Annotated in this window: 49 protein-coding genes and 1 pseudogene (1 of these 50 cut by a window edge); 26 read left to right on the top strand and 24 right to left on the bottom strand. The window is 69.9% G+C overall.

Annotated features, from left to right (window positions below):
- Positions 1-164: 164 nt before the first annotated feature.
- Complete coding sequence (locus tag ACIRB7_RS21805; protein WP_403601085.1) at positions 165-1,499, top strand: class I SAM-dependent RNA methyltransferase; 1,335 nt, start codon at positions 165-167, stop codon at positions 1,497-1,499.
- A gap of 264 nt (positions 1,500-1,763) precedes the next feature.
- Here ACIRB7_RS21805 and ACIRB7_RS21810 read toward each other — a convergent pair whose 3' ends face one another.
- Complete coding sequence (locus ACIRB7_RS21810) at positions 1,764-2,264, bottom strand: very short patch repair endonuclease (protein ID WP_403601088.1); 501 nt, start codon at positions 2,262-2,264, stop codon at positions 1,764-1,766.
- A gap of 620 nt (positions 2,265-2,884) precedes the next feature.
- Entirely contained in the window at positions 2,885-3,637 is a 753-nt protein-coding gene (locus ACIRB7_RS21815) for an HNH endonuclease (RefSeq protein ID WP_403601091.1), read from the bottom strand.
- Between the two features lie 299 nt (positions 3,638-3,936).
- Between ACIRB7_RS21815 and ACIRB7_RS21820 the strand changes: the two genes are divergently transcribed.
- The 12 genes from ACIRB7_RS21820 to ACIRB7_RS21875 all read left to right on the top strand — a co-directional run bounded on the left by ACIRB7_RS21820 (position 3,937) and on the right by ACIRB7_RS21875 (position 14,691).
- A complete protein-coding gene (locus tag ACIRB7_RS21820) occupies positions 3,937-5,997 on the top strand; it encodes a GNAT family N-acetyltransferase (protein WP_403601094.1) in 2,061 nt (686 codons plus the stop codon).
- On the top strand, positions 5,994-6,476 hold the full coding sequence (locus ACIRB7_RS21825) for an ASCH domain-containing protein (protein ID WP_223777245.1): 483 nt from the start codon (positions 5,994-5,996) through the stop codon (positions 6,474-6,476). Before ACIRB7_RS21820 ends, ACIRB7_RS21825 begins: the two co-directional genes overlap by 4 nt.
- A gap of 300 nt (positions 6,477-6,776) precedes the next feature.
- Entirely contained in the window at positions 6,777-7,436 is a 660-nt protein-coding gene (locus ACIRB7_RS21830; protein WP_403601098.1) for an HAD-IA family hydrolase, read from the top strand.
- Between the two features lie 90 nt (positions 7,437-7,526).
- Complete coding sequence (locus tag ACIRB7_RS21835) at positions 7,527-8,729, top strand: helix-turn-helix domain-containing protein (RefSeq protein ID WP_403601101.1); 1,203 nt, start codon at positions 7,527-7,529, stop codon at positions 8,727-8,729.
- Between the two features lie 193 nt (positions 8,730-8,922).
- A complete protein-coding gene (locus tag ACIRB7_RS21840) occupies positions 8,923-9,369 on the top strand; it encodes a hypothetical protein (protein WP_403601104.1) in 447 nt (148 codons plus the stop codon).
- Positions 9,366-9,560: a hypothetical protein gene (locus ACIRB7_RS21845; protein ID WP_397645547.1), complete on the top strand. Its 195-nt coding sequence runs from the start codon at positions 9,366-9,368 to the stop codon at positions 9,558-9,560. Before ACIRB7_RS21840 ends, ACIRB7_RS21845 begins: the two co-directional genes overlap by 4 nt.
- Before the next feature lie 65 nt (positions 9,561-9,625).
- Positions 9,626-10,513: a glycosyltransferase family 8 protein gene (locus ACIRB7_RS21850; RefSeq protein ID WP_403601107.1), complete on the top strand. Its 888-nt coding sequence runs from the start codon at positions 9,626-9,628 to the stop codon at positions 10,511-10,513.
- Between the two features lie 116 nt (positions 10,514-10,629).
- Positions 10,630-11,394: an aminoglycoside phosphotransferase family protein gene (locus tag ACIRB7_RS21855; RefSeq protein WP_403601109.1), complete on the top strand. Its 765-nt coding sequence runs from the start codon at positions 10,630-10,632 to the stop codon at positions 11,392-11,394.
- Entirely contained in the window at positions 11,391-12,122 is a 732-nt protein-coding gene (locus ACIRB7_RS21860; protein ID WP_403601112.1) for a glycosyltransferase, read from the top strand. Before ACIRB7_RS21855 ends, ACIRB7_RS21860 begins: the two co-directional genes overlap by 4 nt.
- A complete protein-coding gene (locus ACIRB7_RS21865; RefSeq protein WP_403601115.1) occupies positions 12,119-13,045 on the top strand; it encodes a PIG-L deacetylase family protein in 927 nt (308 codons plus the stop codon). Before ACIRB7_RS21860 ends, ACIRB7_RS21865 begins: the two co-directional genes overlap by 4 nt.
- Entirely contained in the window at positions 13,039-13,653 is a 615-nt protein-coding gene (locus tag ACIRB7_RS21870; protein WP_403601118.1) for a hypothetical protein, read from the top strand. The genes ACIRB7_RS21865 and ACIRB7_RS21870 overlap by 7 nt, the downstream gene beginning before the upstream one ends.
- A 6-nt stretch (positions 13,654-13,659) precedes the next feature.
- Positions 13,660-14,691: a glycosyltransferase gene (locus tag ACIRB7_RS21875; RefSeq protein ID WP_403601120.1), complete on the top strand. Its 1,032-nt coding sequence runs from the start codon at positions 13,660-13,662 to the stop codon at positions 14,689-14,691.
- On the opposite strand, the gene ACIRB7_RS21880 is transcribed toward ACIRB7_RS21875, so the two are convergent.
- Positions 14,688-15,773, bottom strand: a complete 1,086-nt coding sequence (locus tag ACIRB7_RS21880) for a phosphotransferase (RefSeq protein WP_403601123.1) — start codon at positions 15,771-15,773, stop codon at positions 14,688-14,690. The two genes, ACIRB7_RS21875 and ACIRB7_RS21880, sit on opposite strands and share 4 nt — an antisense overlap.
- A gap of 171 nt (positions 15,774-15,944) precedes the next feature.
- Here ACIRB7_RS21880 and ACIRB7_RS21885 point away from each other — a divergent pair, with 171 nt between their 5' ends.
- Positions 15,945-16,496 carry a flavoprotein gene (locus ACIRB7_RS21885; protein WP_403601820.1) on the top strand — a complete coding sequence of 184 codons (552 nt, stop codon included), beginning with the start codon at positions 15,945-15,947 and terminating at the stop codon, positions 16,494-16,496.
- A 57-nt stretch (positions 16,497-16,553) separates the two neighbouring features.
- On the opposite strand, the gene ACIRB7_RS21890 is transcribed toward ACIRB7_RS21885, so the two are convergent.
- From ACIRB7_RS21890 to ACIRB7_RS21925, 8 genes and pseudogenes are all read right to left on the bottom strand, one after another.
- Positions 16,554-17,942, bottom strand: coding sequence for a hypothetical protein (locus ACIRB7_RS21890; RefSeq protein ID WP_403601126.1), 1,389 nt, complete (start codon positions 17,940-17,942; stop codon positions 16,554-16,556).
- Between the two features lie 205 nt (positions 17,943-18,147).
- Positions 18,148-18,501, bottom strand: coding sequence for a hypothetical protein (locus ACIRB7_RS21895; RefSeq protein WP_403601129.1), 354 nt, complete (start codon positions 18,499-18,501; stop codon positions 18,148-18,150).
- Between the two features lie 20 nt (positions 18,502-18,521).
- The gene (locus tag ACIRB7_RS21900; RefSeq protein WP_403601132.1) at positions 18,522-18,902 is read right to left on the bottom strand and encodes a hypothetical protein; all 381 of its coding nucleotides are present in this window, start codon (positions 18,900-18,902) and stop codon (positions 18,522-18,524) included.
- A 102-nt stretch (positions 18,903-19,004) separates the two neighbouring features.
- The gene (locus tag ACIRB7_RS21905; protein WP_403601135.1) at positions 19,005-20,717 is read right to left on the bottom strand and encodes a relaxase/mobilization nuclease domain-containing protein; all 1,713 of its coding nucleotides are present in this window, start codon (positions 20,715-20,717) and stop codon (positions 19,005-19,007) included.
- Complete coding sequence (locus tag ACIRB7_RS21910) at positions 20,714-21,121, bottom strand: plasmid mobilization protein (RefSeq protein ID WP_403601138.1); 408 nt, start codon at positions 21,119-21,121, stop codon at positions 20,714-20,716. Before ACIRB7_RS21910 ends, ACIRB7_RS21905 begins: the two co-directional genes overlap by 4 nt.
- Before the next feature lie 264 nt (positions 21,122-21,385).
- Positions 21,386-22,312, bottom strand: a complete 927-nt coding sequence (locus tag ACIRB7_RS21915) for a DUF2637 domain-containing protein (protein WP_403601140.1) — start codon at positions 22,310-22,312, stop codon at positions 21,386-21,388.
- Positions 22,313-22,354: 42 nt separating this feature from the next.
- The gene (locus ACIRB7_RS21920) at positions 22,355-23,053 is read right to left on the bottom strand and encodes an ATP-binding protein (protein ID WP_403601823.1); all 699 of its coding nucleotides are present in this window, start codon (positions 23,051-23,053) and stop codon (positions 22,355-22,357) included.
- A pseudogene (locus tag ACIRB7_RS21925) lies at positions 23,050-23,980 on the bottom strand (hypothetical protein). The gene ACIRB7_RS21920 and the pseudogene ACIRB7_RS21925 overlap by 4 nt, the downstream one beginning before the upstream one ends.
- A 270-nt stretch (positions 23,981-24,250) precedes the next feature.
- Between ACIRB7_RS21925 and ACIRB7_RS21930 the strand changes: the two are divergent.
- The 3 genes from ACIRB7_RS21930 to ACIRB7_RS21940 all read left to right on the top strand — a co-directional run bounded on the left by ACIRB7_RS21930 (position 24,251) and on the right by ACIRB7_RS21940 (position 26,206).
- On the top strand, positions 24,251-24,535 hold the full coding sequence (locus ACIRB7_RS21930; protein WP_403601143.1) for a helix-turn-helix domain-containing protein: 285 nt from the start codon (positions 24,251-24,253) through the stop codon (positions 24,533-24,535).
- A gap of 315 nt (positions 24,536-24,850) precedes the next feature.
- A complete protein-coding gene (locus ACIRB7_RS21935) occupies positions 24,851-25,057 on the top strand; it encodes a helix-turn-helix domain-containing protein (protein ID WP_033204269.1) in 207 nt (68 codons plus the stop codon).
- Positions 25,058-25,219: 162 nt separating this feature from the next.
- Positions 25,220-26,206, top strand: coding sequence for a tyrosine-type recombinase/integrase (locus tag ACIRB7_RS21940; protein WP_403601146.1), 987 nt, complete (start codon positions 25,220-25,222; stop codon positions 26,204-26,206).
- Positions 26,207-26,285: 79 nt separating this feature from the next.
- Here ACIRB7_RS21940 and ACIRB7_RS21945 read toward each other — a convergent pair whose 3' ends face one another.
- From ACIRB7_RS21945 to ACIRB7_RS21960, 4 genes are read right to left on the bottom strand one after another with little or no spacing between them, the layout of a single operon-like run.
- Entirely contained in the window at positions 26,286-27,629 is a 1,344-nt protein-coding gene (locus ACIRB7_RS21945) for an AAA family ATPase (protein WP_403601149.1), read from the bottom strand.
- The gene (locus ACIRB7_RS21950; protein WP_403601151.1) at positions 27,626-29,137 is read right to left on the bottom strand and encodes a hypothetical protein; all 1,512 of its coding nucleotides are present in this window, start codon (positions 29,135-29,137) and stop codon (positions 27,626-27,628) included. Before ACIRB7_RS21950 ends, ACIRB7_RS21945 begins: the two co-directional genes overlap by 4 nt.
- On the bottom strand, positions 29,134-30,258 hold the full coding sequence (locus tag ACIRB7_RS21955; protein ID WP_403601154.1) for a hypothetical protein: 1,125 nt from the start codon (positions 30,256-30,258) through the stop codon (positions 29,134-29,136). Before ACIRB7_RS21955 ends, ACIRB7_RS21950 begins: the two co-directional genes overlap by 4 nt.
- A 53-nt stretch (positions 30,259-30,311) precedes the next feature.
- Positions 30,312-31,211: a hypothetical protein gene (locus tag ACIRB7_RS21960; protein WP_403601157.1), complete on the bottom strand. Its 900-nt coding sequence runs from the start codon at positions 31,209-31,211 to the stop codon at positions 30,312-30,314.
- 139 nt (positions 31,212-31,350) lie between these two features.
- Between ACIRB7_RS21960 and ACIRB7_RS21965 the strand changes: the two genes are divergently transcribed.
- Genes ACIRB7_RS21965 through ACIRB7_RS21980 form a run of 4 tightly spaced genes read left to right on the top strand, consistent with a single transcriptional unit; the run spans position 31,351 to position 40,542 of the window.
- Positions 31,351-32,976 (top strand): PD-(D/E)XK nuclease family protein, encoded by a 1,626-nt coding sequence (locus tag ACIRB7_RS21965; protein WP_403601159.1) that lies wholly within the window; start codon positions 31,351-31,353, stop codon positions 32,974-32,976.
- A complete protein-coding gene (locus ACIRB7_RS21970) occupies positions 32,973-34,166 on the top strand; it encodes a hypothetical protein (protein ID WP_391955281.1) in 1,194 nt (397 codons plus the stop codon). The genes ACIRB7_RS21965 and ACIRB7_RS21970 overlap by 4 nt, the downstream gene beginning before the upstream one ends.
- Complete coding sequence (locus ACIRB7_RS21975) at positions 34,159-37,605, top strand: signal recognition particle (protein WP_403601162.1); 3,447 nt, start codon at positions 34,159-34,161, stop codon at positions 37,603-37,605. The genes ACIRB7_RS21970 and ACIRB7_RS21975 overlap by 8 nt, the downstream gene beginning before the upstream one ends.
- 57 nt (positions 37,606-37,662) lie before the next feature.
- Positions 37,663-40,542 (top strand): pPIWI_RE module domain-containing protein, encoded by a 2,880-nt coding sequence (locus ACIRB7_RS21980; protein ID WP_403601165.1) that lies wholly within the window; start codon positions 37,663-37,665, stop codon positions 40,540-40,542.
- Here the strand turns inward: ACIRB7_RS21980 and ACIRB7_RS21985 are convergent.
- Both ACIRB7_RS21985 and ACIRB7_RS21990 read right to left on the bottom strand, forming a co-directional pair.
- Positions 40,474-40,998 carry an HNH endonuclease gene (locus ACIRB7_RS21985; RefSeq protein ID WP_403601168.1) on the bottom strand — a complete coding sequence of 175 codons (525 nt, stop codon included), beginning with the start codon at positions 40,996-40,998 and terminating at the stop codon, positions 40,474-40,476. The two genes, ACIRB7_RS21980 and ACIRB7_RS21985, sit on opposite strands and share 69 nt — an antisense overlap.
- A gap of 693 nt (positions 40,999-41,691) precedes the next feature.
- Positions 41,692-48,396, bottom strand: a complete 6,705-nt coding sequence (locus ACIRB7_RS21990) for a DUF3320 domain-containing protein (RefSeq protein WP_403601171.1) — start codon at positions 48,394-48,396, stop codon at positions 41,692-41,694.
- A gap of 355 nt (positions 48,397-48,751) precedes the next feature.
- On the opposite strand from ACIRB7_RS21990, the gene ACIRB7_RS21995 reads away from it, so the two are divergent.
- On the top strand, positions 48,752-49,423 hold the full coding sequence (locus tag ACIRB7_RS21995) for an SMI1/KNR4 family protein (protein ID WP_403601174.1): 672 nt from the start codon (positions 48,752-48,754) through the stop codon (positions 49,421-49,423).
- Between the two features lie 630 nt (positions 49,424-50,053).
- On the opposite strand, the gene ACIRB7_RS22000 is transcribed toward ACIRB7_RS21995, so the two are convergent.
- Both ACIRB7_RS22000 and ACIRB7_RS22005 read right to left on the bottom strand, forming a co-directional pair.
- Positions 50,054-50,725 (bottom strand): class I SAM-dependent methyltransferase, encoded by a 672-nt coding sequence (locus ACIRB7_RS22000; RefSeq protein WP_403601177.1) that lies wholly within the window; start codon positions 50,723-50,725, stop codon positions 50,054-50,056.
- Between the two features lie 74 nt (positions 50,726-50,799).
- Positions 50,800-51,174 carry an alpha/beta fold hydrolase gene (locus tag ACIRB7_RS22005; protein WP_403601180.1) on the bottom strand — a complete coding sequence of 125 codons (375 nt, stop codon included), beginning with the start codon at positions 51,172-51,174 and terminating at the stop codon, positions 50,800-50,802.
- Positions 51,175-51,264: 90 nt separating this feature from the next.
- On the opposite strand from ACIRB7_RS22005, the gene ACIRB7_RS22010 reads away from it, so the two are divergent.
- The 4 genes from ACIRB7_RS22010 to ACIRB7_RS22025 all read left to right on the top strand — a co-directional run bounded on the left by ACIRB7_RS22010 (position 51,265) and on the right by ACIRB7_RS22025 (position 53,666).
- Positions 51,265-51,600 carry an ArsR/SmtB family transcription factor gene (locus tag ACIRB7_RS22010; protein ID WP_403601184.1) on the top strand — a complete coding sequence of 112 codons (336 nt, stop codon included), beginning with the start codon at positions 51,265-51,267 and terminating at the stop codon, positions 51,598-51,600.
- Positions 51,600-52,307, top strand: coding sequence for a cation transporter (locus ACIRB7_RS22015; RefSeq protein ID WP_403601187.1), 708 nt, complete (start codon positions 51,600-51,602; stop codon positions 52,305-52,307). The genes ACIRB7_RS22010 and ACIRB7_RS22015 overlap by 1 nt, the downstream gene beginning before the upstream one ends.
- A gap of 76 nt (positions 52,308-52,383) precedes the next feature.
- Entirely contained in the window at positions 52,384-53,166 is a 783-nt protein-coding gene (locus ACIRB7_RS22020) for a sulfite exporter TauE/SafE family protein (RefSeq protein ID WP_403601190.1), read from the top strand.
- A 104-nt stretch (positions 53,167-53,270) separates the two neighbouring features.
- Positions 53,271-53,666 (top strand): maleylpyruvate isomerase N-terminal domain-containing protein, encoded by a 396-nt coding sequence (locus ACIRB7_RS22025; protein ID WP_403601192.1) that lies wholly within the window; start codon positions 53,271-53,273, stop codon positions 53,664-53,666.
- A gap of 10 nt (positions 53,667-53,676) precedes the next feature.
- Here the strand turns inward: ACIRB7_RS22025 and ACIRB7_RS22030 are convergent, their stop codons facing one another.
- From ACIRB7_RS22030 to ACIRB7_RS22050, 5 genes are all read right to left on the bottom strand, one after another.
- The gene (locus ACIRB7_RS22030; RefSeq protein WP_403601195.1) at positions 53,677-54,012 is read right to left on the bottom strand and encodes a YnfA family protein; all 336 of its coding nucleotides are present in this window, start codon (positions 54,010-54,012) and stop codon (positions 53,677-53,679) included.
- A gap of 11 nt (positions 54,013-54,023) precedes the next feature.
- Entirely contained in the window at positions 54,024-54,338 is a 315-nt protein-coding gene (locus tag ACIRB7_RS22035) for a hypothetical protein (RefSeq protein WP_403601198.1), read from the bottom strand.
- A gap of 132 nt (positions 54,339-54,470) precedes the next feature.
- Positions 54,471-54,680 carry a MerR family transcriptional regulator gene (locus ACIRB7_RS22040; RefSeq protein WP_403601201.1) on the bottom strand — a complete coding sequence of 70 codons (210 nt, stop codon included), beginning with the start codon at positions 54,678-54,680 and terminating at the stop codon, positions 54,471-54,473.
- Between the two features lie 121 nt (positions 54,681-54,801).
- Entirely contained in the window at positions 54,802-56,727 is a 1,926-nt protein-coding gene (locus tag ACIRB7_RS22045) for an acyl-CoA synthetase (protein WP_403601203.1), read from the bottom strand.
- A gap of 62 nt (positions 56,728-56,789) precedes the next feature.
- Positions 56,790-57,517 carry the 3' portion of an amidase gene (locus ACIRB7_RS22050; protein WP_403601206.1) on the bottom strand. The gene runs 724 nt beyond the window's last position, so only the last 728 of its 1,452 coding nucleotides appear in the window; its start codon lies beyond the right edge, outside the window; it ends in the stop codon at positions 56,790-56,792.

A 57,517-nucleotide genomic window follows, 5' to 3' on the forward strand; every position in this document is an offset into this window, starting at 1 on the left:
CGGGGGGGGGGGTTGTTTTGCCGGCTCCGCCGGGGGGGCTGCGGCGGGGGGGGGGCGGGGCCCCGGGGGGGGGCGGGGGGGCCCCCCCCCCCCCCCGCCCGGTGGGGGGGGGGGCCGCGGGGGCGCCCCCCCCCACCTCTCTCTTTCTCTGGAGTCTCCCCGTCATGCAGAACGCGAACGCACCTGAGTCGTCGCTCATCGGGGAGGAGTACGAGGTCGAGGTCGGCCCGGTGGCCCACGGCGGCCACTGCATCGCCCGCACCGAGGAGGGCCGCGTCCTCTTCGTCCGCCACGCCCTGCCCGGCGAGAAGATCATCGCCCGCGTCACCGAGGGCGAGGAGACCTCCCGCTTCCTGCGCGCCGACGCGATCACGATCCTCGACGCCTCCAAGGACCGCGTGGAGGCCCCCTGCCCCTTCGCGGGCCCCGGGAAGTGCGGCGGCTGCGACTGGCAGCACGCCAAGCCCGGCGCCCAGCGCCGCCTCAAGGGCGAGGTCATCGCCGAGCAGCTCAAGCGGCTCGCCGGACTCACCCCCGAGGAAGCCGGCTGGGACGGCACCGTCATGCCCGCCGAGGGCGACAAGCTCCCGCCGGGCGAGGTCCCGCAGTGGCGGACCCGCGTCCAGTACGCGGTGGACGCGGAGGGCCACGCGGGCCTGCGCAAGCACCGCTCGCACGAGGTCGAGATCATCGACCACTGCATGATCGCCGCTCAGGGCGTCTCGGAGCTCGGCATCGAGAAGCGAACCTGGGAGGGCATGGCGTCCGTCGAGGCCATTGCCGCCTCGGGCTCGAACGACCGCCAGGTCATCCTGGCCCCCCGCCCCGGTGCCCGCCTCCCCCTGGTGGAGCTGGACAAGCCGGTCTCCGTGATGCGCGTGGACGAGCACGACGGCGGCATCCACCGCGTCCATGGCCGCGCCTTCGTCCGCGAGCGGGCCGACGGCCGCACCCACCGCGTCGGCAGCGGCGGCTTCTGGCAGGTGCACCCGAAGGCCGCCGACACCCTCATGCTCGCCGTCATGCAGGGCCTGACCCCCCGCAAGGGCGAGACGGCCCTCGACCTCTACTGCGGCGTCGGCCTCTTCGCGGGCGCCCTCGCCGACCGGGTCGGCGACCAGGGCGCGGTCCTCGGCATCGAGTCCGGCAAGCGCGCGGTGGAGGACGCCCGCCACAACCTGGCCGACTTCCCGCGCGTCCGCATCGAACAGGGCAAGGTCGAGTCGGTCCTCCCGCGCACGGGCATCACCGAGGTCGACCTGATCGTCCTGGACCCCCCGCGCGCCGGCGCCGGCAAGCAGACGGTCCACCACCTCGCCGGCCTCGGCGCCCGCCGCATCGCCTACGTGGCCTGCGACCCGGCGGCCCTGGCCCGAGACCTGGCGTACTTCGCGGAGCGCGGCTACCGGGTGAGGACGCTGCGTGCGTTCGACCTGTTCCCGATGACGCACCACGTGGAGTGCGTGGCGATCCTGGAGCCGGTGAAGAAGGACGTCTGAGCTGCGGTTTTGCGTGCGCGCTATATGCGCGGTGTGGGCGTTACGGGCGATATCTTGACGCTGAGATGACGCCCGTGACGCTCATTTGACGCTCGTTCTGATGAGGTGTCAGGTCAGGGCTGGGTCGCTCAGGTCGTTCCCCTCCCCGTCCTGCTGACTACGCAAGGCGTCTTCTACGTCGACTGGGTGGCGCTGGGCGTTGTGGTGGCTCCCTTACGGCTGAGAGCCCCGTCCCGCGTGTGTTCGGATGCCGCACGCGCTCCTCTACGAGCCCTCGGTCGCCCGTTCCGACACGGGCGACCAGGTGCTGATGGCCAGGGCGCGGGGATGCCCCCGGGTGGCGAGCGCTGCCGCCACCCGCTCGACCGCGCCGTCGACGGTCTCGTGTTCCCAGATGCGGAGGGGCAGCCAACCGATCAGCGCGAGGTGGGCATCGGTCTCCTCGTCGCGGCGGGCGTTTCCCCGAAGCTTCTGCCGCCACCATTCCGAGTTGTGTCGGGGCATATGCAGGTGACTCGGGCAGGCGTGCCAGAAGCAGCCCTGTACGAACACGGCGGTGCGCCACTTCGTGAACGTGACGTCGGCGCGGCGACGCGGCATGCCGACGATCGGCAGGTCCACGCGGTAGCGGAAGCCCAATGAGTGCAGAGCCCGGCGAAGCGCAAGCTCCGGAGTCGTGTCCCGGCTTCGCTGAGCGACCATGACCCTCCGCGCGTTGGCATCGCGCGGCGCCGGCGTCCCCCTGCGGCGTTCCTGAATTCTCACGTCTGATCAACCATCGGGGTGCCTCGCCGTTACGGGCGTCGTACCGGTGATCCGCCCGGGCCGTTCACGATCGCTGCTCATGCTGCGACCGAACTCAGCATCGTGCTCCTTCCCGGTTTCACCGAGGGGTTGTGGGCAGCGGTCGGACGTGATTGTGCGACGGGCAGGCCTCAGGAGCCGGATAGCAGCGCCGTGACCGTGGATTGAACGAGTTGGGCCGCCGCGAGGACGCTGGGGATGGCTCCGTGCCGACCGCGCTGAAGATCAGGGGCGGACACAGGGGGGCGGCATCTTCAGGCCGAATCGAGTGCTTGGGGGCGGTCGGCGGCCGTCCCTGAACTTCCTCCGAAGCTTGGGAGTCGGACACGCGGTCCCACGTGCCGGCTGTGCCGCTCCTCCGATTGTCATTGAGGAACTGTGCGTAACCGAAGAAAGCTTTCCGTCTTGCTCTTCGTAGGACTCGACCTGCGGCCAAGTGCTTAGAAGGCACTGGGTGGGTGAGGGAGTGGGGTGGCTCTGACCTGCGCGGACGTTCTGTGTGACTGATGGGCGACGAGAACTTCGGTTGTTTTCGGGACGACGGCACGGGGTGGACCGAAGGGGGGCGATGGCCCCCGGCCTCAGCTGCGCTGTGTTGGGATGCTCGGGGGAGTGCGCGCGGCCATGTGACTGTTGTTCGGCATCTCGTTGTGCCGGTCCCGTAGGTGGCGGAGGAGGAGGGTCGCCGTAAGATCTCCAACGGACATGTCGGACTCGAATGCGGCCTGACTGATCGCTGCGTATTCGCTGCGGCCCATGATCACGCCGCGTACGGTTCGTGAGTCCGGATGCCTCCACCCGCAGCAGATGCGTCGGGTGCAGACATCGGACTCGGAGGGATCGACGCTTGGCGTCGTCCAAGGCAGGTGAGGGTACCGATCCAGCGTCTTCCTGCACAGTTCGAGGTGGCCCCAGATGTCGCCCTTGTTCTTGTAGCGGGCTGCCCCGAAGTGGTGCCGGAACCAGTCTCGGCGATCAGGGTCGGCGATCTCGCGGCGTACTCGCTCGATGCGTGTCTCGAACCCGGCGAACATGCGGAGAGGCATCTTGCGCGTGTCGAAACCGTCGCGGGGATGCTCGCGGTGCAGCTTCTGGTCGATGAGCCACTCCATCGGACTGCGCCCACGCTTCCAGTCGTTGCAGGGCTTGCATGCCGGGAGGAAGTTCCACCACACGTCGGCGCCATTGCCGGCCACGGGTTGCTGATGATCGAGGGTCGTTGACGGCTTGACAGCGCAGTAGGTGCACAAGCCTTCGTTCGCGGTGAGGCTCATCAGCCAGACGTACGTGGCCTGCTTCGTTCGACTGCCCCGGGGCACGGTAGCGTCCGCCATCGGCTTCTCCTTGTGTTGCTCTTCTGAGGGCGGCACGCTACTCGACGCCACTGACAATGGGTGTCTGGGTAGACACGCAGGGTGAGGGGGGGGCGACAGGAACGTGATCTAGGCGCCTCGGTACCGATGGCCCGGGCTGAACCTCATCGTCTGCTCGGCGGCGTTGCGTCAGTGGCATGTAGCGGCAGGGAGACGCCGCAAGATTCCCGCCATCAGCCGGTTTTGCTCAATCGGTGGCTTGGCCTTTCCAGTTTGGGCAGTATGCGCTTGGGGCGGTGATCGAACGGGAGGGGACACGGATGGCGATCGAGGTGCTGCCGGTGACGGGAGAGCAGTCGGACTTGCTCAGCGCCGCCATTGCCCTGGGTGACCGATACACGAAGCGCCTGGGGCTGCTCACCCCACCCGCGTACCGCAAGTACGCCGAGGACGGCGGGCTGTTGGTCGCGCTGGAAGGTGATGAACTTGTCGGGTATGCGCTCTTCGGGTTGCCCAAACGCAGCCAGCATGTCCGTCTCGTGCATCTCTGCGTGGCCGAGGAGCACCGAGGGAAGGGCATTGCGCGGCGCTTGATCGCGGAGCTGCGCAGCAGGCAAGGGCATCGGCTCGGCATTCGGGCCAGGTGCCGACGGGACTACGGGCTCAGCCCCATGTGGAGCGGCCTCGGTTTCGTTCCGAAGGGTGAGGGCATTGGCCGTGGCGAGGACAAGGAGCCTCTTGACACCTGGTGGCTCGACCTTGGTCATGATGACCTGTTCACCGAGGTGCGAAGCGACGCCCTGCTGGTCGTGACTGTCGACCACAGCGTCTTCTCCGGACTGCGGGGCGAGGGTGCTGAGCGGGCTGTCGAGGAGTCGAAGGCCCTTGAAGCCGGCTGGCTAGCGGACCTGATCGAGCTGACATACACACCGCAGCTCCTTCTTGATGTGCACGAGATCGAGAACCGTGAGGCGAGACAGCGTCAGCGCAACGGTCTGCCCCAGCTTCGAGCGGCGTCGCCTGACGGGGCGGCGGTATCGGTTCGCCAGCAGGAGATGCTTGCAGCCCTGAGCAAAGAACTGCCGGAATTGCTGATCGACGGCAAGATGCGTGCTCGACTGCGCTACGTGGCCGAGACTTCCTGCGCCGGGCTGCAGGTGTTGGTGACGCGCGATCCCGAGTTGGAGAGGCTGGCTGATATCGCTTGGGATGTGGCGCGCGTTCGGGTGGTGTCGCCGGCCATGGTGACACTTCATGTGGACGAGCTCCGCCAGGCCCAGGTGTACCGTCCGGCGGATCTCATGGGGACAGCCTTCTCGATGGAGGAAGTCGCATCCGGGAGTGAAGGTGAGTTGGTCGCCTTCTTCGAGCAGACGGGCGGCGACACAGGAACCGCCTTCGTGGAGCGATTGAAGGCGCTCGGCGCGGATGGCGTGCTGTGGCGGAGAGAGCTGCTTCGGGACGGCGACGGGCATCCGGTGGCCCTCTATGCCTGGGCGATGGATGGTCGCACGTTGAACGTCGCCATCCTGCGCACCGCTTCCCATCCATTGGAGGAGACGCTTGCCCGGCAGTTGCTCTTCATGCTCAAGCGGCTGGGGCGAGATCGAGGCGCGCAGATCGTGCGCATTGCTGATCCCTATCTCTCCACAGCCGCCAGGTCTGCTCTGGGTGCCGACGGATTCACCGAGGACGAGCGCGGCTTCGCGGCACTCATCGTCGATCTCTGCGGGCCGGCTGAGGCCGTTTCGGAGGCGGCAGGAGAGATTGCCGCACGTGCTGGCCGTACGGCGCCGCGCTTGGATGCTCGTGCTTCACCGGAAGTCGTAAGCGTAGCTGAGCGAGCCTGGTGGCCTGCGAAACTCATCGACACCGCCCTTCCTTCCTTCGTCGTTCCTGTTCGGCCTCTTTGGTCCACAGAGCTGTTCAACGTGCCGGCCATGCTCGTGCCGCGTGACGACGTGCTCGGGATCAGCCGTGAGCACGTCTACTACCGGTCTGCTGGCCATCGTGGGGAGAGCGTTCCTAGCAGAGTCCTTTGGTACGTCAGTCGGGGGACTGCTGGGCAGCAAGGGATGATGGCCGTCGGCTGCTCGCGGCTGGACGAGGTGATAGTCGATGACCCTGACTCCCTCTTCTCGCGATTCGAACACCTGGGCGTATATGGTCGTGCTGACGTGCGTGCGCAAGCCGAACCGACGGGCAAGGTAATGGCGTTGAGGTTCTCGGACACGGAGATCTTCCCTGCGCAGGTGACGCGCTCGCGATTGACCTCGTTGGCTAAGGGTTTGGGGCTAACGTGGAAGACGCCGATGTCGATGATGAAGATCGACAGCGCGCTGTTCCAGGCCGTGTACGAAGAGGGGCACCGAAAGACGTGAGCGATCCGGAGCGAGCGATGCTGCTGTCCGTCCACCCGCGGTTCGCCACGGCGATCCTGGCTGGAACCAAGACGGTCGAGGTGCGCCGTCAGCGCGTCGCAGCCCCACCTGGAACTCCGGTGCTCCTCTACGCGACCGCGCCCACGATGGCCATCGTGGGCATGGCTCGGATCGCCTCCGTGCAGGTGGCTTCGCCACGTGAGGTGTGGTCGGCGAGCCGTGCGAGTGCAGGTATCAGTCGCCGAGAGTATGACGAATATATGAGCGGGGCGACCCGCGCCAGCGGCCTCTCGCTAGAGGCACCTGTCACCTTCCAGGACCCCGTTCCGCTGTCTGCGCTGCGGGCCGCAGGACCCTTTCACCCGCCTCAGAGCTACAGGTACTTGACCGATGAGGACCTTCGCAGGCTGTCTGAAGCGGCGCCGGACAAGGATGCCTCCACCCTGCACGAGGCACTGGTGGACCGGGTGCCTTCCTAACTGACGCGAAGGTCACGTGACGTGATTGGGAGCTCGGCCGGACGGCACCGAGACCGGTGACTTCTTGGGGCCAGGCAAGGAAACGGTACCTTCTGGCTCAGGCTCGGCGTGTGTCGCGGATCCGTGCGGGCGGAGACAGGCTGAGGGAGGTGCTCGTGGGTGAGAGCCTCTGCTCAACGGCTGCCGGGCAGAGGGCGGGCAGTTGGTCCAGGGTTAGGTGACTTCTCCCCGTGTGCTCTGACCGGTGGATGCGCGGTAGCGTCCCCGTATGAGTCCGATCTCGGAAGGGGCGAACGCCGGATGGTGCGCGGGGGCAGGGCTGACGGGGACGGGCAGCTGGGGTTGATCCTGGATTTCGCGGGGGTGCTCACCGCCAGCCCCATCGAGGTCCACCGGGCCTGGTGCGTGTCTGAGGGGCTTGAACCCGGGGCGTGGCGGGCGACGCTCAACGATCATCCGGAAGGTCGGCGGCTGTACGCGGCGTTGGAGATCGGGGAGATCGGGCAGGCCGAGTGGAATGAAGGAACAGCAGCTCTCCTGGGGAAGCACGTGGACCCCGTGAACCTGATGGGACGGGCCTGGGTCGACGTTCCTCCGGCGCGTCGGATGATCGCGCTCGCTCGGGCCGCACGGGCTGCCGGCCACCGGCTCGCGCTGCTGTCCAATAGCTTCGGCCTCGATCCGTTCAATCCGTACGAGCACGTGGGCATCTGGGACCTCTTCGACGTGCACGTCGTGTCCGAGCTGGAGGGGATGGCGAAGCCGGACTCGGCTATCTACCGGCTGGCCCTGGAGCGGATCGGGTTGCCTGCCGAGCGGTGCGTGTTCGTGGACGACCATGAGGTGAACCTGCCGCCGGCTGCCGAGCTGGGCATCACGACTGTTCACGCCACCGACGAACACAGGGCGGTCGCCGAGCTGGAGGCTCTTCTCGGCGTCACGGCTGTGCTCACGGTCTGAGCGTCAACTGCCGCCTGGCCGAAGGCTGTCCACCGCCCCGTTTCTGTGAGTACTGTCCGTGTGGGGCCCATCACGCGGAGGTTCTGGAGCATGCAGTGGTCGGAGTACACCACCTCTGAGCGCTTGAAGGCGTTGCGCGGTGCCATGACGCAGGAGCAGTTAGCCGAGGCCGCCGGGGTGTCCGTCGGCGTCGTCCGCAAGCTCGAACGCGGCGGGACGGCTTCCCTACCGTCGCTGCTGTCGATCGCCGACGCGCTCGGTACGGACATCGCCGTGCTCCTCGGGCAGCAGGCGCCGCGCCGGTCCATGGACCGTGATGAGAGGGCCGCGCTGCGTCTGGTCTCCGCGGCGACCCGCGACGCTGCCATCGGCATCCCCGCCGAGGTCGAGCCGGGCAGTGTCGAAGAACTTCAAGCGGTCGTGCGTCGGGCGGACGCCGCCTACTGGGAAGGGCGGTACACCGAGCTCGGCACCCTCCTCGGGCGGCTCCTTCCAGAAGCCCGCGCCCGGTTCGACGCCGCCGGCCTCGATGAACGGGAGGCCGCAGCCGGCGTCCTGATCGACACCTTCCAGACCGCGGGTATGGCCGCCAACGTGCTCGGCTCGCGAGACCTGGCGTACGCGGCGTTGACGTACGGGCGGCAGATCGCCGTCCAGGGCGGGGACGAGCTGCGCGACGCCCATCTCGCCGCCACGACCGCGTGGGTCAATCTCCGTGATGGGCGCACCAAGCAGGGCTTCCTCCTCGCAGCGGCCCAGGCCGACCGGATCGAGCCCAAGATGAGCGAGCACGATCCGGACCGGCTCAGCATCTACGGTCAGCTCGTCACGAACGCCGCCGTCGCCGCCTCCCGGGGCGGGGCGAGCGCGGACCACGCCCGCGAGTACCTCTCCCAGGCGCACGCCGTCGCAGCCCGCATCGGAGACGAACACGCCCGCGGCTCGCACGCACAGCCGTACGGGCCGATGTACGCCGCCACGCAAGCGATGAGCATCGCGGTGGCACTCGGCGACACGGGCGGCGCTCTGCGCCTCATGGACACCGTCCGCCTGGACGCCGGCGTGCCGCTGGCCACCCGCGCCCGCTTCGGCCTGGACGTCGCTCTCACCCAGGTGGAATGCCGACGGTGGGAGGCCGCCGCCGACACCCTCCAAACGGTGTGCGAGACGGCTCCCGGCTGGGTGCGCCACCAGATGCTGCCCGGCGTCATCATCAGCAGGCTCGCCGGCGTGTCCGTCAGCCGACTGCGCGGGCTGGCCAACTCCGCCGGTGTCCCGCTCGGGGTGCGCTGAGGAACGGGCTGCAGTACCACGGTCCGTAGTAGCTCCGCGGGTGCCGCCGGCATGACTGCCACGGGCCGTGTCAGCCCCACGGCGGCGTCCGCGACCGTTGCCACGGGACGTGGCAGTCGAGCCCGGTACGAGGTTCCTCCGCTGCGACGGGCCGTGCCTGGGCCCGAGCCTCGCAGGCCACCAGCCTGGAGGCATGCCGAACAACCCGCCCGGCGGCCTCGGGCACGTACCCGTTGCCGTCTACTCCTGCGCCACCACCTCCACCGCCCTGGGCGAGAGCGAGGAGCGTGGCCGCTACTACGCCGACGCCCGGCACTGGCACGTCGCCGGGGTCTGGTCCGACTCCGACCCGGCACTGCCGCTTGCTGAGCGGCCGGGGTGGCAGGCGGTCACGGCTGCCCTGTCCGCCGGGATGATCCGGGGCGTCGTCGTCAGCGGCGCGGCGCATGTAGCCTCCGACGCAGCCAAGTTCGCGGCCCTCGGCGTGCTCCTCCGCGATCGGGGAGGGTTCCTGGCGGACGCCTCGAACGGCACCCCGGGCCGCCATACGCCAGGGCAGGCCCGACGTCGCCGCGACCTCGCGGACGCGGCGTCGGGCTGGTGCACGCAGACCGAAGCACTCGAGGAGGGCACCTCGTGACCGCCCGGCGCGCGTGGGTCGGCGACCTCGTGAGGGACGGGGACGGGCGGCGGGCGATCGTCACCGACGTCCGTGCCGGCGGCACCGTGTGGGTGCTGCGGCCGCCGACCGGGGGCGGGCCCTGCTGGGAGACCGACGACCCCGACAGCCTCAACGTCCTCGCCCCCTCCGGCGGCGAGGACAACCGGTGAGCTTCCGCGCTCACCGTTCCGTCCCTCACTCCCTTCCGTGCGCCACGCCTGAAAGGCGACGTCCCGTGTACGCGTTCGGTCTCTGCATCGACCAGCAGTACCTCGTCCCCGGCCTCGCCACGATCGCGGGCCTGGCCGACAGCCTCACCCTCGTCGCCCGCCGCCATGCCGCGGTACGGGTGCTCACCCTCGACCTCGCCCCGGCGCAGGCCCTGCTCCTCTCCGACTTCGCCAAGCGGATCGGCTTCGGCTCCTTCGACCTCCGGCGCTGCGCCCCGCTGCGCGTCTCGCGCATGGCGGACGCCTCGTACATCACCGTCACCACCTACCTGCGGTTCGAGTTCACGCCGGACTTCGTCCGTCGGCCCTACCTGATCTACGTGGACGCGGACGTGCTCGTACGCGGAGACATCACCGATCCGCTCGGATCCCTCCGGGAGGACGAGATCGGTGCCGTACGCGACGAGTTCAACCCGGCCGTAGGGGAGTGCCCGGCGCTGCCGGGGGCCGCCGAACGCTGGCCCCACCTGCGCGGCCGTCCCTACTTCAACGCCGGCGTCCTCTGGACCCGCACCGGTCACATGCCCGTCGTCCGCAAGGGCGTCGAGCACGCGCTCATCCACGGCCGTCGCCACATCCTCCACAACGACCAAGACGCCCTGAACCTGTGGCTCCTGCACTCCGGCCGCGTGCGGCCGGCCGCCGCCGGACTCAACAGGTTCGAGACCGGCCGGTTCCTGGAGCGGGGCAACTGGGTGCGGCGGGTCGTCACCCGGTCGCTCAGGCCGGACCCGGCCGCGGCCCTCGTGCACTTCGTCGGCCCCGAAAAGCCCTGGCAGGCCGACTGTCCCCGGACCGGGGACGTGGCCGAGTACCGGCGGCACCTGGCGGTCACCCTGCGGCACGTCCGTCGCCTGGGTGCCTTCGGGGCGGAACCGGCGGGTGCGTGGTGAGCACGACGAACGTACCCGCGGCCGTCGCGCGGGCCGCCCTCGGTCTCGTGGGAGTTCCGGTCCGTGCCGCACACCGCCTGTCGGCGCGGTCGAGAACGGTCGTGTACCGGGCCTTCTTGGCAGACGGGCGGAGCGTGGTGATCAAGCTGTACGCGGTCACCGCCCGCCGCAACGCCGCGACCGAGGCGGCGGCGGTCCGGGCCGTCGCCAAGCACGTCTCCGTGCCCGCCGTCCTCGCGTACGGACACGTCCCCGGCCACGAGGTGACCGCTCTCATCACCGCGGATCTCGGCCCGCTCACCCTGGGAAGCGCCGTGCGGTCCGGCCAGGTGGGCGACGAGCGAGCCCTGAGGGACCTCGGCGGCCTGCTCGGCCGTCTACACCGGGCCCCGGTCCAGCCGTGGGCCCCACGCCGGCCGTTCCACGAGCAGGTCACCTCGATCGGCCGTCGCTGCCCGGCCAGCGCTCTGGACCGCATCGCGCCCGCCCTGGCCGCTATCGCCGACGCCCCGGCGGCTGCCCCGGTGTGGTGTCACAGCGACCTGCACGGCGACAACGTCGTACTCGTCGGGCCCCGAGCCGTCCGCCACCTCGTCGACTTCACCGACGCCGCAGCCGGTCCCCGCGAGTCCGACGTGGCCCAAACCCTGGTCATGACCGGCGCCATCGCCTCCGCCCGGGCCCGCACGGTCACCGATGCCTATCCGCTCGCCTTGGACCACCACCAGTTGGCGGTCTGGGCCGTCTTCCACACGATGCGCTGCTGGGCCCACTCGGAACCCGGCGACGACCGTGCCCGGTGGGTCGGCCGCCTGGACGAGCTGAGCCGACGGACCCCGCACCTCTTCCGCGTACCCCGCCCGGAAAGGACATACCGATGACCACCCCTGCCTTGTCGGTGGTGATCCCCGCCTTCAACGAGGTCGCTTACCTGCCCCGCTACCTGCCCTCCGTCCTCGCCTCCGTCGCCCGCTGGGAGGAGGTCACCGGCCGCACCGGGGAGGTGATCGTCGTCGACAACGCCAGCACCGACGCCACCGCTGACATGGCCGCCTCCTTCGGCGCCCGCGTCGTCACCGAGCCCGTCCGCAACATCGGCCGGGTACGCAACACGGGAGCGAGCGCCGCCCGCAGCGGCCGTCTCTTCTTCACCGACGCCGACGTGGCCCTGCCGCTGGAGGCGGTCAGCGCCGCCGCTGCCGCCATGGACACCGGGGCTGTCGGCGGCGCCATCCCGCCGCTCTACACGCCCGAGCGGCTCGGAGCCCGCCTGCTGTGCGCGTACTGGGACCACTACCGCACCCGGCGCGGCGGAGCCCAGGGCGTCAACCAGTTCTGCACCGCCGATGCCTTCCATCATGTCGGCGGGTACCGGGACGACCTGTTCATGAGCGAGGACGTGGAGTTCTTCGCCCGGCTCACCGCCCACGGTCAGGCCACCAGACGGCCTGTGACGATCCTCGACGAGCTGCGCGTACGCCCGTCGACCCGCCGCTACGACCAGTGGTCGAGCCTGCGGATGCTCTGGTGGCAGAACCCCGTCACCGCCCGCCTGCGGCTTCGGTCGCCCCGCATGTGGCGCCACTGGTACGAGACCACCGTGCGATGACGAAGGAGACCCCTGTGCGGCCTCAGCCCAAGCCCCTGCCCGCCGTCGACCTGCCGGTCCCGGACGGCAGCGGCATCTACACCTTCCCCGACGACCTCCACCGCGCCCACCAGACCCACACCCAGCAGCTCGCCGCCCGCCACCAGGCCATGGACCACCGTGCCCTGGAGGTGACGGCGCCCCACACCCGCGTCCCCTATTACGTCGAGGCCCGTACCCCCGCCGGCCGCCCGGTCCTCGTCATCGAACCCCACCACGACGACTTCGCCCTCTCCGCCTCGGGTGCCTTCCTCGCCAACCCCCGACCGCTGACCGTGGTCACCGTCTTCACCCGCTCCCGGAGCGTCCACCCCGGCCTGGAAGCCACGTACGCCGACGTCGACACGGTGTCCGAGCTGCGCGACCGCGAGGGCGCCGCCGCGCTCGCACCCTTCGCCGCCCGCCGACTCCTTCTCGGCCACAGGGACGCCGAGCCGCCGTACAGGTCCTATGACCCCGAGCTGCTCGACCGGGTCACCGAGGAGCTGCGCCGGATCGCCGCGCTCCATCCCGACGCCGAGCTCCTCGCCCCCGCCGCGGTCACCCGCCACCCCGACCACCTCCTCGTCCACGAGGCCGCCGTCCGCCTCGGCTGCACCTGGTTCTGGGAGGACCTCGCCTTCTGGGCGACGTACGCGCTCGTCGGCTGCGACCAGCACCTGTTCCGTACACGTACGGGGGCGGCCATGCGGCCCGAGCTGGTCGACATCACCGACGTCGTCCTGGACAAGGTCACCGTCCTGAGGATGCACGGCTCGCAGATGCACCCGGCCCGGAAGATGTACCGGCCGATCCGGCACGCCTTCACCACGGCGGCCGACCTCGTCGACGGCACGAAACTCTACGCCGAGCGCTTCTACCGGACGGAGGAGACGACGTGCTGATCATCGCCCTGGAAGGGCCCTCCTACGCCGGCAAGTCCACGGCGATACGCCACCTCCGCCACACCTCCCTCGGCTCGCGCGCGATCGTCTCCGACTGCTACGTCAAGCACATCGCCCACCGCGACGACATCCCTCCGGCCCGAACCGACTCCGCGGCCGCCCAGTTAGCCGCCTTCGAGCGGTTCATGGAGATCGAGGCGACCCGAGTGGCCGAGGCCGCCGCGAGCGGCAGGCAGCTCGTCGTCCTCGACCGCTCCGTGGACACCCTCCTCGCCCACGCGTACGCCCTGGACGCCCTGTTCGGGTACGGCGTCCACCACCAGCTCCACCACCGGCTCAAGACGCTCCCGTTCCTTCACCCCGACCACACCCTCTACCTCGACGTACCGGCCGAGACGCTCCACCTCCGTCGGAAGACCGCCGGCCACACCGCCGCCGAGTCCGAGTACTTCCTCCACGAGCCGGGCTTCCTTCACCACGCACGCGACTACTTCGTCCACACGGCCCGCCGGCCCATGACGCGAGAGATCACGGTCCTCGCCGCCGACGCCGACCCGGACGAAGTCGCCCGGGCCGTGGAAGCCCTCGTCGGTTTCTGGACGAGGTGACCGCCGGTGCCCACCGCCCTCTTCGCCTGGCGCCGCACCCCGCCCCCCTTCCTCATCGGCGGCGCCGAGGTCACCCAGCAACTCCTTGCCGAAGAACTCGCCGCCGCCAGCTGGCGCGTCACCTACCTCGGCTCACACGAGGCGCCGTGGGACGGAGTCACCCAAATCCCAGACATGCGCGCCCATCTCCACAGGCATCGCGTCCCATACGACGAAACGAACGGCACCCTGCGCTACCGGTGGAACGGGGTCGAGTGCGTGGCGCTGACGCAGAACAACGTGGAGCAAGAACTGGGCAGCCTCCTGGGGGAACTCCGCCCCGACGTCGTGTTCACCGCCCAGGAAGGATCAGCGAGGCTGGCCGAACTGGCGAAGCCGACCACCCTCGTCGCCGGCCTGCTCCACTCCGTCTCCGCCACCGGCCTGGGCGTGCTCACCGGCCGCCCCCACTACGGACTTGCCGTATCGAAGTTCGTCCGCGACCGGGCACCCCGCACGCCCTGCACCCGCATCGACGTGGTGTACCCGCCGTTCGCCCGCCCACGACCGGCTACGGACACGGAGCGCACCCCAGCCGTACTGATGGTCAACCCCATCCCCGCCAAGGGCGCCGAGCTGCTGCACCAGCTCATCCGCCTCATGCCGGAGCAGCCCTTCACCCTGGTCGAGGGCTGGTGGGACACGTCTGCCGACTTCGCGGCCTATCCGAACGTCACGTATGTGCCCCGTGTTTACGACATGGAGCCGCTGTACCGTAGCCACCGCCTTCTGCTGGCCCCGTCCACCGTGGAAGACGCCTTCCCCCGCGTGATCGTCGAGGCCGCCCTCCACGGCGTCCCGACCATCGGTACCAACCGGGGCGGGATCCCCGAAGCCATCGGCGACACCGGGATCGTCCTGCACGCCACCGCCGGCCCCGAGGCGTGGGCGCGAGCGATCCGAGACGTGGACCGCGAAGCGCTGGGGGAGCGGGCACGGACCAGAGCGGCACGTTTCACCCGCCCGTGCCTCCCAGAGCTCCGGGAACTGGGGATCTAGAGAGCGCCGCTGAACGCCCGCTCCACTTCGTCGAGCCGCTCCGTCCACCAGTGGAGGAGCGCTTCGTCGGCGATGAACAGGTCGTCGCAGGAGTGGTCACCCCGGTCGTAGTGGAATTCGAGCTGCCAGAAGTCCGTCATCCGCTTCCACCACAGGCGGCGTGCGGCGTCGAGCAGCGCGGCCGGCTCCAACGGGATCACCGACCGGTAGCCGCTCACGAAGGCCGCCACTCGCTCCAGGTCGAAGACGCCTTCCACCCCGAACTGCACCTGCGCCGTACGGACGACCTCCTCCGCGTAAGGGCGCACGCCCAGCCGGTCCCAGTCCAGGACGGCCGTCAGATCGCCGTCGGCCCAGAGGAGGTTCCGGTACTGGAAGTCGCCGTGCGTCCAGCCGTACGGCCCTGCGGGAACGTCTCCCTCAGGGCGCAGGGCCGCGTACTTGGCGAGCAGCACCCGACGCTTGGCGAGGGCGTCGAGCGCCGCCGCGTCGAAGGAGTCGCCCGAACCGTGGGCCCGCGCAGCAGTGGCGAGCCGGTCGGCCTTCTCCGACGCCCGTTCCGGCGTGACGACGTCCGCGGTGAGACTGTCGGGAACAGCGGGGAAGACCCCGGTTTCGGCGGCGTGCCGGAGCGCCAGGTGGAGCTTGGCGAGGACTGCGCCGAGCCGTCGCACCTGAGCGAGGGGGAGGTCCACGCCACGAACGTGCGCCCCTTGTGCCCAGGGGAACAGGCAGTACCCGCTCCCGCCGACCTCGACCACGACCCCACCCGACGAGACGACCACAGGGACGATCACTGGAATGCCGGCCTCGGCCAGGGTCGGCAACACGGCAAAATTGCGGCGCAACCTGTCGAGCGGCACATCCGTGACCCGCTTCAGAGCGAAGGTCCCTCGCGACGTGTTCAGCTGCCAGTTCATGTTCATGAGGCCGTCAGCCAGATGACGCCAGTCGACGACGTCCCCGAGGTCGAAGTCCTTGATCAGTTCCGCGAGATCATGGGAGGGAATGCGGTGCCTGCTCGCCATATGCGCGTTGGTCACCTTGGCGACGATACGTGAGCTGAGCACCCGGGTGCACAAGAATCACCGCGCGGCACCGGCATCAGTGGTCCAGCCGATGCTTGTACTCAGACACCGTGCCCTTCGTGCAGGTGGCAGGCGGCTTCTCCGACCCGGCCCCGTCCGCGGATGCCGACGGCTAGGGTCTGAATCGTGACCGCAGGGGAGCGCGACGACGAGGGGGGCAAAGCCATGAACGACCGGCCGAAGAAGCCGTTCCTGTATGTCGTCGTCTGCGCCGCCGGCATCGCGGGCGACGCGCACAAGCTGATCACCGCCGCGCAGGAGCAGGGCTGGGGCGTCGGCGTCATAGCCACACCCCAGGGCCTCGGCTTCCTCGACACCAAGGCGATCGAGTCCCAGACCGGCTACCCGATCCGCTCGGCCTGGCGCAGCCCTGGCGACCCGCGCCCCCTCCCGCCCGCCGACGCCATCGCGGTCGCGCCCGCCACGTTCAACACGATCAACAAGTGGGCCGCCGGCATCGCCGACACTCTCGCGCTGGGCATCCTGTGCGAGGCGTACGGGATGGGTATCCCGACGGTCGTCCTGCCGTACGTGAACGCGGCCATGGCCGCACACCCGGCGTACGACCGGAGCCTGAACCAGCTGCGGGAGATGGGCGTGCTGGTCGGGTCGTACGAGCCGCAGCAGCCGAAGGCGGGCGGGGGAGCGGAGCGTTTTCGGTGGGAGGAGACGCTGGAGCTCTTGGACGGCAGGGGCGCAGGTCTCTTCGGACGGTGATCCGGATCGAAGCCCGCGCGCCCGTCGTCGGTCGGAGAGGACCGGGCGGATCTTTCGTCAGTGGGCGGAGCCCAGACGCGGCTCCTCGTCCTGCCCCGGCAGCAGTCGCAGGGCGAGGACCGAGCCGTCGGCGTGGACGGAGACCGGGCCGCCCCAGTCCTTGTCGTAGCTGAGGTGGGGGCGGGCGTGGCGGCCGGCATGGACGAGGGCCCGGTACTCCTCGACGTCGCCCCTGGCGAGGAGTCGGAAGATCTCCTCGTCCACGCCGGAGAACGCCTCGACGCGGGGGCCGTTGAGGCGGAAGACGTGGTCGGTGCCGACGTACGCGGTGCCGAAGAGGGTGTGGGCGGCGTCCTGGGTGCTCATGGCGGCCGCGTGTTCGAGACCGGTGAAGCGTTTGCGGCCCTGCCGGTCGGTGAGGTGGCGGGCGGTGGCGTGGCCGGAGCCGGTGAACGCCATGAGGCCCGCCGCGGTGGTGTGGGCCAGGGACTCCTGGAACCAGGCGTAGTCCTTCGGCTGGACGTGGCAGCCCCGTACGGGCTCCGGCGTTACCAGGCCCTCGGTGGGCGGGTGGATGTCCGGCATCACGTTCGCCTGGAACGGCGGGGCGTTCAGGTTCGCCTCACGGACTTCCGCCGGGGACAACCGGCCTCCGCTGCCAGGTGCCTGGAGGGCATGGACGGTCATCGCGCCGCCGTCCGTCGGGAGCTGCGTGCTGAACAGTAGGCCGGGGGTCTCGTTCCACGCGCCGATGTGGACCGCCTCGGCGTGGGCGGAGGCGGAGGCCAGCTGGTCGGCGGAGGTGGCGGCGTCGCCGTGGTTGCCCTTGCAGGCGAGGGGGATGACGAGAGACGGCTCGCCAGGACGCCAGACCTCGGCGAAGTACTGCGGGCGGTAGCGGTACTTCACCTTCTCGCCCTTGTCCCTGCTCGTGAGGGCCCAGCCCGCGCGTAACACCGTGTCGGCGGGGACGATCGTCACCGAATGGTCGGGGAAGCGGCTGCGCAGCATGTGCTCCGCGAGGGTCAGCGCGAAGCCGATGCCGAGCTCGCCGGACTGCAGCGACTTGTAGTGGTCCGCGATGCGGTGGCCCTCGTCGGTGAGACCGAGGAAGGAGTCCCTGCCGCCGGCCAGGGCCTGGGTGTACTTCAGCGCCCCCCAGTGCTCCGCCAGTCCCCGGCCCGCGCCACGCCACGAGAGGGCGGTGGCCCGGGCGAGGGTGTGGAGGACGTCCCAGAGGGTCACTTCGAACTGCCGGGGCAGCTCCGTCAACGGGATCGGGACGAGGGCGGGCTTTCGGCGAAGCGGCTCGTCCTTGTTCTCCTTCCGCTTCTTGTCGTCCGCCGTGATGGCGGCTTCCACCTTGCCGACGAGTGCGTCGTCGGAGTGGATGGAGATGTTCGACGGCTGGGTCAGGTCTTGGAGCACTTCCTCGGTCGGCTTCAACAGCTCTCCTTCACGGTGTGCGAGGGCGGTTCGCCATCGGCTGGACCGTACGGAAGGGAGGAGCGGCGCACGCAAGTGCGCAGGGGCGCGTGGTCTGGACTTCGGCACGGCGGCGGACAGTGTGCAGCCGGCGGCAGGGAAGACCCCCGCCACCGGCTGGTTGTTTGCATGGAGGACCTGGCCCGTTCCTGCTATTTCTCTCGGGTCATGAATCGGCGCCTGCGGCGACGATGCCGCACAGGCGGTCGTATTCGAGCATGTCCTCGTGGGTCATGAACTGGACGAGAGCCATGTGATGGTCCAGGGCGTAGGAATAGATCAGCTTGGCGAGTTCGGTGACGGCTGCTTTGGCTTCGGTTCCTTCTTCGGGGTTGTGGATGCGGACGCCGGCGGCCTGGAATTCTTCGAGAGTGGCGTCATCGGCGAGTGCCTGTTCTTCGTCGGTAAAGGGGCGGCCGTCGAGGTGGCGGAAGGTTCGGGTGCCCCACGGCCGGTCGAAGTCCGTGTCGAACAACAGGGCCATGACGTGGGGGCGGGGTGCAAGGGAAGGGGTGGGCATGGAGGTTTCCTTGTGCCTGGTCAGAAGGTGTGCGGGGTAAAGGGGAGAGCGGGTTCGATCATGAGCTTGAGCAGCCGGTCGAATTCGGCTCGATCGTCCCCCGTCATGAGCGCGTGGGCGTTGCCGAGGTTCTTCTCATCGAGCTGTTCCATGAACGGGGCGAGGAAGCGCTGGATGGCTTCGGGCGCTTCCTTACGCTTGTGGAGGTACTTCATGTAGCGCGAATGCTGGGTCTTCAGCTCTTCGAGGTCGGCGCGCGTGGCCTGGAAGACCAGCGCTCGTTCCTCCTGGGTGAAGGGGCGTCCGTCTCGGTGGGACCAGGAGCCGGTTTCGCGGAAATGCTGGAGGTTCGCGTCGCAGAGCAGGGCGACGATCTCAGGGCGGGCTTCGGACGGGGGCATACGGGATTCCTTCCGGGGGATGGTCGGAAGGCCAATTATTGGGAGAATCGCCGGTTAGGCTAACCGGCGATTCTGGGCTATCTTTCCGCCTCGTTTCGCGGGTCAGCGCTGCCTTCGGGTGTCGTTCGAGGTCCTGGCGGCGAGGTGTGCCGCGCGTCGCTGCGAGGAGGCGGCAGAGCTGCCTCGTCCATGCGTGCCGCGGGAGTTCTGGGGATCGGCGGGGAGGTCGGCCAGCCGCCGCAACCGCCACACGAGCACGTCGCTCATGCGTTCCGCCGTGTCCAACTCCCGTCGGGCGGCCGCCTGCGTGAGCAGGGCGGTGGCGTCGTGCCCGGTTGTCCGGACCTCGTCGAGCGTGGCCGCGAGGGCGGGCCAGCCGGGTTCGCTGAGGATCCGGTCGGCCAGTTCTGGCAGGGCGTGGCGCACGGCGGTGGCGTGGTGGCGCTGCCAGGACGGGGCCAGGCGGCTTCCCCGCTGGTGAAGCAGTGCCATGGGGTGGTGGGAGGCGGACGCGTAGGCGGCGCGGAGGTGTTCGGCGGCTCGGTGGGCGGCTTCGGCCTGCTGGGCGTGCTGTTTCCTGGCGTGCCAGTGCGCGGCGGCGACCGCGAGGAAGACCAGGGTGTCGATGACCATGGCCGTGGTGGCACCGTCCTCACCCCGGCCGAGGGCCGGTCCCCCGTGGACGAGGTCGCGGGCGGCCTGGCGAAGGGCGTGGTCGTGCCCGCGTGCGGCTCGGACGTGGGAACGGGATGCGCGCTCGAACGCGGTTGCTGCGGCGCGGAGTTCGTCGCGGGTATGAGCGGCGGAGGATTTGGAGAGGGCGTCGAGGACCTCCCCGGTGGCGGCGATCTGCGCGGCGACCATTCCGTCGTCGCCGTGGTCGATGACGAGCAGGGCCTGCCAGGCGGCGCCGGTGGCGCGGCGGCGGGCGGACGCGGGCCCCGTCACCGGTGGGGTCGGCTGCCGGCCGGTATCGCCTGGGCCCTGGGTCCAGCGCTCACGGATGCGGGGCAGGGAGAGGTCAGGGGCCAGCTTGGAGCCGGAGTAGAAGACCGGTTCGCCGTTGCCGTTGCGGTCGCCGGGAAGAGCGACGGTGTAGCCGAGGGTGTCGCCGGAGGGGGCGATGCGGCGCCGGACGAGCAGCCCGCCCGCGGCGAGGCGGTCGAAGAACTCCTCCTCGCCCGCCGAACCGGCCGCCGAGCGGCGCACCGTCTCACGCAGCTCCTCGCGAGGAGTGCGCTGTCGGCCCCGGCGTTCGGCCTTGTGGCGTTCGGCGCTCGTGGGCCGTTTGGCGGCGGTGCCGTCTCCGGGTGCCACGCGGTGGAGGTCGTAGTCGGCTTCGATCTGGCGGCATTCGGTCTGGGCGCGCTTGGCGGAGCGGTGGTGGTCGGGGCGGCGGCCGTCTTCGCGGACGAGGGTGGCGATGAGGTGGATGTGGTCGTCGGCGTGGCGGACGGCTGCCCAGCGGCATCCGGCGCCGTCGCCGGGGTCGATGCCGGTGGCGGTGATGACGCGGCGGGCGATGTCCGCCCACTCGGTGTCGGTGAGGGCGCGGTCGCCAGGGGCAGCCCGGACGGAGGCGTGCCACACGTGGGTGGTGGGGCGGGTGTCGTCGGGGAGGAGGTGCAGGGGTTCGTCCAGGAGCTGGGCGAGGTCGGCGAGGGTGGTACTCGGGTCGCGGCCGGGGTCGGGGGCGAGGCCGTCGAAGGAGGCGACGAGGTGGGGGTCGGTGTGTTCCTCGCGGCGGCCGGGGCCGTAGAGGTAGGCGAGCAGGCGGGCGGTGTTGCGGCCCTGTTGGTGGATGCGGGGGATCAAGCGGCGGTGCCTTCGAAGAGCGGGCCTGTGAGGCGGGATGTGACGTTGCGGACGGCGTTGGCGGCGTGGCGGACGGCGGCGAGGGTGTCTTCCAGGCCGTCGGGGTAGGTGCCGCTGTTGAGTGCACGGGCGGCCTGGTTGAGGTTGTTGTTCGCGTGCCCGAGCTGGCGCCGGAGTGCGAACAGGGCGGTCAGGGCGTCTTGGCGGGTGGCGATGGCGGCTGCGGTGCGGTCGAGGTCGCGGGCGGCGGCGAGTCCGCTGTGGGCGAGGAAGCCGGCGATGCTCATGCCGACCGCTTCGGCGCCGGCGGCGACGGTCGCGTGCTCGGCGTCGCTGAGGCGGACGCTGTGCGCGCGGCGCTGCGTACGAGCGCGTACGCGGGGCTTGCCCCGGCGATGCCGCACCGGCTGCGGTCCGCCCCCGGTCGCAGTCCCTCCCTCCCGCGCCCCTGGCGCGGGAGGGTGCCCGCCACCCCCGGGGCGGGCACGGGTTCGGACGCACCCCCGACGGGGGAGTGTCCGAACCTCCAACTTGCTCCGCCCGGGGCAGGGTCCGTCTCCACCTGCGGCGGGATGGTGGGATCTTCGGCGTGGCTGTCGTGCATCAGGGGTTCCCTCGGAGTGAGTGCTGGGTGCGGGCGTTCTGGCGGGTGAGGAACGGCGGGTGCATCAGGCCGTGGATGCCAGGTCCTTGGTGACGGCCGCCTCCTCCTCCAGGACCGCGTCGACGGCCTTCTTGGCCCGGGTCCGGTCGACGGTGTAGCCCTGTGCGCGTGCTGCGTTCTCCACGAGAGTGCGGGAGACGTGGCCGGTCTCGCTGCGGATCTGGCGCGCGAGCTCCAGGAGGTAAGCGTCCGTGGCCCTCGGCTTGCGACCGCCGGAGCTCGGCGCCGCCCTCCCCGACTGCGCGGTGGCGGGAAGAGGCGCCTTGGCGGGTGCGGCGCGTGTGGCAGGGGTGGCGGGTGTGGCGGGCACGGCCTGTGTGGCCGCCGCTGGCGGAGTTGGCGGTTTCGGCGCGGGCTTGGCGGTTGTGGTGGTGGCGGCGGACTGGGCATGGCCGGCGAGCGTGGCGTTGGCGGCGTGCTTGGCGGTCGACGGTGGCGGTTCGCTGCTGGGCGCCTTGGCGGTTGGCGGTTCGGCGGCCGCCGGCTTGTTGGCGGTGAGGTGGCGGTTGATGACGAGGTAGAGGTGGACGGCGCCGGCGAGGGCGAGCGGTGCGGTGGCGGAGAGGGCGCCGACGGTGGCGTTGTTGAGGTGGAGGCGAGCCTGCTCGTTGAGGCGGATGGCGTGCAGGGCGTTGGCCCAGATGCTCGTGCCGGTCGCCAGGGTGACGAGTGTCCACACGTACAGGCGGGAGCGAAGCGGGGCGGTGCGCAGGATGAGCAGGGCGGTGACGCCGAGGGCGATGAAGCCGTCGATGACGAGGGGGAAGAGGTAGGTCAGCGGTCCGCTGATGTGGGCGGCGACGGCCATCTGCCGCAGGGCGTCGTACGAGAGGACGAAGCCGACGGCGGCGATCAGGGTGATCCCCACGAGGAGGGGGCGGCCCCATCGTTCGGAGGCGGGGCGTATCAGGGCAGGGGAGGGCAAGGGCACGGGCTCCGGAGGTTGTACGAGATGTGGGGCGAGTGGCGGCGGTCAGCCCACAGGTCTGGTGCGGCGGCGGTCGGGGCCGTCGAGGGTGACGCGCTCGGTCATCTGGGCCAGGCGGGAGGCGACGCGGTCACCGAGGGCCGTGCGCAGGGCGTCGGTGGTGAGGTTGCTGGTGATCAGGGTGGGACGCAGGTGCTCGTACCGGTGGTTGATCAGCCGGTAGGTGAGCTCCTCGGTCCACTCGCTGGTCTTCGCCGCGCCGAGGTCGTCCAGGAGCAGCAGCGGGCAGCGCATCAGGTTCTGCAGGTCGCGTTCGCTGTCGACGCCGGGGCGTGGGCGCAGGCGGGCGTAGAGGTCGGCGGCGGTGATGGCTTCCCAGCGCAGGCGGACCCCGGCGGCGAGCAGGCTGCGGATGGCGCCGTACGCCTGGTGGGTCTTGCCGGTGCCGGTCGGGCCGACGATGCGCAGCGAGGGGCCCTCTGCGATGCCCCGTGCGCCGGCGGGGCCGGGGCGTCCGGCGCGGGCGATCTCGTCCACCCAGGCGGTGACCTGGGGGTGGTCGGCGAGGGCGTGGCGATAGCGGGCGGGGATACGGGCCTCGGCCAGTTCCAGTGCGGTGACCGGTTCGGGCGTCGGCTCCTGGGCGGCAGTGTCGGGCGCTATACCGCGCTGGGCCAGGATGTCGCCGAGGCGGCCGGTGATCCGGGCGGGCTGCTGCGGGTCGCGAGTGAGGGCGGCGGTCAGAGGTCGCCTCCGTAGGCAGCGGCGGTGTTGGTCGGGTTGGTCCACGCTTGCTGGGGAGCGGGCGCGGGGGCGGCAGGGGCGGCGTTCATGACCTCGTGCACGAGGCTGGGCAGGAGGCTCGCGTGCAGGCCCTTGGTGCGGTGGCGGTCGAGGCCGGCGCGGATGTGATCCGGGGCGATGCCCTCGGCCAGGAGCTTCTTCACCTCGCGGCCGAGATGGCTGAGTACGTCCTGCGGCGGGCGATGGGGGCACGCGGCGGCGTACTCGCCGATCAGGTCCTTCGTCGAGACCGAGTCGGGCGCGGGGGCGCTGGCGCCCCCCCATCGGGGTAGATCCTAGATCCCTGTTCCTAGGTCCTAGATCCGGACGGTGAGGGCTCACGGAGGGCTCGGGGAGTCCTCCGTGAGGTTGCGGCGAGTGCTCATGGAATTGGGTTTGACCTGCGGATTCGCCGTTCACGGAGGGCTCGGTCGCTCCTCCCGGTCGTGTCACGGAAGGCTCAGTGAGTCCTCCCGGACGACTCGCGGACGTCTCCGCGAGGGCTCCCTGAGTCTGTGGCGAGGGCTCATGAGGAATCCCGAGATCGTGGTGCGGGCACGGGGGAGTGCGGACGCCGCTGGGCCGGTTGATCTTCTGGTGCTGGGCAAAGGTGACGATGTGCAGGTACCGCTTGCCGTCCCCGCCCTCGTACCGGCAGATCAGCCCGGCGACGTCCAGCTGGATCAGGTCGTCCTCGACCGCCTCCGGCCCGTGCTCGCGGCGCAGCGACCACAGCTGGCCGGCGATGACGGCGGCCTGGTCGCGGAACCGGCCCTGGTCGTCGGCCTGGGTGAGCAGCCCGAAGAAGGTCCGCTCGGCGGACAGGGACACCGCCGCGAGGGACTCGGACGAGAACGCCTCTGGCTTGATGGTGCGGATACGGGCGATGGCGATCGACCACCTTTCAGGGGAGAGGGCAGGGAATCCGGCGTTGCCGGGGTGCATGGCCAACACATCCACACCTGGTGCGCAGAAGTCCAGACTTTTCTGGGAATTCTGAGCAACTTTCCGGCGTACCGTGCCGACGGGTTCGGTCACTGTAGGGGTGAATTCCCGGTTGGCGAAATCGCAGCCGGAAACCACCGTGCGATCTGCATCGCTCACGGCAGACAGGAATGCTCTTCCGGACCGGCCGGCGCGCAAGCTACAACACCACCCATGCCGCCACGCCCTCTCGCCATCGGACCCGCCGGACACGCCGCCGCCCATGCCATCGAACGCACCCGCACCGCCCGCGGCTACTCCCAGCGCCAGCTCGCCGCCCGCGTCACCGCACTCGGTCGGCCCATGACCTTCACCGCGCTCTCCCGCATCGAACGCACCGTCCGCCGCTGCGACATCGACGACCTCGTAGCCATCGCCACAGCCCTCGGAATCGCCCCGCAGGCCCTCCTCGCCGGCGCCCTCGCACCCCCAGGGACGGCCGGAGCGGGCGAAATATAGCCGACGATCCCCGGTTAGCGAAACCGGGGATTCTCCGGATCATTGTGCGTCCCGGAACGCCCGTCGCGCCGGTCCCTGCCAGAAGTCTGCCCACATCCCCAGAGGACGCCTTGCTCGATTCGCCTACGCGCCGATTTCAGATTCCCCGCCGCGTACACGTAGCCCCGCTCGCTTCCTCTTCCGCTCCGCCCGGAGATCCTGGCCGTACGTAGAAGCGCTATTCGACGATCTCGCAGCAGCGGCCGGGCTTGTTGCCTCCCGTTCCGGCTAGATCCCTCAATTCTCGCCGCTCTTTCTCACGCAAAGGAACCGCCTATGGCCCCGCGCCTGCTGTCCATACCCGCCGTCGCCGCCGCCCTGGACGTCGACCGCCGAACGGTCTACCGCTTCATCGCCGCCGGCGAGCTGCCCGTCGTCGACCTGCGCACAGGACCGGCTCGCTCTCGCGTCCGTGTCCCCGCCGCGAGCCTGGACGACTTCATCAACAGTCGGGCGGTCTCCTCGCCCGCGCGCCGCCGCTGACCAGGGCCAAGCCCCTCCGTACGCGAAACAGGAAGGAACGGAACCACGTACCTCCGGAAGCTGAAGTCCGGCAAATGGCAGGCGACCGTCCGCAACCGGGCTGGAGACCGGTTCAGCGAGTCGTTTCCCCTCAAGGCGCAGGCCCGTGCCTGGGGTGCCGAGATGGAGACCCAGTTCGCCCGCGGAAGCATGCGGGACCCCCGAGCGGGCGAGGCGGCGTTTCGCGAGTGGCACGACCGCTGGTGGCAGGCCCGTGTCGTCGAGCCCCACACGCTGCGCGGCGACGCCTCCAGCATCAAGAACCACGTGCTGCCCCACTGGGCCGACTGGGAGATGCGGGCTGTCACCCGCATGGACGTCCAGAGCTGGATCCGTGGACTGGTCGAGAAGGGGGTCGGCACCTCGGCGATCAAGAGGGCGTACAACCTGCTGTCGTCCATCATGCGTGCGGCCGTCGACGACGATGTCATCGCGGTCAGCCCCTGCCGGAACATCGACCTGCCGCAGGTCGCGGTCAAGCCCCCGCAATGGTTCACCCTCGACCAGGCGCAGAGCATCGTCGACGAGCTCCCGGCGCCGTGGCGCACCATGTGCCTGCTCGGCTTCTACACGGGTCTGCGCTGGGGCGAACTCGCCGGCCTGCATCGCCATCGGATCGACCAGCGACGTTCCCGCTTGTTCGTGGTGGAGGTCAACACCAAGAGCGGCATCAAGGAGTACCCCAAGAGTTCGAGGAGCCGCCGGGAGGTCCCGCTTCCGCCGCACGTCCTGGACGCGCTCGAACGGCACATCCACCCGCTCGACCGTGACGCCCTGGTCTTCACCACCGTCACCAAGGGCCGCGCTGGCCGTCGCCTCGACGACGGCAACTGGCGCCGCCAGACCTGGTGGCCTGCCATTGAGAATGCCCACTACTTCGGCACCGACGGGGAGCAGCTCCCCGTTCCGCGCTATCCGCCCCACTCCATGCGCCACACCTGCGCTTCGTGGCTCGTCCAGAAGGGAGTCTCGCTCTACGAGGTCCAGCACCTCCTCGGCCACGAGAGCTTCCAGACCACCCAGCGCTACGCCCACCTGCAGCCGGACGCGCACAAGGCAGTGTTGGCAGCTTGGGAGCGTTTGGACGTCCCGCTGACCTTTGCAGCGTAGACAACTCGTCCTGTTCACTGGCGTGCGTCGGATGCGCGTTGCGCCCTACGTGCAGGGCGAGCTGAAGGGCGGCCTACAGCTATGGACGAGCTTGTTTCTCCAAGTAGTCCATGACCACTTGGTGCGCCCGCCACCCGTCCGGGAACTTCGGTGGTACGTCGAGGTAGACCGGGCTGCTGCGGGGATGCCGGTCCAGGAGGTCGGTGATGCCGACGCGGGCCACGACGATGCAGGCGAAGCGGTGGCGGGAGAGCAGGACGCACAGGCGACCCGTCTCCAGATGGAAGGCGGAGGCATCCTGACGGCCGGAGAGCGGGTGCCAGACCAGTGTGACGTCGAACTCGCGGCCCTGGAGACGGTTGGCGGTGTCCACGGTGATGCCCGTGAGACCCCGCTTCTCCAGTCGCGACCGTACCGAGTCCGCCTGGATCGTACGGGCGGCTCCGATCGCGATGCGGGACTGGATGAGCGGCTCTCCGTTCACCAGCGCCCCTCGCTCCAGCAACCGGGCCGCCGTTTCTGCCAGTGCTTCGGCCACCTCGGGGTCATCGTCGAGAGTGTGCCGAGCGGGAAGCTCCAGCAGACCCCAGCCCGACCCGGCCGCGCAGGCGAGGACGGCGTCCGACGGTGTTGCACGGTGAGGTGCGGTGTCGTAGGTGAGGACGCGGTCAGCCGCCTTGGTACCGGAGGTGAAGGAGTAGAAGGGATAGAACGCCTTCTGCACGAGAGGGGCTGCCATCTCCGGCAGCCGCCAGGAGACCGGGAGCTCGTGTCGCAGTAGGTCGGAGTTGTGCGCCAGCGCCACGTCGACGGCGTTGCGCAGCGGGTCCCAGGTCAGTCCCTGCCAGCGGTCGGTGTCCACTGTGGCGAAGGGGTCCAGCTGCCCGGGATCGCCGACGAAGAGGACTTGTGAGTCCTTCTCGGAGAACAGCGGTGCCGTCGCCAGCAGCGCGTCCGACCGCATCTGGTAGGCCTCGTCCACGATGGCCCAGCGCCATGGCGCGCACTTCTCGCGGGGGACGTGTGACCACTTCTTGGCAGTGGAGACGACGACCGGCAGCTCGCGGAGGGCGGGTGCCTCGTTGCTGCCCCGCACGTTGGCGTGCCGGCGCACCCGTTCGGGCAGGACGAAGTACTTCTTGTGGAGGCGGCCGACGGGGAGGTCCGGGTATTCCCGGGCGATGTTGTCGACCAGGTCGTCGACCTGTTCGTTGGTCTGCGCGACGATCATCACCTGATGGCCGGCCGATGTCAGGTGGCCGGTGGCGCGCTTGACCAGCGTGGACTTTCCCGCGCCCGGTGGAGAGTCGACCACGATGCCGCGTCCGGTGGCCGAGTCCAGGCCGGACAGCACGTCTGCGACCGCCCGGTCGGCGAGGGCGCCGGGTGACGTGCCGCTATCGGGTTCTGGAGTGGCTGTCATTCCCAGACCTCTTCCGCGTCCTCGTCGGTGGGTTCGTACGGCTGTGGCGGACCGCCGTGGGTCCAGGGGGTGTCCTCCTCGGCCGGGAGCGAGGACGGCATGTTCTTGGCATCGATCGACGTGAAGGTGACCGTCTCGCCGAGGTCGGCCATGGTCCCCTCAGGCGCGGGCGGCTTGCGCTTGTTGCCGAAGCCACCGTTCAGCTGGATCAGCACGGCGGACCCGGCTCCGTCGGGGGCGACGTCTAGGATCTCGGCCTTCTGCCTCGGTCTTGCCGGAGACTTGACCGCCGTCCCCACCGCCATGGACACGGGAATTTCGCAGTGCACGGTGATCGTCGGGCGCCACAGAGGGGACCCGGGCCGCGCCCCGGGGATGGTGCGCTCTTCCTCCCGGGCCGTGACCACGCCCGTGAACGCCTCGCCCGTCAGTTCGTACTCCGCCATCACCAGCGGATCGTCATACGCGCGCTCGGCGTCGTACCGCTCCTGGGCCTCCTCCATACGGGCGAGGCGGCGGGCCGCCCCCACCGCGTGATCGCGGCGGGCCTGTGGGCGCCCGTCGTCGTCCAGGTAGGTCGCGTACTCGCCGAACAGACGCCGGTCATATGCCCGCCGTTCGGCGACGTGGTCTCCTGCGGGAAGCTCGCGCAACAGGCGGACGCCGTGCCACATCAGCTGCCAGGTCGGCAGCATCTGGGCGTGCAGCTCGCGGTCGATGGTGCGAGCGGCGGCGTCCCGCGCCCGCTCTCCGGTTGCGCCGTCGTACTTCGTGATCAGTTCGTCGAGCGTGCGGTCGAAGACCGGATCGGTCGCCGGCCCGGCGGGCGGCCACGCCGCGGGGTCTTCGCGCTCCCGGGCGGTCTCGGCCCCGGTGCGTCCGGAGGGGGGATCGATCCAGCCGAGCAGGGACGCCAGGTTCGCGTTCTCGGTGGGGCTCTGCCCAGTGGCCCAGTGGGCGGAGAGGGTCCGCGTCATGGCCTGGAGCAGGGCAGAATCCGGGAACTCGGCCCGGTCGGCGAACCAGGTCAGCCACTTTCCGAGCAGGGGTACGGATGGGGAGACGGCATGCGGACCATCCGTCGCGCGCAGCCGGGTCAGACGGCCCAGCAGCCGGACGTACGTGATCCCCCCGGCGTTCGGGACGAGGAGCTGGGGTGCGCGCAGGGGTCGCTCCCGCTCCTCCTTGTCCTTGCCGCGCCCGACCGTGTACGGCTCTTTCGGCGCGGCGCGGCATTCCTCGAAGTAGGGCAGGAGGAGGTCCGCGAGGCTCTCGACGAAGCCGAAGCGCTCGGTTCGGTCGTGGGGGCGGCGAACCGTCAGAAGCGCCGGGTGGTCGGGATCCGTCCCGGCGAGAGCGGCGAGTGGCGCGCAGGCCTCGCCGGCGAGGGTGAGCGGGACGAGGACGAACGGGGTGTCGTCCACATGCTCGTGGCGCACGGTCGTCAGCCGCTCGGCGTATTCCGACGTGGATGCCCGCAGGGCGGCCACCGTGGCGATGACGCTCACGCGGTCGCACCTCCACGCAGTCGACGGAGTCGTTCGGCGGCCCGCAGCCGGATGATGACCGCTTCCTCGGCGGGGCCCGGGGCGCTGGTGCCGTCGAGGTGGCGGAGGGCGGTCCGGGTGGAGTCGATGCCGGGAAGACTGTTGCGTACCACTCCACCCAGCCGGGCCGGGGAGGCGCAGTCAGTGGCCTCGTCCCGGCAGTAGCGGGACATCTCGCAGAACGAGAGGCAGTCGGGGGTGAAGCTGGCGTCCAGCTCCCGCATCGTGGCGTCGATCTCGGCCTTCGGCCGTTCGGTGTCGAGCGTCGCGTCGGGAGAGAGGGCGTGGGTCAGGTCTTCGGCCCGGCGCAGACGCGATAACTGGAACCGCAGGGCGTCGAGTTCCTGGCGGAGGTCGATCAGCTTTCCGTAGGGCCGGTTGGAGAAGTCCTTAGGGCAGATGAGAAGGAACCTGTGGGCGATCGCCTTGGGATCGAGGCCGAGTTCGGTGAAGGTCTGCCGCAGGGCGAGGACGCTGACTGCGGCCTGTTTCGTGGTCTGGGCAACCGCCGAGGGGTTCGCCTGGCCGTCGATGGCCGGGAAGGAGCGGATCTCCACCACGTAGAACTGTCCGCCGGTGCGGTGGCTGAGGGCTTGCGGTATCACGTGGGCGGTCTGACCGGCGACCTCCAGGGTCAGGACGGGGCGGTCCAGGATCAGACGCTCGTCGGCGCCGGCCGCCAGGCGGTTCAGAAGCCGCCGACTCTCGCCCGCCCGCACCGCGAGCGAAGCGTCGCCGCCCACCTCGGTCAGATCGGCTACCGCGGCTTCCTCGACGGGGACGTCGAGTTGCTCCCGAAGCAGGCGGATGAGCTCCGCGTAGCCGCCCCATTTGACCAGGGCCTCGAAGCTCTGCTCGCGCCGGATCGCGAAGGGGGACTGGCCGAAACGCGGCTCATGGCCCAGGCGTTGGGCGAGCAACGCCTTGTCCACGCCCGCTGCGTCGAGTACGGCGCGGCGGGAGCAGGCCGGGTTGGCCGTGAGAGCGGTGATCTTGCGTGCCGTGTACTCCTGCGGGGGTCGCGGTCCGCGCAGGACGGCGAGCCTTCCCGGAGAGGGGGCAGAGGGGTGCTGCGGAGGCATCTTCTCTTCTTACGCGGAATTCTGTGGCGGCACCGGAGGAATCCGGTAGTCGGTCAGATGGTGAAGCCGGCTGAACCACGCAGGGCATCGTGCAGGGGCGGGGCCCCGAAGAGCTGCTGTACTTCTGTGAGTTGGCCGCGTGCGCGGTCGGCGGCCGTGCGACGCAGGGAGTAATCCGCCTCCTGGTGCACTGCGGCCTCCGTGCGTGCTGCGGAGATCACGCGTTCGGGGTCGATTTCCTCGTCGTCGTACGCACCGGGGATGTTGAGCGCGAAACGGCGCAGCAGTTGGCGGGCCGCGCCGGAGGGTGCGTGTCCGGAGACGTCGAGTCGCAGGATCTGCTCGGCGGTGCCGATGGCGTGGACGAGGAAGTCGGCACGCGGGCTCAGCGGGCCGACGATGCGCTGCTTCAGGGGCCAGACGGATACGGCGAGGAGACCGCGGGCGGGTGTGAGCCGGTCGTGGGTGAGGGCGGCACAGATGTAGTAGGGGCGGGCGTAGCCCTGTGCGGTGAAGGACCTCTCCTCGTCGCGACGGAGCGAGGCGAGTTTCGTCGCGACCAGCGGCTCGGTGAAGAAGGCCTGGTATACGGATGAGATCAGCTTGGGCGACGCGGGAGCGCCGAGCAGGGTGAGCGCCTGGTGCACCTGCTCGCGGACCGGGACGGCGCCGTGGGTGGGCTGCTTCCCGTGGGCCTGGAGCCGGAACGAGGATGTGGTCCCGGTGGCGGTGGCAGGTGCCGGGGTTCCGGCGGTTGAGGACGGGGTCGCGGCAGGTGGCGCGGCCCCATCTGTCTCCTCGGCGTCGAGGGCTTGCTCCCATGCGGCCTCCGCCTCGCGCAGTTCGGCGCGGATGCGAACGGCGGCCTCGTTGTCGCGGGCGCGTCGAGCCTCTCGCAGGAGGGCGCGCAGGCGCGACAGGCGTTCCTCGAGCTCCTCCAGCGATGCGGTCATGTGCGCACTCTACCGCCGGTCCCTTTGATTTCCAAGGTTCTCCAAAGAGTTCCAAAGTTGTGCGCTACGCTCGGCGGCACGGCCTCGGGGTTCACGACGGCCGGCCTGACTCCGTGCTTCGGCCGGGAGGGGGAACGACATGACGTACGACGTGCCGTGGCGTGTGCCGCAGTGGATGACGGGGGACGAGGGGCCGGTCCGGATCGGGCCGGGCACGGGAGGGGGAACGGACGAGCCGCACGTCTGCCCGGCCCGCGACGCGGCGAAGGCCCGGCCGGGCCTCCGGGCGCGGGTGCCGTCGCAGCTTCCCCGGGAGGAGCACGAGACCTTCACGCTCGGTCCCGTGTGCGCGGCGCTGGACCAGATCGAGTTCGGCGGCGCCACGGTGGACGAGGCGCTCGGAGCCCTGTCCGGCCACCGGCCTGCTCTGCACGAGGGGCACCGGACCTACGTGGAGCACGCGGTGAGGCAGTACACGAGCCAGGGGCCGGACGCCTTCGTGCCCGTCCGGCCGTACTGGGCGGTGCGCAAGGACAACGGCCGGCGCTGGGAGCTCTACGCATGGTGGCGCCGCTACCAGTCGGCCGACGGCAAGGTGCGCGAGTACCGGCGGCTCAGACACGGGGATGCCCGTGCGTCGAGCCGGGGTGAGATCGCGGTCGCCGCGTACACCGCGGCGTTCGGAGCCGACGCGGCGTGGCCGCGCCGCTGGAACCAGGAGTTCGTGATCCACGGCTCTCCCGGGCCCGTCGCGAGGGTCAGGATCATCGAGATCGGCCTGGGCGACGGATCGCGGAACGTTCAGTTCGACGGAACGGCTGAGGAGGCCAAGGCGTACTACGAGGCCCACGGCGACCCCCACGTGAGGAATGTGGTCAGGGGCGGTCCGGAACGCCCCGGGTCTGCCTGCTTCGACTGCAAGCAGTTCACCGGGTGCGGGGCGGTGTCCCGGTCTCCGGGGGTACTGGCGCTGCCCTCCCGCCGGTTACCGCTGCGGAAGGTGTCCATCAGCGACCTCAGGTACCACGCCGCCTGCCCGGCGCAGTCCCTGCTGCGCTCCCTGCACCTGCCGAAAACCGGCGAGTACAGCGACGCGGCCAAGCTCGGCCAGGCCGTACACGGTTGGGTCGAGGCGCTCCACCGCCGCACCGGCCCGGTTCCCTGCACGCGCGACGACATGCCCCCGCAGGGGGAGAACTGGACCGCCGGTCGGTGGAGGGTTCCGGACGAGGAAGCGGAAACGGGCCGCGCCATGCTCCTGCAGCATGTGGACTCGTGCCCCTTCCAGTTCCCCGGGGCCATCGAGCGGGTCGAATGCGAACCGACCCGGGTGTTTCACGACACGGCGGCCCAGGCCCTGGTCGTGGCCAAACCCGACCTGCTCTACAGGGAGGACGGTTCCTGGGTGTGGCGGGAGCTCAAGACCACCCGCACCCCGGCTCGCCTCGGCAAGGATCCGCTGGACGCATATCCGCAGCTCGCCCTGGCCGTCGTCCTGCTTGCCCAGGGGGAGTTGGGCGGCGACCCCTCCGGATCGAGGGTGGAGCTGGAGGTCCTCCGCCCCGATGGATCCGACCCCCACGTCATCGACCCGATGGACGCGGAGCGCCTGGCCAAGGCGCGGGCGGTGCTCCGGCGGTACGCCGGCCCCTGGCGCGAGGACCGTGCGTGGGAGGCACGGCCGGGCGGGCACTGCCACCAGTGCCCGGTCTCCCGGTGGTGCCCGAGCGCCCAAGCCCCTGCCGACGCGGAGGAGAAGGCATGATCACCCAGACCCCACCGAACTCCGGGGCAGCCCGATCCGGCCTGGTCTCCCGACCGTCCGCGGGCTCGGACGAACCCCTGCTCCGGGAGATCGCCAGTGCGCTGGTTCGTCTGTCCCGGCAGCGCGGCGTGCCCCATCCGATCTATCCGGCCCAGGTCCAGAACGCCTACAACCGACTCGTCCTGCACTGCCTGCGACAGGGAGTCGAACCGCCGGGCAGCATTCCCGAGATGGTGCGCTGGGCCTGCGAACGACCGCTGACGTGCTGGCCGCTGGACCTGTCTCCCGAAGCCCGTGGGGCCGCCGGCACGCTCGTGGATCCCCAGACGAGACTGCCGCACCAGCTCTGCCTCGAGTGGGAGGTGGATGCGGCGGACCCCGCCGCAGAGATCTTCGAGAACCAGCGCATGCTGGAGGCACTCACCGTATGCCGGGCAGCGGGCGATCCTGCGGCGTACACCGCCTTCCGGTCCCTGCTGACCACCCGGCCCGTACTCACCGGCGCAGAGCTCGCCCTGCTCGGTGGGGACCCGGAGTGCGGACTCCTGCTCCACCACGTCATCAGACAGTGCTACGAACCCGTCCCCGCGACCTATCGACGCGACGGCGGGTACCAGCAGTGCGGACGCTGCCGCTGCCTGATGGTGCCCCTGCCCGGCGGAGGCCACCGCTGCGAGCTGGATCGCTGCCGCCGTGACGCCACCGCCGCCGTCCCGGTTCCGGTACGCCCCGACCGCAGCGGGCTCCACCAGCTCAGCCGCCCCCTGCGGATGTTCGTCACCAGTCCGGGCCTGGCAGAGAACGACATCGGGGCAACCCTCAAGAGACGCTTCGGCATCGACGCCGAGATGTGGCCCCAGTTCGACGCGTACGACTTGCGCGTCCCGCTGCCGGGTGGCCGGTACTGGGCCGTGGACGTCAAGGACCGGGTGAACCCGGTCCTGCTCGCCCGCACACTCACCCGCTTCCGGGCCGATCCGCCCTTCGACCGGGCCTTCCTGGTCGTGCCCCGCTATCGATTCCGGGAGAACGAGGCGTACGGACGACAGTTCCGCCGAAGCCTTCCCGAAGATCTGGCAGGGAGCATCACCCTGCTCGACGACCGGACCTTCCTGCGTCTCGTGGCCGAACAGATCGCGGACCGGACGGAAGCCGGATTCCCCCGCCCCCAAGGAGACCACCATGCGTGATCGCAGCGGCTGGCACCGTCGTTGCTCCCGCCAGCTCGCCGACGTGTGGCCGGACGACCTCGGTGCGTTCCGGGCCGCCGATCTCCTCGACGTCGAACTCGGCCTCTACCTGCTGCAGAGCGTGGCGCCCACGCGCGCCGCGCTCGACGTGTGGCCCCTGCTCGGCGGATACCCCCACAGCGAAGCGCTCGGGGACGTCCGCTCCGACGAACAGCGGCTGCGCATCCTGCGCGCCCGCCACCGCCTGTGGGTCCTCAGACGCGGACACGCTTGGTCTGAGGCGCTGGAGGCGTACCTACGCGTGCCGCAGCAGCTGCGCGGATACGACCTCGAAAGCGTCGACGCGGTCCCGCGTCGACGCGCACCCGCCCGGGCAGCGCGCCGTTTCGAGGTGTTCGAAGAGCTGCTCACCACAGGACCCGAGTTCGCGACCCGCCATGTTCCGCTCGCTGGATCGGGCGAGCACACCTTCCGGGCCCAGGACCGGCTCCACTCGGTCGAGATCACCGACGACCTGCTGTTCGGCGCCGTGCCCAGGTCGTACGCCCTCGACGCGGCGCCCGCCGGGCGCGGGGAACCCGTAGACGTGACCTGGGAAGAACTCGAGACGGCGGCCGCAGCGATGGACGCGAAGGAGGAGGCCCTCGGCGGCTCCCGAAGCGGATGGAGCGGTCGACTGAGCCGTGTCCGGTTACTCGTCCGGGACGAGGCCCTCGGCCGGTTCACCCGGGGCAAGCGCCTCAGGATCGACCAGCTGCTCCACATGGTCGGCATGGTCGGTGCGGGCAAGTCGACCCTCCGCGACATCCTCACCTACCACCTGGTCACCCGGACGTCACGCCGTGTCACCCTGGTGGTCGGCGACGTCGCCGAAACCCTTGCCGTCGTGGAGCTGTTCAAGCGGCTGGGAGTGGCGGCGGCCCCCATCCTCGGCCACTCCACGCGAGAGCGGAACATCGGACGCCTGCACCGCCGCACTGCGGTGGCGGGCGCCGACACCATGCTGGGACACGACCACCCCGGCTTCGCGTACCTGAGCAGCGCCTGCCCCGTGGACGTCCTGCGCGGCATGGAGGCACGCAGGCCCCTCGGCATCAGGGAAGCCCCGTGCCTCGGGCTGTACCCCGCCGTGGACCAGGAAGAGACCCCCGACGATCCACTGGTCGAAGCGGAGAACCCGGCCGGCCGAAGGCCGCGCCCCAAGCCTCAACGAAGGCTGTGCCCGCTGTGGAACCGCTGCCCGAGACATCGCGGCGCCCGGGACCTCGTCGACGCCCGCGTCTGGGTTGCGACCCCCGCCGGGCTGGTGCACAGTTCCGTGCCCCAGCACCAGCACGACGAGCAGATCCGTTACCTGGAACTTGCCTGCCGACTCAGCGACGTGATCATCGTCGATGAGGCGGACCGCGTGCAGATGCAGCTCGACACCGTGTTCGCCCCGGCCAGCACCCTCGTCGGCACCTACCCGAACTCATGGTTCGACGAGGTCGCCGTCCACAAGTTCCAGCAGATGGCGCGAGACGGGCGACTCCAGCTGTCCGAACGCGACGTCGACGACTGGACGAACGCCGTCAACACCGTGAGTGCCGCCACCGACCGGCTCTATTCGCTCCTGGTAAAGGACGGGGAGCTGAGGCAGTGGATCAGCGTCGACTACTTCAGCGCGTTCACCCTGCACACCCTGCTGATCGACAGCTGGTTCCCCGGACGGGAAGCGGGCGACCAACCACCGCCCGCAGCGCGGCTGCTGGACGAGGCGCTGCTGCGCTTCCGGGACGACCCCCTGCACGAACACGAGAGCACGGGTGACGGCGACCAGGTGACCCCCCTGGTCAACACCTTCGTCCACCTGACCCTTGAACTGCTCCACGCCCCCCAGGGCGCCCGCACCCGGGAACGGCTCCGATCCACCCTCACTGCTGTCGTGGGCCACGACTCCGGAGCCCTGGACCGGATCGACGTACAGGCCCGACGCTTCGAGTTCACCCTGCTCCTCGCCGCGCTCCACAGCCGACTCGACTTCATGACCATCCTGTGGCCGCGCGTCGAGGCCGCACTCCACCTGGAGAACGCGTCGAACGTCCTCTCCCGCAGACCTCCGAAGGACTACGAGGCGGTCATCCCCGAATCACCGATGGGCAACGTCCTCGGCTTCCAGTTCCGCCTCACGGACTCGGAGCGCGACGGTGACCGCAGCGGTGAGCTGCGCTTCTTCCACTGCAACGGCGTGGGGCGCGAACTCCTCATGCGAATGGGCGACCTGTGCCGGGTGGACGGCCGACCCGCCCCCCACGTCCTGCTCATGTCCGCGACCAGCTGGGCCGGCACCTCCAGCCGGTACCACCTGCACGCCGACGTAGGAGCCGTGCTTCGCCCGCGGGACGAGGAGGTCGAGGCGGTCCTCGGCACCGAGTTCCGCAAGGAGTTCCTCCACTGGCCGGGCAGCGAAGGACCGCGGCCCTTGCGGCTGTCGGGCTGCCCTCCGAAGGAGCGGCCCCAGGCGCTCGTCGAGATGCTCCGGCAGCTCGCGGTCCCTGACCGCAGCCTGCCCGGCGCATCGAGCATGCTCGACACCGAGCTGGACGAGATCCCCGACCAGGATCGACGCCGCATCCTGCTCCTCGTCGGCAGCTACGACGAGGCGCGGCGCGCGGCCGAGTACCTCAACGGAATTCCCGAGTGGAACGGCCGTGTCGTCCAGCTCGTCTCGGACGACGCGGACGCCGACACCGCCTGGGCCCGGATGCCGGAGGACCCCGCGGTGCACACCCTCACCCGAGGCGACGTGCATTCCTTCGCGAAGACCGGCGGCGAACTCCTGGTCGCGCCACTGCTCGCAGTGGAACGAGGGCACAACATCGTGCTGAGCACGGGCAAGGCGGCGATCGGCAGCGTCTACTTCCTCGCCCGGCCCCACCCGCGACCCGACGACATCGCCCTCGCCATCCAGTCGATCAACGACTGGGCGGTACGCCAGCTCCGCGACACCGGAAGGGTCTTCACACAGGCGACGCTCGCGGCTGCCACGCCGCACCAGGCCGCCATCGGGTTCCGCAGTCGCGCACGCCGCCAGTGGAACCGGTACCTCACCCGCCGAATGGCCTGGTCCAGCCTCCGGGACGACGAGAAGGTCGCCTTCACCTGGGACCAGCTGGTCGTGATGTGGCAGGTGATCGGCCGCCTCGTACGCGGTGGTGTGCCCGCCAGGGTGGCCTTCGTGGACGCCGCCTTCTCACCCCGCGAGGCGGGATTCGAGGCTGTCGACACCCCGGACACCAGCCTGCTGGCGAGCATGCGCGCCGTGCTGGCCCCCTACTTCGACGAGCCCGACGTCGTCGCTCAAGGTGCCGAAGCCCCGCCGGAACCCTCTCCGATCGACAAGTCACTCGTCCACGAACTGTACGAGCCGCTCTATCGCGCCCTCGTCGACATGGGCTGAGACCGCGGCCGCCCGTCCGCACCCCACACCTGCCTCCGATCTGAGGAGACTCACAAGATGGCGTACCAGCACGTACGGACCGCCTCGTACATGCCTGACCCGGCACAGGGGCCTTTCCCCGTCCTACGGCACACCCTCTCGCTGCCCGCTCACTGGGAGGAGCCGCTCGGCCGGCTGCGTGACCATGACCGGCCGGAAGGCCGATGGCACGGCCCACGTCGCATCCCCACCCGGGAGATCAACCAGCTGATCCGCACCACCGCCCCGGACGTCGTCACCGTGGCGTCCAACGCCACCTTCGGAACGGATTCCCCCTGGCTCTACTGCGCCGAGCCGTTTCCCGCCCCGGTGACGAACCTCTACGCCGCCACCTGGCTCAGGAACCTCCCCCGCCATCCCGATGCTCCGGACGCACGGCGTCTGCTCGCGGAGTGCTTCCGCGAGCTGGACACCGGAAGCCTGACCTGGCGCGCAGACACCATCGACCTGCTCGAACAACAGCCTTCTCCCGGTGGCACAGCCAAGCCCACCCGTCTGGTGTACCGACTGCTCCCCGACGAACTGGCCGCACGCATCGCACGTCAGGGTGCCTACGAGCACGGAGGCCAGCAACTCACCTTCCACCAGGTCGCCGGCGCTGGCGGCGGGTACGACGCCGGGAGCAGCAGCGCGGAACTGATGTCGTGGCCGCCGATCGAATACCGGCCCACGGGTAGGAGCAGCGAGCGCAAGCCGTCGTACTACGCGGCCACCCTCCGCGTCGGCGTGCGCACCGTCCCGTTCTCACCGGTTCCTCGGATTCACCTCAGCGCGGGAATCCGCCGGTTCGTCACCGGAAAGGTCTGGATGCCCTTCCGCAAGGGTGTCTCGGTCTACCTACTGCCAGAGATCTCGCTCGTGCCGGACGCACCGGTGTCCCGGCGACTCTCGGTTGCCATGCTGCAGTGGCGCAACGGCACCACGGATTGGAGGCAGGGCGGCCCCAGCGGCATGCTCGCCGCCGTCGCCGCGCTCGACGGTCTCCCGTCGGTGGATCGACTGGTCAAGGAGGCCGACCACTGGATCGGGGACGGAAAGGACGGCATCAGGCTGGCGGTTGGTCACCAGGCCGCCATGGGCAGGCACCCCATCGGGACCGGACTGATGCCCAGCGAACGCCGCCGTCTCATCGAGTGGGCCGAGCAGGCGCTGGCCCCCGAGTTCGTCCCCGCCCCGAAGCTCCAGCGCAGCCGGTACGGTCGCCCGCCTGTCAGGCAGCTCACGAAGCGGCCTTCCATGCCCAAGAACGCCACCACCGAAGAGCTCGCCGCCCTCCTGGAGCGGACGGAACGGACCGCTGCGGACAACGCACGGGTGCGACGTGCGGCGCTCGCCGCGACGCTGGACGGCACCGACCTCGTCGGCTTCCTGGTCCACCAGACCGACGACCAGCGGGACCGGCTCGCCGCCACCGCCGAGAGCACGCTCGGACTCACGGAGTTTCGACGTGAACAGGGGCCGGAGACATGGGTGTGGGAGGCCGAGGAGCTCACCGTGCGGCTCCACGCCCACCCGCTCGGTGAGCTGGGATCCCCTCTTGGAGCGGAGGACCGGCCGCCGCGCGCGGGACAGGAACACGACCAGGCCATCCGTGAGCGGCGCGGACGCGTCGCCGAGGCGATGACCCGTCTGAAGGCCCAGATGCCCGGGGCGCGGATCGCCCTTGTCGAGCTGGAAGGAAGCGAAGCGTTCCAGGGTCCCGCGAGGCGCACCGACCCCAAGTACGCGATCCGGCTCGGGTACGCGGACGCAGGCTTGGTCACCCAGTTCATCCGCCCCCTGGACACCGCGATGGACAAGGCTGACGCCGAGAAGGACGCCGCCCTGCGGGCCGAAGCGGCCTGGGCGGACAGCCTCCGTCAGACCGGAATGCGCCTGGTTCCCCAGCACACTCTCGGCGATCGCATCCCTTCCGGACTGAACCAGGTGGCCTTCCATCTGGTCGAGCGCCGGGTCGACGGTCCCACAGGCAGGGCACAGTTCACCCCGATCGCCGTGCTGCTCCGGCCGGACGCACCGTGTGTCCTCGGACGGACCTCGGACGCCTCGGAGTGGATGCCCTACCCGGACCTGCTCCGGACCCTGACAGGACGAGTGCGGGGGAATGACCTGAGGACCTCGGCGCAGCAGTCGGCAGTCACGGCGGCCTTCATCAGGAGGACCCTGGCGAGCCTGCGCGGCACGCCGACCCTGGTCCTGGCCCACGCACAGGACGTGCGCAAGCGCTGGCCGTGGCTCACCAACGGTGGGCTCGAGGTGGATCGGATCGGCCTCGACGGGGGTCCCGCGCAGCGGATCGGTCTCTACGGCAAGCACCTCCGGGTCGTCAGGGTCGCTGACAGCGGCCGTGACGAGACGCCCCAGTGGTGGGCGGAACGGGAGGAGCGCGAGGAAGAGCTGGCCGGGCAACAGCGGGGCGGCTTCGGCATGGGACTGTGGGTGCCCGACGAGCCCGGAGCCCCCGGCCGCGTCTTCTACAGCACGGCGGACAAGGCGAGCACGCAGACGAAGTTGACGAACGACGACGCGAAGCTGACCCCTCACGTCAACCCCGCCGGCCGGAGCGCCCACCGGCCGACGGTGAACGCGTGGAACCCCGAGCTACTGGAGCTCACCCTGGCCTGCCTTCAGCCCGGCGACGACCCCGAGGCATGGGCCGCGTTCGTCCACCAACAGCGCATCTGCAAGGACGACTACCGGGACGTGCTCGGCCTGCCGCTAGCTCTCCACCTCGCACGGCTCGCGGACGAGTACGCGCTGCCACACGACGAGGAGGAGTCGGTGGACCCGACGGCGGGGCCGGTCGCAGGAGCCATCGCCGGAGACGGATCAGGGCAGCTCGCATTCGACTTCGAGACCGATGAGGACGACGAGGAACAGACATATGGGAACGCTTGACCCGACGGCAGTGGAGCGGGCCATCGGATTTGCCGACCGAATCAGTGAAACTTTATGACTGGGCGTATCACGTACCTGAGCGCTGCCTGTCCCGTTCTTCCCGGGGGCGGGTACCGCCCGTCTGCCATAGTGCTCTGCAGGCGCAGACGGTGCGCTTTCGGACGGTGTCGGGTCGTTGGGGGTCCAGTGGTGGCGGCGCTGGCGGAAGTACTGGGTTTCGATGAAGTGCCACCGGTGGAGTGTGATCTTCTCTCCGAGTTTGCCCATCACCATGTCGAGGATCATGAGATCGTCAGTCAGGACCGATTCCCCGGAGTCAAAGCGCGCGTGGCAGTTCGGGCAGAGGTACAGCAGGTTCTCGACGACATCGGGTCCGCTGTCCTCCCTCGCTCGGATACGGGCAGCTTCGCTGGAGCAGTGGCGAGGCGGGGGAAGGATCAGGACGGTGTCGCACATCTGGCAGTGCGGTCTTGGTACCAGTGCTTCAGTTTGCGGACGGCACTACTGTCGGTCTGCGACAGGTTTCCGTAAGTGCCTCTTTCCGTCGGTACCCAGTGTCCGGCCTCGGGTGCTTTCGAGAGAATCGGCGAAGCGCCTTCATCGGGTGCCGATATGCTGCCCAGCCCGTCGTCCAGTTCTCGGATGAGCCTATTCACCGTGCTTTGGGCCACGGCGATGAGGCGGGAGGTGTCCAGTACGGCGCGGCGGGCCAGTACCGTTCCCGGTTTGTTGACGGGCGGATCCGCTGGCCGAGAGAAGCCCGGCGACGGCTTCGTAGCCTTCGTCGGCCGGTGCGGCGGCTCGCTTCCGACTCAGGGACGCCATGGGTTTTTGGTGATCGCGTAGACGGTCCTGCACCCATTGGGTTTCTTCCGGATGTCGGCGAGAGCCTTTGCGCAGGCGACAGACTCAGCGACGGCGGAGTCGATCGTGGGAACGTGCGTGTCGAGCAGCTCGCGGACGGTCGTCCTGGCGGTATCCCACCGCCAGGACGACCGACGCGTCGTGGAGCTCGTCCTCGCCGTGCAGCTGTTCAGCAAGCCTGTGTCCGCCCGACGGCGGGCAGCTTCGATTCGCCGACGAGGGCGATGGAACGCGATCCACGGCCGCTCGCCGGCAGTCCCGCCGAGCGGCACCACTCGTGACTCGTCAGTCACCATCCGCGGGCATCAGGAAACCGTCCGCTTCACGGACCGCCCCCTTCCCGACGAGCTCGTCCACATCGCTCGTGAGCGCATCCCTGATATCAGGACCCAGCCGTGTCCACCCGAAGAAGCGTGCGACCTCGCGGAGCAGCTCCTCTCGGTGGACGCCCGGGCTTTCCTCGACCACATGTCCCACGACGAGCCGCCGCTCGACCGACGGGACCTGCCCCACCTTGCGCGCCACGGTTGCTGTCGGAGTGCGAGCGAAGGCCAGCTCCCGGCCGGGAACGTCGTACGCCTCGCCGACTCGCACGATCTGGCCCGCGGAGGAGATCCTCCGCAGCGCTCGACGAACCGAGTCCCGGACCACCGCGCCCGCCCTTGAGATGCCCCAGGCCGAACGGACCCGGGTGAAGATCAGGTCCTCCGTCATCGGGCCCTCAGCCTTGATCACGGAGAGGGCGACGTCGGCGACGACTCCCATGGCATCCGGGTCTTGCAGCTCCGCATTCCGCATGCCGCGACGCTTGGCGGACGTGACCCGCAGGTTGACCAGTTGAACGTCGACGACCTCCTCATACACCCGGCTCCATGCGGGGGGCCCGTCGTCCACCGCCACGAACGTCACCGACGGCCCCATGTCCACCGCCGTGTCCGGCGTGGCAGATCCCTCTGCGGGAGCCTCCTCGCCGACCGGCTCCTCCGGTGTCACCTGAAACGGGTCCCGCGCGCACGCCTCCTCCACCGCGGCTCGCAGGCGGGCCATCGCGTCCCGGCGGTTGCGGTACCAATCCGTGCCCCAGATGCGGTGCAGATTCCAGCCGAGGTCGCGCAGTACGGCCTCCCGCAGCCGGTCGCGGTCACGGGCCGCGCGCGAGGAGTGGTACATGACGCCGTCGCATTCGATGCCGAGGGCGTAGCTGCCTGGGGCGGCGGGGTGCCGTACCGCCATGTCGACGCGGAAACCGGCGACGCCGACCTGGGGCTGTACGGAGTAGCCCCAGTCGCGCAGGACGCCCAGGACCTCTTCCTCGAACGGGCTCTCCGGCACGGCGTCCGGGTCGGCCGCAGCCGTCTCCAGGACGTGGGGACCGTGCTCGGCGTACTGGAGGTAGCGCTTCAGGTGCTGGACGCTCTTATTGCTGCTGTCGGCCAGCTCGGAACCATGGAAGGAGGCGACGACCTCCATGCGTCGCCGGGCGCGGGTCACGGCGACGTTGAGACGGCGCCAGCCGCCGTCCCTGTTGATGGGGCCGAATGTCGAGAGCAGCTTGCCCCGGTGGTCCGGACCGTAGCCGACGGACAGGATGATGACGTCGCGCTCGTCGCCCTGGACGGTTTCCAAGTTTTTGACGAAAAAGCCGTCGAGACGATCTTCGGTGAAGAAGCGATCGAGGTCGGGTCGGGCGGTTCGTGCCTTCTGGACGGCTTCCTCGATGGCCTCGGCCTGTGCCTTGGACAGGGCGACCACACCCAGGCTGAGCCCCGGCCTGGTGGCGAAGTGGTGGATCACCCGCTGTGCGACCGCCGCCGCCTCACCCGGGTTGTTGCTTCGACCACCCCGGTCGTAGACACCGTCGGCTTTGAAGAACTCGACGCCGAGGTCCGGACTCTGCTCATACGCGCCCGGGAAGGTCACCATGGTGTTGTCGTAGAAATCGTTGTTGCTGAAGGCGATGAGGTTCTCGTGGCGGCTCCGGTAGTGCCATCGCAGCGGCAGGCCACGCAGCACGCCACTGGCCTTGCAGGCGTCGAGCACGGACTCGAAGTTGTCCGCGCCCTCCTCGTCCCACTCGTCGTCGTCGTCGCCGGCGCTGAAGAACGAGGTCGGCGGGAGCTGCTTCTGGTCGCCCGCCACGATGAGCGCGCTGCCGCGGTAGACGGAGTTCACCGCGTCCTGCGGCAGCACCTGGGACGCCTCGTCGAAGATGACGACGTCGAAGCGGAAGTCCGGCGGCAGGAATTGGCTTACCGTCAGAGGGCTCATCATGAAGCAGGGCTTGATGAGTCGCACGACATCCCGCGTCTCACCCAGCAGCTGCCGTACCGGCTTGTGACGGCGTTTCAATTGCGACTGTCGGCGCAACTCAGCCGCGGGGCCGATGTTGGTCCTCCGCGGGCGGCGGGCATTACACGCCGCGATGACCTCAGCGTGAGCAGCCTCCACAAGGGCGCGATCCGCGTCTCGGAATCGCTCGACGAGCTGATCGCGGTCCGCCGCGCGCATGGGCTTGAGCCGGGCGTCGAGTCCGAGGCGTCGCTCGATCCAGGCGGTAAGGACGGCGCGTTCGACGGAGGCGGGGAAGTCGGCCGCGGACACGCCGCGCTGCGCGAGCTGGGAGGGCAGCCCGTCCAGGCCGTATCGTCGCAACTGCTTGAGAGCCTCGGAGCACGTGGTCCATGCCTCGGGGCCGAAGGGGTCGTTATCCAGCTGGGACAGACAGGTCGCGGCAGCGGGCAGCGACTCCCGGAGCTCGCGCTGCAGAAGACGGCTGCGTTGCGCGTCGAAGTGGGCGACGAGGTTGTCCCGCTGGCGCTGCCAGTCGTCGTGGCGGTCGGCCACGGACGTGTCGGCGGGGGCATCCAGCATCAGCCGGGCTGCCGGGGCGGACAGCGGAGCCCCGTGGCCTCCATGTGCTGTCCTGCGTACCTGCTGGGCCCAGTCCAGGGCGTCGAGCACAGCTCCCTTGTCGGTCGCCGCCCCCTGGTAGAGGTCACCGAGCAGCTCCTCGTGGCGTGGGGCGTCCTCGGTGAACCGCGCAACGACCGCCCGCGCGTCGACCACCGCCGTCACTGCCTGGCGAGCCCGTGAGAGGGACAGCCCGCTGTCGGCGTCGGCGACGCGCCCCACAGAGCGGAGGAGGTCAGCCGCGTCCTCGAAGGGTTCGACGTGGGCGCGCAGCCAGCGCGCCGCGTCGTGCAACGGGCCGGCCAGCAGCTGCGCGCCTGCGGCTGCCAGGTGCGGCTGACCGGCGTACTCCTGCCAGGCGCGCAGGTCGGTACGGAGCTGTGGCTCCGTCCGTCGCACAACGGCGTGCGGAACGGGCCGTTCGTCCGCTAGGAAGCCGATAAGACGTGCCCGTCGGGCGGGGTCGGCGAGCGTGTCCGGCGCCAGCCGCTCAACGGTGTGCGCGGCTTCCAGGGCGTCCTGCAGTGCGGCAGTGTCGACGCCGCTGTCGGGTGCGTACCGACCGAGCAGCCTGCGCTGCTCCTCGTCGGCGCGGGTGCCCGGGGTGGATTCGTGGATGGTCCAGGCGCGGTGCAGGAGTTCGAGGATGCCGCTCGGCCCCTGCTCTGCACCGAAAGAAAGTGCACGCAGTTCGGCGGGATCGGTGTCCAGCCCCTGGTACCAGGAACCGCAAAGACGACGGTGAGTGTCCTCCTCGGACGCGAACCTGGCGGTCTCTCGCCGGCTCTCCTGTGCGGCGCCGACCGCCGCCCGGGCGCCTGCGAGCGTGTACGCGAAGTCAGGTCCGTCGTCGCGACGGCCGACGGAAGCGACCGTGTCGATGACGTCGACGGCCCGAGCGAGTGGATCCAGGTGGGCGCGCAGCCAGCGGGCGGCGTCGGACAGAGAGCACTTGGCGAGCTCGTCCGCGACGGCCGCCAGGCGGGGACGTGCCAAATCCTGCCGCCAGGTGTCCAGATCCTCGCTCAGGGCCCCGCAGTGCTCCAGCAGTTCCGGGGCAGGAGTACGACCGTCCGCGACCTGGGCGGCCATCAGGCCGCGACGATGCGGGTCCAGGACCGTGTCCGGCGCGAGCCGGTGCACGGAACCGGCGTGCGCCAGTGCCGCCTCCAGAGCAGGCACGTCGGGCAGTTCCGTCCCCGCGTAGCGTCCGAGAACAACGGCATGCCTACGGGTGAGAGCCCGCAGGTTGTCGTGGGCCGTATGCCAGGCCAGGGCGAGCGGCAGCCGGGCGTACAGCTCATTGCGCCACGAGCCCGCGATCGTCAACGCACCGAGTGCCTTGCGGTCTGCGCGTACCGCGCTGGACAGCAGGCCGCCAATTCCGCGTGAGCCTTCGGACAGGCGGCCTATCAAGTCCGGCAGCCCGGGGGTGACGGCGGTCTCGGGCCTGAAGACGTCCTGCGCAGCCTGCTCGGCCTCAGCGAGCCGGCGCGCAGCGTCAGTGATCTCCCCGCAGGCTTCCCGCACCTGAGACATCACCTCAGGGGCGAGCCACGTGTCCAGCATCCGGTGGGGGGCCGTGGCCAGCTTCACGAGGACGAGCAGCTCTTCGGCCTCCTGCATGCTCCTCGGCCGGTCACGCCCGAGAAGCCTGGCCGTGGCTGCGGCATGCCGCTCGGCGGATTCGAGGATCGCCCCCAGGCTCGCGAACCAATCGGAGAGCCCCGCGGCCTGCGTACGTGTCAGAGGGCTCAGGTCCAGGCCGGCCGGCTCCAGTCCGGCAAGGTCCTGCTCGGACGCCGGTGGTTGCGTGTCGAGCGTGGCGGGAATCGAGGCCCAACCAGGGCCGGCCTCTACGATCGCGTGTGCCTGTGCGGACAGAACCGTGTCACGTTGGGCGAAGAACGTGCGCAGACCGTCGGCGACGACGTTGACCGCCGCTCTGTCCGCCTCGGATGCTCCCCCGGGCACTAGCCACTGCTCGAGGGGCCGGTGGTCGGCTCCTGCCAGTGCGACGACGTCGCAGAGATCTTCCGCTGCCGCAGCGCTGCCCGGGATGTTCAGCCCCAGCTGCTGCGCAACCTCGGCAAGGGTGCGGTGCGTAAGCTCAAGACTGTCCGCGGTCGTCTCGAACTCGTGGGCCAGCTCGTTCGCGTGCTCCTCCGACAGTTCGGAGGGATCGATACCGGCCGGAGAGAGAGTGGCCAGGGCGCGCTCGGCTTCGCTCGGCGCGGGAGTGAGACGCGGTGAGAGTTCCTCCCAGCGGTCCCCTGCCACGGAGCGGGCCGTGGCCTGCGCTCTGACCACCTTCTTGAGAGCGGAGACGAAGTCGTCGACCGGGCTCTCCACCGTGTCGGCGAAGTCGGCACTGGTCAGCCATGTCTCGGGCACCGGGCGGCGTGACTCGATCAGTGCGAGGAGGTCGATGAGCCGACGGACGCCACCTTCCTCATCGATCGGCTCGACGTCTTGCGAGAGATCCTGGTAGTGCGCCACCGCCGCGGCAAGCCCGTCCCGTGCGGCCATGGCCTGGTCGAGCGCCGGGCGGGGATGGGGACTTCCGGCCTTCAGGTCACGCCAGGGAAAAGACGGATCGGCGACCGCCTGCCAGGCACCGGCAATGGCCTTCGTCGCCTCGATGACGAGGTGCAGGTCCTGTCCGTTGATTGCTGCGGCGTCGAACACCTTCTGCTTGCGGGCACCGCCGTCCGCATCCGAAGCCAGGAAGGCCACGTGCGCCTCGGACAGCTGCCCGACCCTGCCGATCACATCGTGCAGGCTCTGGCCGAGTGGCTGGCTGATCTCGTTCATCGCCTCGGCATAGGCGCTGAGGGCCTCGCGCGCCTCGCGGGCTCGGACGACCGCCTCCTGGGAGAGCCGTGGGGCTCGCGGCTCCTCTTCCAGGGCCCTTCCCAGCTCCTGAGCGACGGCTCGGCGGCTGGTGTTGTGGCTGTGAAGAGGAAGGGCGTACGAGTCGAGACCAACGGATTTCAGCCGATCCAGCACCACGTCGAGCGCGGCAGCCTTCTCACTGACGAACAGCACGCTGCGTCCCGCGTGCATCAGACCGGCGATCATGTTGGTGATCGTCTGGCTCTTGCCCGTACCTGGCGGGCCGTCGAGCACGAAGGACCGCCCTGCGACAGCGGCCGCGACGGCCTGCCGCTGCGACGCATCGGCATCGAGGACGAGCGGGCTGTCCTCCGGCGGACTGAGCTCGTCGATCCGGTCGGCGTCGATCTCTTCGAAGTCGAAGCGGTCCGACGCCAGTCCTGCCTTGGGGCCGAGCGCCACTGCCCGTACGAGATCGCTCTTCAGGATACGGGCCTCGTTGTCCAGCAGGTCCTGGTACATCGACTCCTTGTGGGAGGCGAAGAGCGCCAGAACCACCCGCCTCGAAACCTCCCAGCCCGATTTCCCCGCCACCGCGGTGTTGACCGCGTCGATCACGGCGTCGAGGTTCGTCAGATCCTGTTCCGTGACGGGCGACCAGTCGATGTGGAACTGCTCCAGCTTGACCTTGAGCGCAGGGTTGAGACGCGGTTCCTCGTCGTCGTTGGCCACCAGGCGGATACGTCCGTTGGCCAGTCGCTCGATACGCACGGGAAGAAGGAGGAGGGGCGCATCGCTGCTCGTCGACGCGCCGTCCTCACGCCAGCGGAGGATGCCGACACCCAACTGGAGCGTCCACAGACCGTAGTCGTTGAAGAGTTGGGTGGACTTGCTGCGCAGGCTTGTCAGCGCACGGAGGAGCGCCGGGCCCGTCGTCTTCTGGGTGACGATCCCGTACGCGGCACCATGCCGTTCGGCGAAGCGTGTTTGCGCCTGGCCCCCCTCAGAGTCCTCGGTGGTGGGCTCCTCGTCGGGCAGCGGCGCGAAGTCCCAGCCGCGTTCCAGACCCTCGATGAGTTCCTCGGCCGACGGATGCGCGATCTCCAGGGTCGCCGCCTTGGTGTGCCTGAAGTTGAGGAGCCGATTGCGGCCACTCAGGTCGACGAGTGACGTCCGCCAGTTGGCCAAGATCGCTTTGAACCGCTCCAGCTCTTCACCGCCACCAAAAGCACTCGGGTTTGCCACACTCGTCCTAGCTGCTCGTGTTCTCTCACTGGGCCTCCGAGAAGCGATGTGCCCTAATGAAGCCGCACAAGCCCAGGGCGAAGCCGCTCCCGAGAGAGTGGTGCCCTCCGGCTGCTCCAGTCCCGCCGACCCCCTGATTGGAGAATCCTATGACTCGGGCCCTATGGCGTGAAGAGCGGTGCCCCCCTGGCTCCGCCGTCAGCGACGCGGCTTCTCACGTATTAACTCACCGCACGCGGAGCATCTCCGGGAACCAGGAGTCCAGCGCCGCCCACTTCGTGTGCCCGGTCGACGACTTGCACGGCGCACCTGTGCTTGCAACCCGGGTGTCGGTGACTGCACGTACGGTTTCCGCATGTCTGATGAGTGGTGGGTAGGCGTACGTCGGCGGGTTGAGGCGGCGGGTGCGGGACCTGGGGGCAGCGAGGTGTTCGGGGCGTCAGGGCACAAGTGGGTCGTGGAGGAGCCGCTGACCCAGGACGAGCTTGCCGAACTTGAAGCTCAGATAGGCGTGGGGCTGCCGGAGGAGTACCGGGCCTTCCTGCTTTACGTGGGTGCGGGTGGCGCCGGCCCCGCGTACGGCCTGTTCCCGGTTCGGCGCGTACAAGGTCGCTGGTGTTGGGAAGGCGACGGCGCGGATCTGGCCGACCTGTCGAGGCTTGCCGAACCATTTCCCGACCAGGGCCCGAGCCCGAAGCTGCTCGCCGATCTCCTTGCTCAACGCCCAGAGGAAGAAGACTTCGATGACATCGAGGACTTCGACGACGCCATCGAGGCGTGGGACGAGCGGTGGGAGGCTGTCATGTTTGCTTCGGAGCGCACCGTCGGTGCCATCGCGATCTCCCACCTGGGCTGTGCCCAGAGAGAGTGGCTGATCGTCAGTGGCCGACACCGCGGCACGATCTGGTCCGACAGTCGAGTGGACGATGTCGATCTCACCCCGCTCCTCGACGATGATGGTATGCCGGTGAAGTTCGCTCGCTGGTACACCGACTGGCTGGAGAAAGCCGAGAGTACGGCCCCGTAGGCCCGTCGCCTTGTGCGGAGCTATGAGGGGCCGTCCGGGGAAGTCGGCCACGGCAGCCTGTCCGCTCCGAGTAGAAGGGACGAACTGGGCCGTGACGCTCGTTTGACGCTCTGGGCGCCCACCAGTAGGGCGATGAGCAAAGAACGTGGCTCTGACCTGGGATTTTCCGAAGATCGCTCAGGCCGACATCTTTTCGATGACGCACCATGTCGAGTGCGTCGCGATCCTTGAGCCCGCCTCAAAGGGCTCCTGACCTGCTGTTTCTCCGGGTGTGCGTTATGCGCGTTACGTGCGTTAGGTGCGATATCTTGACGCATATCTGACGCACGTGACGCACGCCGACGGCGATGCCTGACGAGTCGTCAGTCCAGGAAGGGTGCCTCACGCATCAGGTTATGACCCTGCTGCGGGAGGCGCCCATTTTCGTTTTGGGCGACCAAGCTGGCTCGTGTGTGACCCGCGCTCCGGCCTTGCCTCTCCGAATTCTCTCTGTGACAAGAGGGGGCTCGCCTAGCCGGGGCCGTAGGCGCTCCAGCCGCGCAGGAACGGTTGCAGGTCGGCGTCGGCCGCCCCGCCCGCGACGCAGCCCGAGAGGTCGCCGACCTGCTCGGTTGACGACCGGTCAGACTGTCATCGGGGCAAGGTCTGGGTGACGCGCCACAGGCGTCGGGGCAGGTTGCCCTCCTCGAAGGCGTGGACCTCGTTCAGAACCCAGCCGTCGGCGAGGGCGTCGACCAGCTCGCGGGGGAAGAAGTGGACGGCGAACCCGCTGTCTTCGTAAATGTCGTCGCCGTGCGCGGTGCCGGCCCCGTAGTGGGCGTCGCCGGTGTGGCGCACGGTGTAGACGAACGTACCGCCCGGCCGCAGAACCCGGCGGACTTCACCGACGAGGGAGCGGATCTCATTCGTGGACAGCGCCATGCAGAGCAGCATGTGCGCGAAGACGGCGTCCGTGGAGGCATCCGCCAGGGGCAGGGGATCGCGTACGTCGTGCTCCATAGTGCCGACCTGTTCGCCGAGCCCCATGTCCTGGGCAGCCGCACGGAGCTGTTCGAGGCCGGTGGGGCTGAAGTCGGTGGCGCGCACGGTGAAGCCCTCGCGTGCGAAGTGCAGCGCGTCGCGGCCGTGGCCGGCACCCAGCTCCAGTACGTCCTTCGCGCCGGTGGCCCGGAAGACCGCGGCCGCGTAACGGGCGGGGGCAGAGGGCTCTTCGCCGTACATGCCCGGGTGGGCGCCATAGGTGTTCTGCCAGTGCTCGCGCTGGGCTCGCGCCAGCCCCGGGTCCTGCTCGTGTGTCGTCATAGCCGCATCATCGGCGACAGGGAACCGAGCCGCTCACTCGGCCTCCGCGGCTGGCATGGCGTCGAGGACCCCGGTCACTGGGCCGGTGCCCGCCATGAGCACCGCCGAGGCCACCAGGTCGGGCCGGGTACGGGCCGGCAGCTCGTTGGCGAAGCTTCCCAGCGAGTACCGACCACCGCGGCGCCGGCGAGGCCCAGGGCGTCCATCAGACCCGCCAGATCCCCGGCCATGTCCGCCATCGAGTACGGGGACGCGGACGCGTCGGAGGGGGCGACGCCGCGCGCGGCACAGGTGATCATCTCGAAGCCCGCCCGCACCAGGTCCTCACGCACCCCGCACAGCTCCCAGGCGACCGTTGGTATCCCCGCTCCGCCCGGCAGCACCACAGGCCGGCCCCACCCCGTCCGCTCGTACGCGATCCGCTCTCCGTCCACGACCACCGACTCCACGCGCCCCCTGGTCCGTGGTGTTCCTTCGGGGCAGGACGCCCGCCAGAGTCCACAGTTTCGTGGATACAGGATTAGCTGTACTGTCGGATGGTGCTGACAGTCGCCCCTGACATCGAGGTGCTGGCCCGCTTCGGCCGCGCGCTCGCCGACCCGATCCGCTGCCGGATCCTCCTCGCCCTGCGCGAGGCGCCGGCCTACCCCTCCGACCTCGCGGACACACTCGGCGTCTCACGGACGCGGCTGTCCAACCACCTGACCTGCCTGCGGGACTGCGGCCTCGTCGTCACCGTTCCGGACGGGCGCCGGACCCGGTACGAGCTCGCCGACGCCCGCCTCGGCCACGCGCTCGACGACTTGCGCTCGGCCGTCCTCGCGGTCGAGAACGACAAGACCTGCCCCGACGCGGAGACGAAGGGCTGCTGCTGATGGCGTTCATATCCATCAGGCCGTCCCCGGCCCGCCGCGACGCCCTCGCCAAACGCATACGTCTGCTGGTCGCCGCGACGATCACCTACAACGTCATCGAGGCAGCCGTCGCGCTCACCGCCGGCGCGATCGCCTCCTCCACCGCCCTGATCGGCTTCGGCCTCGACTCCGTCATCGAGGTCTCCTCCGCCACCGCGGTCGCCTGGCAATTCTCCGCACGCGACCACGCGATACGCGAGGCCCGCGAGAAGACCACCCTGCGGATCATCGCCGTCTCCTTCTTCGCCCTCGCCGCCTACGTCACCTTCGACGCCGTCCGCGCACTCACCGGCACCGGCGAGGCGGAGGCCTCCGTCCCCGGCATCGTCATCGCCGCGCTCTCGCTGGCGATCATGCCGTTCCTGTCCGCCGCCCAACGCCGCGCGGGACGTGAACTCGGTTCCGCCAGCGCGGTCGCGGACTCCAAGCAGACCCTGCTCTGCACCTACCTCTCCGCCGTCCTGCTTGTGGGTCTGGTCCTGAACGCCACCCTCGGCTGGTCCTGGGCCGACCCAATCGCTGCCCTCGTCATCGCCGCCATCGCGGTGAAGGAAGGCCGCGATGCCTGGCAGGGCAAGGGCTGCTGCGCGGCCCCGGCGACCGCGGCGGCCCCCGCACCGGAAGCGGATGCGTGCGGATGCAAGCCCGGCTGCACCTGCTGCTCATGAACATCGCATTACAGATCAGCCGCCCTGGGAACGAGCGGGCTGATACTGGCCCGACTATCTCAGGGTGGGGGCAGCGGTGGACTGGTGGCTTGTGCTGGGAGGGCCGGCCGTCGGGCTGCTGATCGCCGTCGTCACCGCGCCGGTCGGGGTATCGGGGGCGGTGTTCCTGCTCCCGGTCCAGCTGAGCGTCTTCGGTGTGCCGAACCACGCGGTCACGCCGACCAACCTGCTCTTCAACGTCGTCGCCGGGCCCGGCGCTCTGTGGCGCTACAGCCGAACCGGTGCCCTGCGCGGTCCACTCACGCGCCGCCTGGTGGCCGGCACTCTCCCCGGGGTGGTCGTGGGCGCCGTCATCCGGGTCTTCGCCCTGCCGGGCCCGACCGTCTTCCGGCTCCTCATCGCCGCCCTCCTGCTCCCGCTGGGGCTGTGGCTGTGCGCCCGTACCCTCCGCCCCCCACGGGAGCGGCCCGCCCCCGAACCGTCCGCCCATACGCTCACCGGCCTCGCCCTGGCCGTCGGAGTGGTGGGCGGCATCTACGGAATCGGCGGCGGGTCCCTCCTCGGCCCGATCCTCGTCGGGCGGGGTGTACCCGTCGCCCGTGTCGCCCCGGCCGCCCTGGCCTCGACCTTCGCGACGTCCCTCGTCGGTGCCGCAACGTTCGCGTTGCTGTCCCTGGCCAGCAACGGAGAAGTAGCCCCGGACTGGTTCCTCGGCCTGGCCTGCGGTGCGGGCGGCCTGATCGGCGGCTACCTCGGCGCCCGCCTCCAGCCCCACCTCCCCGAGACCGCCCTACGACTCCTGCTCGGCGCGCTGGCCGCCGCCCTCGGCGCGCTCTATGCGGTCCAGACCCTGACCTGACGCCGCTCCGTAGTCCGCGGCGCACCACTGCTGGTCGGCAAGGCCCGAAAGGGGCATCATCACAACACCGGCGAAATACGAAGTGCCGACCGAGAGCAGCAGCCATGGCGAACACGCAGCCTATGGACCGGCAGGCCGTGTACGACGACTACGAGCGCGCCCGCCAGACCTTCCGCCGCCTGCTCGACGCCGCCACCGACGCCGACCTCGCCAGACCCACCCACGGCACCCGGTGGACCAACAAGCAGCTGCTGTGGCACATGCTCTTCGGCTACATGATCGTCCGCGCCCTGCTGGTCCTGGTCCGCGTCTTCGGGCGGCTACCCCGCAGCGTCGGCAAGGCATTCGCCCGGCTGCTCGACGCGGCGACAATCCCGTTCGACTTCATCAACTACGCCGGCCCCGTCGGAGCGGTGAAGGTCCACGGGCCGCGCCGGATGGGCGCCACGTTCGACTTCCACCACCGCCAGCTCACCCTCAGCGAGACGGCCCGCCCCTGAATGCCCCGCTTCAGCTGCTGCGGGGCGCGTACATGATGACGGCCATCCCGGCGAGGCAGATCAAGGCGCCGGTGACGTCCCAGCGGTCGGGCCGGTAGCCGTCGGCGACCATGCCCCAGGCGATCGAACCGGCGACGAAGATCCCGCCGTACGCGGCGAGGACGCGGCCGAAGTTGTCGTCGTTCTGCCAGGTCGCGACCACACCGTAGATGCCGAGGGCGATGACGCCGGCGCCGATCCAGATCCAGCCCTTGTGTTCGCGGATGCCCTGCCATACCAGCCAGGCGCCGCCGATCTCGAACAGGGCGGCGACGACGAAGAGGGCAACGGAACGAGCGATGGTCATGGGGAACGACCCTACTGGCGGCCCGGCGCGGTGACCTTATGCGGGTCCGTGGCCGCGTGGCAGCCACATCGGCCGTCCTGGACGGCCGCACCCTTGCAGGAACAGGAGCGGCGACGCTGTCCGAACCACCAGGTCACGCTGGCGAGCACGGCCAGGGCGACGGCGAGGGCGGGCAGCCAACCCACGACGGCGGAGGCACCGGTACCGACGACGCCCGCGGCAATCAGGGCGGGCAGCACACAGCAGGCGACGCACGCCAGCCCGGCCATGCCTGCCAGCGTCTTGGGTGCCCGGCGCGCGCGGGGGTCGACAGCAGGGTCCGGCATGGCGGTTCTCCTCGGCGAGGTCGGTGAACGGAATGGGGCAACAGGGGCTCGCCGCGCAGACGGTCAAATCGTCACGGCCCGCTTGCAGAGCAGCGGTCAGGGCGGTGCGGATGGTCGTGAGATCCGCGATCTTCACGTCGACTTCGGCGAGCTTGGCCTGGGCGCGTTCCTGCAGCCCCGCGACGGGCGCCCGTGGCGGGGCCGCCCGGCTTCCAGCAGCTCCGCGACCTCCTCCAGCGTGAAGCCCAGGCGCTGGGCGGCCTTGATGATCCGCAGCACCGTGACCGCTTCCTCGTCGTACAGGCGGTGCCCGCCAGTGCTGCGATGTGGTTCGGCCAGCACGGTGCCGCGGGCGAAGCCTGATGCTTCAACGCTCGTGTGGGGAACGGCTGATCATGCGCCGAGGAGAAGTTGGCATAGACCAATGGTGTCGTCAACCCCTGGAGCTGCGACCGGGCCGGCCTCAGTAGCTGCCGGGGTCGCCGAACGCCCACTCCACGCCGTACGGGGCGAGTTGGGCGGTGATCCGGCGGCGGAGGTCGGGGTCGGCGACCGGTGGCAGGGACACCGTCGGGCGGCCGGCGGTCAGGTCGCATCGGACCTGCTCGTCGGCGTACGCGATGCCGATGTCGGCCAGCGCGTTGGAGACCGCGCGCCGGGTGGAGTCGAGGCGCAGGGGGACCTTGGAGGGTTTGCCGATGTCGGTCAGGGGCAGCGCCGGCAGGATGATGACGTCCTTGGGGGCCGCGGCTCGCTCGGGTACGTGCCGCGCGGCGAACGCGATCAGTTCGTCGGGGCCGGTGTCGGTCGTGCCGGGGGCCAGGGTGACGTAGGCGACGGGGACTTCGCCGGAGTGCGGGTCGGGGCGGCCGACGGCGCTCGCGCCGGTGACGGCCGGGTGGGCGAGGAGGGCGTCCTCGATGACGGCGGGGTCGATGTTGTGGCCGCCGCGGATGATCAGGTCCTTCGCGCGGCCGAGCAGGTGGATGAAGCCCTCGGGATCCACGCGTGCGAGGTCACCGGTGTTGAGCCAGCCGTCGCGCACGCTGCCGAGGGAGTCCATGCGCGGTCCGTCGGCGTCGTGGCCGACGACGTAGCCGGGGAAGACGGTAGGGCCGTTGATGGCGAGGATGCCGGGTTCCCCCTGCGGGAGGTCGTGCCAGTGGCCGTCGCTGTCGATCCGTACCGTCTTCATCTGCTGGTAGGGCATGCGCTGGCCCGTCGCCTCGGGGCGCTGGTGCGCGCCCAGGAAGCTTCGGGCGCTGCCGCAGGTGGCCTCGGTGAGTCCGTACCCCTGGCACAGGGGGACGCCGGTGTGGTCCTCGAACGCCACGCGTACAGCCGACGGCAGAGGGGACGCGCCGACGATCGCGAAGCGCAGCGAGGTGATGTCCGCGTCGAGCGGCACCCGGGCGAGCCCGGCGTAGACGGTCGGGACCGCGGACATCGTGGCGATCCGGAAATGTTCGACGATCTTCCAGATGACCTTGAACAGTGCCGGTTCGCGGTAGCCGAGGGGACCGGCCCACACGCTGTGCTGACCGCGCAGCAGCGGTGCCAGCAGTGTGACGACCAGGGCGTTGACGTGGAAGAGCGGCAGCCCGGCGAAGAGTACGGAATCGGGGTCCAGTCGGCTGTTGGCCGCGATCATCCAGGCGTCGGTCACCTCGTTGGTGTGGGTGTGCGCGGCCAGCTTGGGGGCGCCGGTGGTGCCGCCGGTGTGGAAGTACGCGGCCAGGTCACCGGCTTTCGGGGGCACCACGCCGGGGCGGAGTTCCGTCGGCTGGGCGGCGGCCGCGACGTGCAGGTAGGCGACCTCGATCCCGGCGACGGGTTCCAGGGCGGGCGCGGGATCGGTCGCGCCGAGGGGACGTAGGGCGAACAGCGCCGAGCAGCGGAGCGATGCCGCCACGGTGCGGGCCGTCCGCCATGCGTCGGGGTCGAGTTCGGGTCCGGCCGCGACCAGGATCCTGGCCCCGCCCAGGCCCAGCAGGCGTTCGGCGTGCTCGGCGGCGAGGGCAGGGTTGACCGGTGCCGCGATGCCCGAGAGCTGGGCTGCCAGGAGCGCGGCGGGCAGCAGGCCGGTATTGGGGGTCAGCAGGCCCACGGCGGTGGTACGGCGGACACCGTGCTGGTGGAACAGGTTCGCGATGCGGTGCACCTGGTCGCGTAGTTGGCCGAAGCTCATGGTCTCGCCGCGCGTCCACTGCTCCGCGCTGGACAGGACGGTGAGAGCCGGCCGGTCGGGCCAGAGGGTGGCGGCGCGGGCCAGAACGTCGTAGGTGGTACCGGGCAGGCCGCGGTCGTCGAGTGCGAGGGACTCGATCGTCTTCAGGTCGCCCGGCTGGTCGTACGCCGGCCAGAGCGGATCGGGTTGAGGGACGTTCACGGGGGCTGCCTTTCGAGGGTTGACTGGTGGGTGGGAGGCCGTTGCGCCGGTGCCGGCCGTGGTTACGACAGGTGGTCTTCGATCTGCGCGAACGACCAGGGGCGGAGGGTCTCCAGGGCCTTGCCGACGCGGAAGACGGCCGGGTCGTCGTAGGGGTGGCCGACGATCTGGAGGCCGGTGGGGATTCCCCAGCTCGACATGCCGGAGGGGACGTTGAGGACGGGGCAGCGGTTGTTGATGTTGAAGGGGGTGGTCATGGCGCTCCACAGGGTGTCGGCCACCTCCTTGCCGTGCACCACGACCTTGTCGCCCGCGAGGTCGTCGCCCGCGTGCCAGCCGGGGATGGCGGTGGTGGGGCAGATCAGGGCGTCGAATCCGGCCATGGCGGTGGCGAGCCCGCGTTGCAGCCGGTGCTCGGCGCGCAGGGAGTCGAGGTAGCTGACCTGGGTGCGGGCGAACGTCATGGTGTCGGCGAAAGCGACCGCGTACGGGCTCAGCATGTCGCGGTGGGTTTCGGCGGCCTCGATGACGAGGGTGCCGAAGATGGTGGAGAAGTGCCCGGCGATCGCGGTCAGCAGGTCGAGGTGGGTCCAGGGGAGGGTGATCTCCTCCACGTGCGCGCCGGCGTCGGCGAGCGCCTGGGCGGTGGCGCGCGTGTTGGCCTCGATCTCCGGGTGGACGTCGTACTCGCCGAGGCGGACGCACAGGGCGATCCGCATGCCGGTGACGTCCGCGTACGAGGTGGGCAGGGTCAGCTTGGGGCGGATCGAGGTGTGGTCGCGGGGGTCGG

The sequence above is a fragment of the Streptomyces sp. NPDC093795 genome (genome assembly GCF_044764665.1).
Taxonomy (GTDB): Bacteria; Actinomycetota; Actinomycetes; order Streptomycetales; family Streptomycetaceae; genus Streptomyces.

Bases quoted from the DNA above. Each gene is read 5' to 3' on its own strand.
- ACIRB7_RS21805 (WP_403601085.1), top strand. From the start codon at position 165: ATGCAGAACGCGAACGCACCTGAGTCGTCGCTCATCGGGGAGGAGTAC.
- ACIRB7_RS21815 (WP_403601091.1), bottom strand. From the start codon at position 3,637: ATGGCGGACGCTACCGTGCCCCGGGGCAGTCGAACGAAGCAGGCCACG.
- ACIRB7_RS21820 (WP_403601094.1), top strand. From the start codon at position 3,937: ATGGCGATCGAGGTGCTGCCGGTGACGGGAGAGCAGTCGGACTTGCTC.
- ACIRB7_RS21830 (WP_403601098.1), top strand. From the start codon at position 6,777: ATGGTGCGCGGGGGCAGGGCTGACGGGGACGGGCAGCTGGGGTTGATC.
- ACIRB7_RS21835 (WP_403601101.1), top strand. From the start codon at position 7,527: ATGCAGTGGTCGGAGTACACCACCTCTGAGCGCTTGAAGGCGTTGCGC.
- ACIRB7_RS21840 (WP_403601104.1), top strand. From the start codon at position 8,923: ATGCCGAACAACCCGCCCGGCGGCCTCGGGCACGTACCCGTTGCCGTC.
- ACIRB7_RS21860 (WP_403601112.1), top strand. From the start codon at position 11,391: ATGACCACCCCTGCCTTGTCGGTGGTGATCCCCGCCTTCAACGAGGTC.
- ACIRB7_RS21865 (WP_403601115.1), top strand. From the start codon at position 12,119: ATGACGAAGGAGACCCCTGTGCGGCCTCAGCCCAAGCCCCTGCCCGCC.
- ACIRB7_RS21885 (WP_403601820.1), top strand. From the start codon at position 15,945: ATGAACGACCGGCCGAAGAAGCCGTTCCTGTATGTCGTCGTCTGCGCC.
- ACIRB7_RS21895 (WP_403601129.1), bottom strand. From the start codon at position 18,501: ATGCCCACCCCTTCCCTTGCACCCCGCCCCCACGTCATGGCCCTGTTG.
- ACIRB7_RS21900 (WP_403601132.1), bottom strand. From the start codon at position 18,902: ATGCCCCCGTCCGAAGCCCGCCCTGAGATCGTCGCCCTGCTCTGCGAC.
- ACIRB7_RS21930 (WP_403601143.1), top strand. From the start codon at position 24,251: ATGCCGCCACGCCCTCTCGCCATCGGACCCGCCGGACACGCCGCCGCC.
- ACIRB7_RS21935 (WP_033204269.1), top strand. From the start codon at position 24,851: ATGGCCCCGCGCCTGCTGTCCATACCCGCCGTCGCCGCCGCCCTGGAC.
- ACIRB7_RS21940 (WP_403601146.1), top strand. From the start codon at position 25,220: ATGGAGACCCAGTTCGCCCGCGGAAGCATGCGGGACCCCCGAGCGGGC.
- ACIRB7_RS21945 (WP_403601149.1), bottom strand. From the start codon at position 27,629: ATGACAGCCACTCCAGAACCCGATAGCGGCACGTCACCCGGCGCCCTC.
- ACIRB7_RS21955 (WP_403601154.1), bottom strand. From the start codon at position 30,258: ATGCCTCCGCAGCACCCCTCTGCCCCCTCTCCGGGAAGGCTCGCCGTC.
- ACIRB7_RS21960 (WP_403601157.1), bottom strand. From the start codon at position 31,211: ATGACCGCATCGCTGGAGGAGCTCGAGGAACGCCTGTCGCGCCTGCGC.
- ACIRB7_RS21965 (WP_403601159.1), top strand. From the start codon at position 31,351: ATGACGTACGACGTGCCGTGGCGTGTGCCGCAGTGGATGACGGGGGAC.
- ACIRB7_RS21970 (WP_391955281.1), top strand. From the start codon at position 32,973: ATGATCACCCAGACCCCACCGAACTCCGGGGCAGCCCGATCCGGCCTG.
- ACIRB7_RS21975 (WP_403601162.1), top strand. From the start codon at position 34,159: ATGCGTGATCGCAGCGGCTGGCACCGTCGTTGCTCCCGCCAGCTCGCC.
- ACIRB7_RS21980 (WP_403601165.1), top strand. From the start codon at position 37,663: ATGGCGTACCAGCACGTACGGACCGCCTCGTACATGCCTGACCCGGCA.
- ACIRB7_RS21985 (WP_403601168.1), bottom strand. From the start codon at position 40,998: ATGTGCGACACCGTCCTGATCCTTCCCCCGCCTCGCCACTGCTCCAGC.
- ACIRB7_RS21995 (WP_403601174.1), top strand. From the start codon at position 48,752: ATGTCTGATGAGTGGTGGGTAGGCGTACGTCGGCGGGTTGAGGCGGCG.
- ACIRB7_RS22000 (WP_403601177.1), bottom strand. From the start codon at position 50,725: ATGACGACACACGAGCAGGACCCGGGGCTGGCGCGAGCCCAGCGCGAG.
- ACIRB7_RS22015 (WP_403601187.1), top strand. From the start codon at position 51,600: ATGGCGTTCATATCCATCAGGCCGTCCCCGGCCCGCCGCGACGCCCTC.
- ACIRB7_RS22025 (WP_403601192.1), top strand. From the start codon at position 53,271: ATGGCGAACACGCAGCCTATGGACCGGCAGGCCGTGTACGACGACTAC.
- ACIRB7_RS22030 (WP_403601195.1), bottom strand. From the start codon at position 54,012: ATGACCATCGCTCGTTCCGTTGCCCTCTTCGTCGTCGCCGCCCTGTTC.
- ACIRB7_RS22035 (WP_403601198.1), bottom strand. From the start codon at position 54,338: ATGCCGGACCCTGCTGTCGACCCCCGCGCGCGCCGGGCACCCAAGACG.